Annotated in this window: 48 protein-coding genes, 3 tRNA genes and 2 pseudogenes (1 of these 53 cut by a window edge); 23 read left to right on the top strand and 30 right to left on the bottom strand. The window is 61.6% G+C overall.

Annotated elements, in window-relative coordinates; all coding sequences use genetic code 11:
• From ENGE1_RS11245 to ssuD, 3 genes are all read right to left on the bottom strand, one after another.
• A protein-coding gene (locus tag ENGE1_RS11245) for an LLM class flavin-dependent oxidoreductase (protein WP_048253423.1) crosses the window boundary here: on the bottom strand, positions 1–187 show its 5' portion. It extends 1,220 nt beyond the left edge of the window; only the first 187 of its 1,407 coding nucleotides appear in the window; its start codon is at positions 185–187; its stop codon lies beyond the left edge, outside the window.
• A gap of 75 nt (positions 188–262) precedes the next feature.
• On the bottom strand, positions 263–1,660 hold the full coding sequence (locus ENGE1_RS11240; RefSeq protein ID WP_048253383.1) for an FAD/NAD(P)-binding protein: 1,398 nt from the start codon (positions 1,658–1,660) through the stop codon (positions 263–265).
• Between the two features lie 28 nt (positions 1,661–1,688).
• Entirely contained in the window at positions 1,689–2,858 is a 1,170-nt protein-coding gene (ssuD, locus tag ENGE1_RS11235; protein ID WP_048253384.1) for an FMNH2-dependent alkanesulfonate monooxygenase, read from the bottom strand.
• A gap of 271 nt (positions 2,859–3,129) precedes the next feature.
• Here ssuD and ENGE1_RS11230 point away from each other — a divergent pair, with 271 nt between their 5' ends.
• Complete coding sequence (locus tag ENGE1_RS11230; RefSeq protein ID WP_048253385.1) at positions 3,130–5,064, top strand: sigma-54-dependent Fis family transcriptional regulator; 1,935 nt, start codon at positions 3,130–3,132, stop codon at positions 5,062–5,064.
• Positions 5,065–5,510: 446 nt separating this feature from the next.
• On the opposite strand, the gene ENGE1_RS11225 is transcribed toward ENGE1_RS11230, so the two are convergent.
• Positions 5,511–6,695: an aminotransferase-like domain-containing protein gene (locus tag ENGE1_RS11225; protein WP_048253386.1), complete on the bottom strand. Its 1,185-nt coding sequence runs from the start codon at positions 6,693–6,695 to the stop codon at positions 5,511–5,513.
• A gap of 176 nt (positions 6,696–6,871) precedes the next feature.
• Here ENGE1_RS11225 and xni point away from each other — a divergent pair, with 176 nt between their 5' ends.
• A complete protein-coding gene (xni, locus tag ENGE1_RS11220) occupies positions 6,872–7,627 on the top strand; it encodes a flap endonuclease Xni (protein ID WP_048253424.1) in 756 nt (251 codons plus the stop codon).
• 27 nt (positions 7,628–7,654) lie between these two features.
• On the opposite strand, the gene rlmM is transcribed toward xni, so the two are convergent.
• From rlmM to ENGE1_RS11200, 4 genes are all read right to left on the bottom strand, one after another.
• Positions 7,655–8,755 carry a 23S rRNA (cytidine(2498)-2'-O)-methyltransferase RlmM gene (gene rlmM / locus ENGE1_RS11215; protein WP_048253387.1) on the bottom strand — a complete coding sequence of 367 codons (1,101 nt, stop codon included), beginning with the start codon at positions 8,753–8,755 and terminating at the stop codon, positions 7,655–7,657.
• Entirely contained in the window at positions 8,748–9,143 is a 396-nt protein-coding gene (locus ENGE1_RS11210; protein ID WP_048253388.1) for a DUF423 domain-containing protein, read from the bottom strand. Before ENGE1_RS11210 ends, rlmM begins: the two co-directional genes overlap by 8 nt.
• Before the next feature lie 38 nt (positions 9,144–9,181).
• Positions 9,182–10,099, bottom strand: a complete 918-nt coding sequence (gene gcvA / locus ENGE1_RS11205; RefSeq protein WP_045289300.1) for a glycine cleavage system transcriptional regulator GcvA — start codon at positions 10,097–10,099, stop codon at positions 9,182–9,184.
• Between the two features lie 351 nt (positions 10,100–10,450).
• Positions 10,451–10,675, bottom strand: coding sequence for a YgdI/YgdR family lipoprotein (locus tag ENGE1_RS11200; protein ID WP_043082214.1), 225 nt, complete (start codon positions 10,673–10,675; stop codon positions 10,451–10,453).
• A gap of 234 nt (positions 10,676–10,909) precedes the next feature.
• Between ENGE1_RS11200 and csdA the strand changes: the two genes are divergently transcribed.
• Both csdA and csdE read left to right on the top strand, forming a co-directional pair.
• A complete protein-coding gene (csdA, locus tag ENGE1_RS11195; RefSeq protein ID WP_048253389.1) occupies positions 10,910–12,115 on the top strand; it encodes a cysteine desulfurase CsdA in 1,206 nt (401 codons plus the stop codon).
• Complete coding sequence (gene csdE, locus ENGE1_RS11190; RefSeq protein WP_048253390.1) at positions 12,116–12,559, top strand: cysteine desulfurase sulfur acceptor subunit CsdE; 444 nt, start codon at positions 12,116–12,118, stop codon at positions 12,557–12,559. It begins immediately after the preceding gene.
• Here csdE and tcdA read toward each other — a convergent pair.
• Both tcdA and mltA read right to left on the bottom strand, forming a co-directional pair.
• Positions 12,550–13,356, bottom strand: coding sequence for a tRNA cyclic N6-threonylcarbamoyladenosine(37) synthase TcdA (tcdA, locus tag ENGE1_RS11185; protein ID WP_048253391.1), 807 nt, complete (start codon positions 13,354–13,356; stop codon positions 12,550–12,552). The genes csdE and tcdA overlap by 10 nt on opposite strands.
• A 155-nt stretch (positions 13,357–13,511) precedes the next feature.
• On the bottom strand, positions 13,512–14,615 hold the full coding sequence (gene mltA, locus ENGE1_RS11180) for a murein transglycosylase A (RefSeq protein ID WP_043082210.1): 1,104 nt from the start codon (positions 14,613–14,615) through the stop codon (positions 13,512–13,514).
• 209 nt (positions 14,616–14,824) lie between these two features.
• Here mltA and ENGE1_RS11175 point away from each other — a divergent pair.
• The 3 genes from ENGE1_RS11175 (at position 14,825) to ENGE1_RS11165 (ending at position 15,152) form a co-directional block, all read left to right on the top strand.
• Positions 14,825–14,901 (top strand) — tRNA-Met (locus ENGE1_RS11175).
• 49 nt (positions 14,902–14,950) lie between these two features.
• Positions 14,951–15,027: transfer RNA gene (locus tag ENGE1_RS11170), tRNA-Met, on the top strand.
• Between the two features lie 48 nt (positions 15,028–15,075).
• Positions 15,076–15,152, top strand: a tRNA-Met gene (locus ENGE1_RS11165).
• An 84-nt stretch (positions 15,153–15,236) separates the two neighbouring features.
• Here the strand turns inward: ENGE1_RS11165 and amiC are convergent.
• Positions 15,237–16,490 carry an N-acetylmuramoyl-L-alanine amidase AmiC gene (gene amiC / locus ENGE1_RS11160; protein ID WP_048253392.1) on the bottom strand — a complete coding sequence of 418 codons (1,254 nt, stop codon included), beginning with the start codon at positions 16,488–16,490 and terminating at the stop codon, positions 15,237–15,239.
• A gap of 226 nt (positions 16,491–16,716) precedes the next feature.
• On the opposite strand from amiC, the gene argA reads away from it, so the two are divergent.
• From argA to ENGE1_RS11145, 3 genes are all read left to right on the top strand, one after another.
• Entirely contained in the window at positions 16,717–18,048 is a 1,332-nt protein-coding gene (gene argA, locus ENGE1_RS11155; RefSeq protein WP_043082208.1) for an amino-acid N-acetyltransferase, read from the top strand.
• Between the two features lie 117 nt (positions 18,049–18,165).
• Complete coding sequence (locus tag ENGE1_RS11150) at positions 18,166–18,438, top strand: CopG family ribbon-helix-helix protein (RefSeq protein ID WP_048253393.1); 273 nt, start codon at positions 18,166–18,168, stop codon at positions 18,436–18,438.
• Positions 18,435–18,710, top strand: coding sequence for a type II toxin-antitoxin system RelE/ParE family toxin (locus ENGE1_RS11145; RefSeq protein WP_048253394.1), 276 nt, complete (start codon positions 18,435–18,437; stop codon positions 18,708–18,710). The genes ENGE1_RS11150 and ENGE1_RS11145 overlap by 4 nt, the downstream gene beginning before the upstream one ends.
• A gap of 5 nt (positions 18,711–18,715) precedes the next feature.
• On the opposite strand, the gene recD is transcribed toward ENGE1_RS11145, so the two are convergent.
• The 12 genes from recD to rppH all read right to left on the bottom strand — a co-directional run bounded on the left by recD (position 18,716) and on the right by rppH (position 37,108).
• Positions 18,716–20,554: an exodeoxyribonuclease V subunit alpha gene (gene recD / locus ENGE1_RS11140; RefSeq protein ID WP_048253395.1), complete on the bottom strand. Its 1,839-nt coding sequence runs from the start codon at positions 20,552–20,554 to the stop codon at positions 18,716–18,718.
• A complete protein-coding gene (gene recB, locus ENGE1_RS11135) occupies positions 20,551–24,099 on the bottom strand; it encodes an exodeoxyribonuclease V subunit beta (protein ID WP_048253396.1) in 3,549 nt (1,182 codons plus the stop codon). Before recB ends, recD begins: the two co-directional genes overlap by 4 nt.
• Positions 24,096–26,984 (bottom strand): pitrilysin, encoded by a 2,889-nt coding sequence (gene ptrA / locus ENGE1_RS11130; RefSeq protein ID WP_048253397.1) that lies wholly within the window; start codon positions 26,982–26,984, stop codon positions 24,096–24,098. The genes recB and ptrA overlap by 4 nt, the downstream gene beginning before the upstream one ends.
• Before the next feature lie 199 nt (positions 26,985–27,183).
• Positions 27,184–30,558 carry an exodeoxyribonuclease V subunit gamma gene (gene recC / locus ENGE1_RS11125; RefSeq protein ID WP_048253398.1) on the bottom strand — a complete coding sequence of 1,125 codons (3,375 nt, stop codon included), beginning with the start codon at positions 30,556–30,558 and terminating at the stop codon, positions 27,184–27,186.
• A gap of 31 nt (positions 30,559–30,589) precedes the next feature.
• Positions 30,590–30,910, bottom strand: coding sequence for a prepilin-type N-terminal cleavage/methylation domain-containing protein (locus ENGE1_RS11120; protein WP_048253399.1), 321 nt, complete (start codon positions 30,908–30,910; stop codon positions 30,590–30,592).
• A complete protein-coding gene (locus ENGE1_RS11115; protein WP_043082198.1) occupies positions 30,895–31,302 on the bottom strand; it encodes a DUF2509 family protein in 408 nt (135 codons plus the stop codon). The genes ENGE1_RS11120 and ENGE1_RS11115 overlap by 16 nt, the downstream gene beginning before the upstream one ends.
• Positions 31,299–31,859: a prepilin peptidase-dependent protein gene (locus ENGE1_RS11110; protein ID WP_048253400.1), complete on the bottom strand. Its 561-nt coding sequence runs from the start codon at positions 31,857–31,859 to the stop codon at positions 31,299–31,301. Before ENGE1_RS11110 ends, ENGE1_RS11115 begins: the two co-directional genes overlap by 4 nt.
• Entirely contained in the window at positions 31,850–32,320 is a 471-nt protein-coding gene (locus ENGE1_RS11105; protein WP_043082196.1) for a prepilin peptidase-dependent protein, read from the bottom strand. Before ENGE1_RS11105 ends, ENGE1_RS11110 begins: the two co-directional genes overlap by 10 nt.
• Positions 32,321–32,483: 163 nt before the next feature.
• Positions 32,484–33,278 (bottom strand): thymidylate synthase, encoded by a 795-nt coding sequence (gene thyA, locus ENGE1_RS11100; RefSeq protein ID WP_048253401.1) that lies wholly within the window; start codon positions 33,276–33,278, stop codon positions 32,484–32,486.
• Positions 33,279–33,284: 6 nt separating this feature from the next.
• Positions 33,285–34,160, bottom strand: coding sequence for a prolipoprotein diacylglyceryl transferase (gene lgt / locus ENGE1_RS11095; protein WP_043082194.1), 876 nt, complete (start codon positions 34,158–34,160; stop codon positions 33,285–33,287).
• Between the two features lie 155 nt (positions 34,161–34,315).
• A complete protein-coding gene (gene ptsP, locus ENGE1_RS11090; protein ID WP_043082192.1) occupies positions 34,316–36,562 on the bottom strand; it encodes a phosphoenolpyruvate--protein phosphotransferase in 2,247 nt (748 codons plus the stop codon).
• A 12-nt stretch (positions 36,563–36,574) separates the two neighbouring features.
• Entirely contained in the window at positions 36,575–37,108 is a 534-nt protein-coding gene (gene rppH / locus ENGE1_RS11085; RefSeq protein WP_043082190.1) for an RNA pyrophosphohydrolase, read from the bottom strand.
• A 453-nt stretch (positions 37,109–37,561) separates the two neighbouring features.
• Here rppH and ENGE1_RS29220 point away from each other — a divergent pair.
• The 9 genes and pseudogenes from ENGE1_RS29220 to ENGE1_RS11040 form a co-directional block, all read left to right on the top strand.
• Positions 37,562–37,639: pseudogene (locus tag ENGE1_RS29220) on the top strand (hypothetical protein); the annotation flags it as partial.
• Positions 37,640–37,788: 149 nt separating this feature from the next.
• Complete coding sequence (mutH, locus tag ENGE1_RS11075; RefSeq protein ID WP_048253402.1) at positions 37,789–38,475, top strand: DNA mismatch repair endonuclease MutH; 687 nt, start codon at positions 37,789–37,791, stop codon at positions 38,473–38,475.
• Positions 38,476–38,543: 68 nt separating this feature from the next.
• Complete coding sequence (locus ENGE1_RS11070) at positions 38,544–39,254, top strand: TerC family protein (protein ID WP_045290966.1); 711 nt, start codon at positions 38,544–38,546, stop codon at positions 39,252–39,254.
• Positions 39,255–39,382: 128 nt separating this feature from the next.
• Positions 39,383–39,601: a YgdI/YgdR family lipoprotein gene (locus ENGE1_RS11065; RefSeq protein ID WP_043082183.1), complete on the top strand. Its 219-nt coding sequence runs from the start codon at positions 39,383–39,385 to the stop codon at positions 39,599–39,601.
• Between the two features lie 141 nt (positions 39,602–39,742).
• The gene (locus tag ENGE1_RS11060) at positions 39,743–40,783 is read left to right on the top strand and encodes an NADP(H)-dependent aldo-keto reductase (RefSeq protein ID WP_048253403.1); all 1,041 of its coding nucleotides are present in this window, start codon (positions 39,743–39,745) and stop codon (positions 40,781–40,783) included.
• Between the two features lie 279 nt (positions 40,784–41,062).
• Positions 41,063–42,118 (top strand): cyclase family protein, encoded by a 1,056-nt coding sequence (locus tag ENGE1_RS11055; protein ID WP_064360616.1) that lies wholly within the window; start codon positions 41,063–41,065, stop codon positions 42,116–42,118.
• 12 nt (positions 42,119–42,130) lie between these two features.
• On the top strand, positions 42,131–42,835 hold the full coding sequence (locus tag ENGE1_RS11050) for an SDR family oxidoreductase (RefSeq protein WP_043082180.1): 705 nt from the start codon (positions 42,131–42,133) through the stop codon (positions 42,833–42,835).
• 5 nt (positions 42,836–42,840) lie between these two features.
• A complete protein-coding gene (locus tag ENGE1_RS11045; RefSeq protein ID WP_048273376.1) occupies positions 42,841–43,785 on the top strand; it encodes a 3-hydroxyacyl-CoA dehydrogenase in 945 nt (314 codons plus the stop codon).
• A gap of 63 nt (positions 43,786–43,848) precedes the next feature.
• Positions 43,849–45,186: a short-chain fatty acid transporter gene (locus ENGE1_RS11040; RefSeq protein WP_048253406.1), complete on the top strand. Its 1,338-nt coding sequence runs from the start codon at positions 43,849–43,851 to the stop codon at positions 45,184–45,186.
• Between the two features lie 44 nt (positions 45,187–45,230).
• Here ENGE1_RS11040 and lplT read toward each other — a convergent pair whose 3' ends face one another.
• Together lplT and aas are read right to left on the bottom strand one after the other, a co-directional pair.
• Positions 45,231–46,421, bottom strand: coding sequence for a lysophospholipid transporter LplT (lplT, locus tag ENGE1_RS11035; protein WP_048253407.1), 1,191 nt, complete (start codon positions 46,419–46,421; stop codon positions 45,231–45,233).
• The gene (gene aas / locus ENGE1_RS11030; RefSeq protein WP_048253408.1) at positions 46,414–48,573 is read right to left on the bottom strand and encodes a bifunctional acyl-ACP--phospholipid O-acyltransferase/long-chain-fatty-acid--ACP ligase; all 2,160 of its coding nucleotides are present in this window, start codon (positions 48,571–48,573) and stop codon (positions 46,414–46,416) included. The genes lplT and aas overlap by 8 nt, the downstream gene beginning before the upstream one ends.
• 625 nt (positions 48,574–49,198) lie before the next feature.
• Here aas and galR point away from each other — a divergent pair.
• A complete protein-coding gene (gene galR / locus ENGE1_RS11025) occupies positions 49,199–50,221 on the top strand; it encodes an HTH-type transcriptional regulator GalR (RefSeq protein ID WP_048253409.1) in 1,023 nt (340 codons plus the stop codon).
• Here galR and ENGE1_RS11020 read toward each other — a convergent pair.
• On the bottom strand, positions 50,203–50,655 hold the full coding sequence (locus ENGE1_RS11020) for a GNAT family N-acetyltransferase (protein WP_048253410.1): 453 nt from the start codon (positions 50,653–50,655) through the stop codon (positions 50,203–50,205). The two genes, galR and ENGE1_RS11020, sit on opposite strands and share 19 nt — an antisense overlap.
• 212 nt (positions 50,656–50,867) lie before the next feature.
• Here ENGE1_RS11020 and ENGE1_RS11015 point away from each other — a divergent pair, with 212 nt between their 5' ends.
• Positions 50,868–51,902 carry a LacI family DNA-binding transcriptional regulator gene (locus ENGE1_RS11015; RefSeq protein ID WP_043082172.1) on the top strand — a complete coding sequence of 345 codons (1,035 nt, stop codon included), beginning with the start codon at positions 50,868–50,870 and terminating at the stop codon, positions 51,900–51,902.
• Here the strand turns inward: ENGE1_RS11015 and lysA are convergent.
• Positions 51,872–53,134 (bottom strand): diaminopimelate decarboxylase, encoded by a 1,263-nt coding sequence (gene lysA, locus ENGE1_RS11010; RefSeq protein ID WP_048253411.1) that lies wholly within the window; start codon positions 53,132–53,134, stop codon positions 51,872–51,874. The two genes, ENGE1_RS11015 and lysA, sit on opposite strands and share 31 nt — an antisense overlap.
• A 120-nt stretch (positions 53,135–53,254) precedes the next feature.
• Between lysA and ENGE1_RS11005 the strand changes: the two genes are divergently transcribed.
• Positions 53,255–54,190, top strand: coding sequence for a LysR family transcriptional regulator (locus tag ENGE1_RS11005; protein ID WP_048253412.1), 936 nt, complete (start codon positions 53,255–53,257; stop codon positions 54,188–54,190).
• Here ENGE1_RS11005 and ENGE1_RS11000 read toward each other — a convergent pair.
• From ENGE1_RS11000 to kduI, 3 genes are all read right to left on the bottom strand, one after another.
• Complete coding sequence (locus ENGE1_RS11000; protein WP_048253413.1) at positions 54,177–54,869, bottom strand: aspartate/glutamate racemase; 693 nt, start codon at positions 54,867–54,869, stop codon at positions 54,177–54,179. The genes ENGE1_RS11005 and ENGE1_RS11000 overlap by 14 nt on opposite strands.
• Before the next feature lie 72 nt (positions 54,870–54,941).
• Positions 54,942–55,703: a 2-dehydro-3-deoxy-D-gluconate 5-dehydrogenase KduD gene (kduD, locus tag ENGE1_RS10995; protein ID WP_043082168.1), complete on the bottom strand. Its 762-nt coding sequence runs from the start codon at positions 55,701–55,703 to the stop codon at positions 54,942–54,944.
• 59 nt (positions 55,704–55,762) lie between these two features.
• On the bottom strand, positions 55,763–56,599 hold the full coding sequence (gene kduI, locus ENGE1_RS10990) for a 5-dehydro-4-deoxy-D-glucuronate isomerase (protein ID WP_048253414.1): 837 nt from the start codon (positions 56,597–56,599) through the stop codon (positions 55,763–55,765).
• A gap of 247 nt (positions 56,600–56,846) precedes the next feature.
• Here kduI and ENGE1_RS10985 point away from each other — a divergent pair.
• A pseudogene (locus ENGE1_RS10985) lies at positions 56,847–57,070 on the top strand (hypothetical protein); the annotation flags it as partial.

Raw genomic sequence — 57,070 nt, 5'->3', positions numbered from 1 at the left:
CCAGCACGTCGGCAATAAACAGGCCGTCGAACTTGCCGCGCTCCAGCAGCTTCGCGAGGTCAACCCAGTACTCAAGATCCTTATACTGCCAGGAGCGGTCCCGGGGATGAGCCCACAGGCCCGGCGACTGGTGGCCGACGCAGTTCATGTCAAAGGCGTTGAGGCGAATTTCACGTTGTGAGGGCATAGCAATCTCCACGGCGCGGCCCGCGAGGGCTGCGCGCATTATTAGTGAATAAAAAGGTGAAATTAAGGCGTCAGGTCAGGAGACGGGACATCGTGCCGGTTTCAGAGTCTTAAGGCTGCTCAGCGCTTCGGCGGCAACCGCTGCGGCGTGGTCGGCCACCTGCGGCAGGCCCATCAGTTCGCCAAAGTAGCCGCGGGCTGCCGGGCCGGCGACGAAAATCGGCGGCGCATCGTCGCGCCGCAGGCCGGTGGCCCGGGAGCGGGCGTCTACGTCGATGCCCAGGTTCAGCGCATCGGCGCGGATCAGATCCCGCCCGGCCAGGTCGCGCAGGAAGGGATGGCCGTCGATAAGGCCCGCGTGGGCGGGGCCGGTAGTGACGATCAGGTGGCTGACCTCAAGCGTTTCTTGCCCGCCGCGGCGAACATCGAGCGACAGGCGCAGGCGATTACCACCGGCGTCAAGGGCCGCGAGCCTCGCGGCCAGCACCCGCAGGCTGCCCGCCTCCCGGCGCTGGTTCAGCACGTCCGACACCTGGGGCGCCACGCGGTAGCGGTGCACGTCCCAGAAGCTGCGCAGGTGGCGCAGAAAGCGCAGGCGATCGGCGATGCTCAGCCCCCGCCAGCTCTCCTGCCCCTGATTGCGCACGGCGTCCAGCACTACCTGCCATCCCAGCCCCTGTTCTGCCGCAGCGGCTACGTCGGCGCGGATCCGGCGCAGGCGATGGCGCAGATTGCCGGTCAGGTACTCGCCGGGCCATTCGACTTTTTCACCCCTCAGGTTATCGCGGGAGAGCAGCCCCCGGCGCGAAAAGGCGGTAATGGGCCCCCGGTGCCCCAGCCGGGTCAGGGTCGCCACGGTATCGGCCATCGTCAGGGCGGTGCCGATAATTGCCACCGCCGCATCCGGGGCGATAGTGCTCAGTTTTTCCGTCTGCCAGGGATTGGCAATCAGGCCCGGATGCGCCTGCCAGGGGCGCGCCAGGGGCGGGATCGAAGGCGGCGGATGGCTGACCGCCAGTACCAGCAGATCGGGCGACAGGCGGCGTCCGCTATCGGTCACTACCTCGCCCTCCTCAAAGGCCGCGGCGCTCTCCTGCAGGTGGACCAGCCGCCCGCCGCTGGCCCGCGCCGCATCGGCAAAGCGCCCGGCGACGTACAGGCCGAACTGGCCGCGCTGGGGAAAGACCGCGCCGTCGTCGCGCAGGGCGGCCGGATCGTCGAGAAAGGCGGGCTGGCTGCGATACCAGCGGTCAAAGGCACCCTCTTCATCGCCGGCAAGCTGCATCCGCGCGGCGGGGACATTAATGCGGTGGGTCGGTTCGCTGGTCGAGTAGGCGACGCCCGCGCCGGGCACCGGGCGCGGCTCCAGCAGCGTTATCCGCACGCCTTCCGGCGCCAGGCGCTGCAGGGCGATAGCCGTCGCCGCGCCGCTGAAGCCGCCGCCGACAATCACTACGTGAAGATCGCTTTTCATTGTGCCTCCTCCGGTTCACGGACCACCATCAGCTGGCGCTCGCCTGCCTGACCGGGCGCTTATCGCCGCCGATCGTCTCGCCGAACGGCCCGGTATTGACGCTGCGCGACGCCGGCTGCTGGCGGTTGACCGGCAGCAGCGGCATCACCAGCTCCGCAAAGCGGTGCGCCTCTTCAAGATGAGGATAGCCGGAGAAAATAAAGTTGCTGATACCGAGCGCCTGATATTCGCGAATGCGCGCCGCCACCTGCTGCGGGTTGCCCACCAGCGCGGTGCCCGCGCCGCCGCGCACCAGCCCCACGCCCGCCCACAGGTTCGGCGCGATGCGCAGGTTATCGCGGGAGCCGCCGTGCAGGGCGCTCATCCGCGCCTGGCCGCTGGAGTCCATGCGGGAGAAGATCTTCTGCGCCTGGGCAATGGTGTCGTCGTCGAGGTGGGCAATCAGCCTGTCGGCGGCGGCCCACGCCTCTTCTTCGGTTTCGCGCACGATGACGTGCAGGCGAATGCCGTACTCCAGCGTCCTGCCCCGCTGCGCCGCCCGCTCGCGCACCGTCGCCAGCTTCTGCGCCACCTGCTCAGGCGGCTCGCCCCAGGTCAGGTAGGTGTCTATCTGCTCCGCCGCCACGTCGATGGCTTCCTCCGACGAGCCGCCGAAGTAGAGCGGCGGGCCGTTCTCCTGCACCGGCGGAAACAGCACCTCGGCGCCCTCGACGCGAATGTGCTCCCCGCGATAGTCCACTTTTTCGCCCTTCATCAGCCGGGTATAGACGTCGAGAAACTCGCGGGTCACCCGATAGCGCTCCGCGTGATCGAGGAAAATACCGTCGCCGCGGTTCTCAACCGGGTCGCCGCCGGTGACGACATTTATCAGCAGCCGCCCTTCGGACAGCCGGTCAAGGGTCGCCGCCATCCGCGCCGCCAGCGTCGGCGGCTGCAGGCCGGGGCGCACCGCCACCAGATAGCGCAGGCGCCGGGTCAGCGGCGCCAGCGCCGACGCCACCAGCCAGCTGTCCTCGCAGCTCTTTCCGGTGGGGATCAGCACACCGTAGTAGCCCAGGCTGTCCGCCGCCAGCACCACCTGCTGCAGGTAGGGCAGATCGACCGGCCTGCCGCCCTCGGTAGTGCCGAGATAGCGGCCGTCGCCGTGGGTGGGCAGAAACCAGAACAGATTGATGTTGTCTTCAGCTTGCCGGGTCATTATCACTTTCCTATATAACCATATCTGTAATTTGTCGAAGATATGTTTTTGTTTGGTTATATGACCATTAGCGAGATCCGTGCCAGCTCGGCATAAAAAAATTATCAATAATAATCATTAAGTTAAAAAATTAAGGTTCTGCGCAAACTGTTGCAAACGCGGCAGACGCTGCCCACCGTCTGTCACTTTTGCAACAGGCTAGCCGCTGCGGCCTCTGGTTTCCGGGCGCGGCGCAGGATAAGTTCAGATCTCCTGTTACCGGAGGTCCGCCATGCTGAATGCTGAACCCGTTCTTATCGATCCCGCCTCCCGGGCGTTTCAGAGCCTGCTGGACAAGCTGGCCCCTACCGATGCCACCGTGCTGATCGTCGGCGAGACCGGCACCGGCAAAGAGGTGGTTGCCCGCTATCTGCACCACCACAGCCCGCGCCGCCAGCAGCCGTTTCTGGCGGTCAACTGCGGGGCGCTCACCGAAAGCCTGGCCGAAGCGGAGCTGTTCGGCCACGAGAAAGGCGCCTTTACCGGCGCGCTGAAGGGACATCCCGGCTGGTTTGAAGCCGCCGAAGGCGGCACCCTGCTGCTCGATGAGATAGGCGAGCTGAGCCTGCCCCTGCAGGTTAAGCTGCTGCGGGTGCTGCAGGAGCGGGAAATCACCCGCGTCGGATCGCGCCGCCCGCTGAAGGTCAACGTCAGGGTCATCGCCGCCACCCACGTCGATCTGGCCCAGGCCATCCGCGAGAAGCGCTTTCGCGAAGACCTCTACTACCGGCTCAATATCGCCGTGGTGCCGCTGCCGCCGCTGCGCCAGCGCCAGCAGGATATTCCGCTGCTGGCCAACCACTTCCTGTCGCTATACGCCCGCAGGCTGGGACGCCCGGCCCGGCGGCTGGCGCCGGAAGCGCTGGCCCGCCTGATGGCCTACCCGTGGCCCGGCAATATTCGCGAACTGGAAAATACCCTGCACAACGCGGTGCTGCTGAGTAAAGAGGAGGAGCTCGGTCCCGCCCAGCTGCGCCTGGCACCGCGCGCCGGGCTGCCGTCAGCCGGCGGCGACGGTAGCGGTGACGACGACCTGGACGATTTTATCGCCCGCCAGCTGACCCAGCCGGGAGACGGTCTGTGGCAGCGGGTGACCGGCGCCCTGGTGCGCGGGGCGATGGCCCACTGCGACGATAACCAGAGCCAGGCCGCCGCCCTGCTGGGTATCAGCCGCCACAGCCTGCGCACCCAGCTGGCCAATATCGGAGTGATTAAAGGCCGCCGCCAGGCCGCGCCGCGCCGGGAAGCGGCGGCAGGCCGCGGCGGCGACCGGGAGCTGCGCATCGGCTACCAGCGCTTCGGCAATCTCGGCATTCTTAAGGCCCGCCAGAGCCTGGAGCGGGCGTTTGCCGGTCTCGGGGTCAACGTGCTGTGGAGCGAGTTTCCCGCCGGACCGCAGCTGCTGCACGCCCTCGCCTGCCGCGACATCGACTTCGGCACCACCGGCGAAGCGCCGCCGGTATTCGCCCAAGCGGGCAACAGCGATCTGCTGTACGTCGCCTGGGAGCCGCCCGCGCCGCAGAGCGTGGCGATGGTGGTGCCGCACAATAGCGATATTCGCAACACCGCCGACCTGCGCGGCAGGCGCATCGCGCTGAATAAGGGTTCAAACGTCCACTGGCTGCTGGTGCAGATCCTCGAAGAGGCTGGCCTGACGCTGGATGACGTGAAGGTGATTTATACGCCGCCGAAATACCCGCTCACCGCCAGCGACTATCTGGCGGTGGACGCGTGGATGATGTGGGATCCGCTGCTGAGCGACGCCGAACTGCGCGGCGAACTGCGGGTGGTCGCCAGCGGCGAAGGCCGGGTCAGTAACCATCAGTTTTACCTTGCGCGGCGGGAATACGCCACGCAGCACCGGGACGTTATCGCCCTACTGCTTGAGGAACTGACGCAGACCGGGCGCTTTATCGACAGCCAGCGGGCCGAAGCCGCCAGGCTACTCTCCGCCGAACTGGGCATCGATCCGCTCTCGCTGGAGCAGGCGCTGGGCCGCCACAGCCACTGCCCGCGGCCGATGGATCTGCCGACGATCCGCGCCCAGCAGCGCATTGCCGATCGCTTTTACGCTTTAGGGCTGCTGAACCGGCCTATCGCGGTGCGCGACGCGGTGTGGTATGAGGAGGCGGCCAGCGAGGCGGGGGTGCCGCTGGGGGCGTGCTGAGAGGTGCACCGCCGCCTGCTGTCGGGTGGCGCTGCGCTTACCCGACCTACATTTTTGCACTGCACTTATGACGTCTGAGGGGGTATAAGTCCGGCTTAAAATCGCCTCAGATCATTACGGATGGCCGGGGCAGCCCGCAGGGACGCGGGCTGAGGCGAAACGAGACAGGATGTCGAGTCGAGCCGTACCCGAAAAGCCAGTAGTAATAATCTGAGGTTCCGCGCAGCGGCGATTTTTGTTGCCGGGAGCCGAGAGTGCAGAGAGGGCGGCGGCGAGCCCTCTCTGCACGTTCACCGCAGAAAACCCGACAGAGAAGCAGAGTGCTGCGAGTGAACGGAACTGTTCCACGATCCTGTACAGAATGGGATTTTATATTTGCAGCCCATAACAGTATCTACGGCAGATGCCCGTAGGCCCGGCAAGCGAAGCGCCGCCGGGCGTGTCTTTTACAGCGCCGCCTTCAGCCTGCTCACCGCCTCCACCAGCTGTTCATCGGTCGCCGTCGCGTAGGAGAAGCGCAGCGTGCGCCGGTCCGGGTTGTCGCTGAAGAAGAACTCGCCGGGGACGTAAACCACGCCCTTCGCCAGGGTCTGCTGCAGCCAGGCGGTGGTGTCGCGCGCCTCGCGAAAGGTGGCCCACAGGAACATGCCGCCTTCGGGCTGATTAAACGTCAGGTGCTCGCCAAGCTCCTCGGTCAGCAGCTGCGACAGGCGCAGGCACTTCTGCTGATAGGCGTCGCGGATAAGGGCTATCTGCGGCGCCAGGCGATCCAGCGACAGGTAGGCGCTGACCAGCGACTGGGCAAAGGCGTTGGCGTGCAGGTCGGTGGCCTGCTTGATGATGGCGACCTTCTGCTTCATCCACTCCGGCAGGATTATCCAGCCGACGCGCAGGCCGGGGGCGAGAATTTTCGAAAAGGTCGAGGTATAGGCCACGTGCGCTTCGCAGCCCAGTTCGGTAGCCACCTGCAGCAGCGGCTTCTCGCGGCGATCGGTGAAGGCGATTTCGCCATAGGGATCGTCCTCGATAATCATAAAGCTGTGCTCGACCGCCAGCCTGACCAGCTTCTCGCGGCGCTCGCCGCTGAGGGTCGTGCCGCTGGGGTTGCCGAAGGTCGGGACCACGTAGACGCACTTGATGCGGGTGGTCTGCAGCAGTTCTTCCAGCTCGTCAACGATCATCCCGTGTTCGTCACTGCCGACCGACTTCACCGTTGCCCCAGTAAGGCCGAGGATCTGCAGGGTCGCGAGGTAGGTGGGGCGTTCAACGACGAAGACGTCGCCCTCATCGGCGAGCGCGCGGATCAGCAGATCCAGCGCCTGCTGGGAGCCGGAGGTGATCAGTAGACGGTCGCTCTGAGTTTCAATTCCGCGCTGGCGGCACAGCCCCACCAGCTGCTCGCGCAGGGCAGAGTTGCCCTCCGTCAGGCCATACTGAAAGGCGTCGTTAAACCGGGATTCGACCACGCTTTGCGTCGCCAGCGCCAGGCCCTCTTTATCGAACAGGTCCGCCGACGGAATACCGCCAGCCAGGGAGATAACGCCGGGCATTTTGCTGTGCTTGAGGAGTTCACGGATAGCGGAGGGTTGCAGGTCCTGAATACGCTGCGCGAGGTGCATACGGTTGCTCATTGTTACTGTCTCTTTTATGGTTTGTTAAAAATATACATAGCAACCTAACAAAATTTCAATGGCTTTCCGGTGGCGAGCGCTATTTTGCGAGGCGCTTTCCCGAATATGCACATCCATTTGGCCCGCTCTGGCGGTAAATGGTAGGGTATGCGCATCTGGTGACGGGGAACTTTCCGATGGCTATTCACTTACTTATCGTCGACGCGCTCAATCTGATCCGCCGCATTCACGCGGTGCAGGGGTCCCCCTGCGCCGACGCCTGCCGCCACGCGCTGGAGCAGTTGATCGTTCACAGCCAGCCGACCCACGCGGTAGCGGTCTTTGACGACGAGGCGCGCAATCAGGGCTGGCGGCACCAGCGGCTGCCGGACTACAAGGCCGGGCGGGCGCCAATGCCGGACGATCTGCACGCGGAGATGAACAATATCCGCCGCGCGTTTGAACAGCGCGGGGTCTGCTGCTGGTCCTGTGCCGGCAGCGAGGCCGACGATCTGGCGGCGACGCTGGCGGTCAAAGTGGCGGCGGCCGGGCAGCAGGCAACCATCGTCTCTACCGACAAGGGCTACTGCCAGCTGCTGTCGCCCACTATCCAGATCCGCGACTACTTTCAGAAGCGCTGGCTGGATGCACCCTTTATTGCCGGCGAATTTGGCGTGCGCCCCGAACAGCTGCCCGACTACTGGGGGCTGGCAGGCATCAGCAGCTCAAAGGTGCCCGGCGTGGCCGGCATCGGCCCGAAAAGCGCCGCCGAGCTGCTGACGCAGTTTCCGACGCTGGAGGCGCTCTATCAGCAGCTGGAGGCGGTGCCGGAGAAGTGGCGCAAGAAGCTGGAGGCCCACCGCGAGATGGCCTTTATCTGCCGGGAGGTGGCGACCCTGCAAACGGATCTGCGCCTCGACGGCAACCTGCAGCAGCTGCGGCTGGAAAGATAGCCCTCACTTAGCGCGAGGGCGCTGGGATCATCGTTCGTCGCGGCGTCCGCCGACCGCAGCCCACAGGCGGCGGACGTGTACCGTCACCTCTTCGCGGTCGTGATACAGCTGGCGGGCCTGGATCTGGGCATTAATGCCGTGCTCGTCGAGCTGGGCCTGAATGTAGGCCAGATTCTGCGACACCTCTTCGTAGCGCTTTTTCATCGGCAGCTTGAGGTTAAAGATAGTTTCGCGGCACCAGCCGTTGACCAGCCACTGGGCCATCAGGGCGGCCACCTTCGCCGGCTTCTCGACCATGTCGCACACCATCCACGAGATGTTGTTGCGGTTGGGTCGATAGCGGAAGCCGTCTTCGCGCAGCCAACTGACCTGGCCGGTGTCCATCAGGCTCTGGGCCATCGGGCCGTTGTCGACAGAGGCGACCCACATGTTGCGCTTCACCAGCTGATAGGTCCAGCCGCCGGGGCAGGCCCCGAGATCGACCGCGTGCATACCGTTTGCCAGGCGCTCGTCCCATTCGTCGGCCGGAATAAAGATGTGGAACGCCTCTTCAAGCTTAAGGGTGGAGCGGCTCGGCGCATCGGACGGAAACTTGAGGCGCGGAATGCCCATGTAGAACGGCGAGTTGTTAGTGGTCAGCGAGTAGCCGGTATAGCAGCAGCCCGGCGCAATAAAGAAGACGTGGACCACCGGACGCTTCGCCGTCTCGTAGGATGTCAGCACTTTCGCCTCGCGCAGGGCGGCGCGCAGCGGCACGGTAAACTTACGGCAGAACTTCAGCAGCTCTTTGCTTTCGTTGGTGTCGGCCACCTCAACCCTCAGATCGCCGCCCTTCTCGACCACGCCCTGCAGCATGCAGACAATCGGGCTTATCCTGTCCTCCGGGGACAGATCCTGCAGCAGCTCCCCGGCAACGAACATCTGGCGGGCGAAAATCAGCGAATCGAAGGGCAGATCGCGAATAAGCTTTTCGGCATCGCCCTCCTGATAGCATTCGAAAATCACGTAGCCGGAGTGCTCTTTCACCCGCGCAAAGCCGTACACCTCAAGGCGGGCGGCCTTGTCCGTAATCTCAGCGGCGCACTCTTTTTCAAATCCCTGGCGGCTGTAGAGAATAACCTTATTCATGGGAACCACCGCGACGCTTGGCGCGGATAGCGCCTATCAGCAGCAGCACCCAGCCGGCGAGGAAGCTCACGCCGCCAACCGGGGTCACGAACGCCCACAGGCGTAAATGGGAGAGCGCGAGGCAGTAAAGGCTGCCGCTGAACAGCACCGTGCCCAGCGCGAGGAACACGCTGCTCCAGTAGAACCAGATGCTGATCCGGCGCTGCATCGCCACCGCCAGCCCGAGGATAGCCAGAGTATGAAAACCCTGATACTCCAGGCCGGTCTGGATCCAGCCCATCTCCACCACGCCCAAAGACTTGCTCAGCACGTGGGCGCCAAAGGCGCCGAGTGCGACAAAAATAAAACCGCTCACCGCGGCAAAAATCAGCATGAAACGACCGGTCATGTCATTATCCTAAAAGGAGAACCCCGCTGTTCGGGGCCCTATTGTTCATATCGGAAGCGAAACTTTTCCTGTTCACTTGCCGCTTTTGCCAGAATCCACTGGCGAAAGGCGGCTATTTTACCCAGTTCTGCCTGGCTGTCATGGCAAACCAGATAAAAGGCATTTTTACTGACCAGCACATCATTGAACGGGCAGACGAGGCGGCCGGCTTCAATTTCAGTCTGAGCCATCACGTTATTGGCAAGGGCAATGCCCTGACCGTGGATCGCCGCCTGCAGCACCATCGCGCTGTGGCTGAAGATCGGCCCCTGCTGGACGTTAATATGGGTCAGGCCGAGCTGGCGCGTGTAGGTCTGCCAATCGCGGCGGGAGGCATCGTGCAGTAGCGTATGTTGCGCCAGATCGGCCGGCGTTTTCAATGCCTTCTCGCCGGTGAGCAGCAGCGGCGAGCAGACCGGCAGCAGATATTCGGCGTACAGTTTTTCTACCCGCAGCCCCGGCCAGTTGCCGCGGCCGTAAAAAATCGCCACGTCAACATCGTCCGCCAGCTTATCCTCTTCGCGGTCCACGGCCTGGATCCTGACGTCAATTCCCGGATAAGCTGAGTTAAAGCTTGCCAGCCGCGGCACCAGCCAATGGATGGCGAAGCTTGGCAATAAACTGACCGTCAGCGCCCCTTTTGCGCTTCGGGCCTGAAGTTTACGCGTTGCGTCGGTTAAATGCGAAAAGATCTCTTTAATGTCGAGGAAATAGCTCTGCCCCTCTTCGGTGAGCAGCAGGGAGCGGTTGCGGCGGCGAAACAGCTTCAGGCCAAGGAAATCCTCAAGAGACTTGATTTGGTGGCTGACGGCGGCCTGGGTGACAAACAGCTCATCTGCCGCGCGGGTAAAGCTCAGGTGGCGGGCCGCAGCATCAAATACACGTAATGCATTCAGGGGTGGTAATCGCTTCGACATGGTTGTTCTGGCTTAGATGTTAACTGCAATTAACAATTAGATTACATCATGTAACCTATTAGTTTTTTTTATCTGAGCCATTATAAATTGTCCGTTGAGCTTGCGCCAGCAAATACCTATAGTGGCGGCACTTCCTGAGCCGGAACGAAAAGCGTCGTTGGAATGCGTGTTCTGATGGGCTTTTGGCTTACGGTTGTGATGTTGTGTTGTTGTGTTTGCAATTGGTCTGGAGTTCAGACCTGGGTAGCAAGACTACCGCTTTTCACTTCCTGTACATTTACCCTGTCTGTCCATAGTGATTAATGTAGCACCGCAAAATTGCGGTGCTTTTTTTTACTTAAAATTCAGCGCTTAGTTACCAAGCTCGACCATCTCTTTTACGTCAGACCGGTTGATCTGCTGCTTGTTACCGTTGGCGTCTTTATAAGAGATCATGCCGGTATCGTTGTCAGTCTGAGGTTTGCCATCGGAAACGATGGTGCGGCCATCAGTGGTGTGCAGCGCGTAGTTTGATGAGCATGCGCTCAGAGCAAAGGTCAGCATACAGGCAGAAATAATTGCGGCAGTCTTCTTCATGGTCTACTCCTTGTTTCCATTGTTTGTTGTTTGAAGCCAGGCCGGAGAGAGATTTTTAGCAATTAATGCTATAGAAATCTCGTATACTTACGAACTCACATATTGACCTGACAATATTTAGCATAACGCACTCTCCCGGAGCTGCCATAAATCCCGGAAGATTCTGAACGTTAGCCTCCGCTTGCCCTTCTTTGCAAAGTGCGCGACGATCTGCGCAAATCCATGAGGAAAGCTATGAACGTTTTTAATCCGGCGCACTTTCGCGCGCAGTTCCCGGCGCTGGCGGATGCCGGCATCTACCTCGACAGCGCGGCCACTGCGCTGAAACCACAGGCGGTCATTGACGCCACCCAACAGTTTTATAGCCTCAGCGCCGGTAACGTCCACCGCAGCCAGTTTGCGGCGGCGCAGGCGCTGACCGAACGCTACGAAGCGGCCCGCGATCGCGTGGCAGCGCTGATTAATGCCCCCGAGGGAAAGAATATCGTCTGGACGCGCGGCACCACCGAGGCCATCAATATGGTGGCCCAGAGTTACGCCCGCCCGCGCCTGAAGGCGGGAGATGAGATTATCGTCAGCGTTGCCGAGCACCACGCCAACCTGGTGCCCTGGCTGATGGTGGCCGAACAGACCGGTGCGCGGATTGTGAAGCTACCGCTCGGCGCCGACGGTCTGCCGGACGTCGCCCAGCTCGCAACGCTGATTACCGAGCGCAGTCGGATCCTCGCCCTGGGGCAGATGTCCAACGTCACCGGCGGCTGCCCGGATCTTGAGCGCGCCATTGCGCAGGCCCACGCCGCCGGGATGGTAGTGATGGTCGACGGCGCTCAGGGCGCGGTCCACTGCCCGGCGGACGTGCAGGCGCTGGATATCGACTTCTACGCCTTTTCCGGCCACAAGCTGTACGGCCCGACCGGCATCGGCGCGCTGTACGGCAAGGGCGAACTGCTGGACGCCATGAGCCCGTGGCTCGGCGGCGGCAAGATGATTACCGAAGTGACTTTCGACGGCTTCAAAACCCAGCCGGTGCCCTACCGGCTGGAGGCGGGCACGCCGAACGTCGCCGGGGTGATTGGCCTCAGCGCCGCCCTGGAGTGGCTGACGGAGACCGACATTGCCCAGGCCGAGCGCTGGAGCCGCAGCCTGGCAACCCTTGCCGAAGAAGAACTGGCGAAGCGCCCCGGTTTTCGCTCCTTCCGGGCCCAGGAGAGCAGCCTGCTGGCCTTTGATTTTGCCGGCGTTCACCACGGCGATATGGTGACCCTGCTGTCGGAGTACGGCATCGCCCTGCGCGCCGGTCAGCACTGCGCCCAGCCGCTGCTGGCGGCGCTCGGGGTCAGCGGCACGCTGCGCGCCTCTTTTGCGCCCTATAATACGCAGGAAGACGTGCACGCGCTGGTCAGCGCCGTTGACCGCGCGCTTGAAATACTGGTGGATTAAATGACGGAACCGGCACTGCATCCCTTCGGTACAACGCTGACTGAGCAGACGCTGCGCGAGACCTTCGCGCCGCTCGGCCAGTGGGAAGATAAATACCGCCAGCTGATCCTGCTCGGCAGGCGGCTGCCCCCCCTGCCCGACGTCGCTAAGGCGCAGGCCCGCGAGATTGCGGGCTGTGAAAATCGCGTCTGGCTCGGCTGGACCCGCGACGGCGAAGGCCGCATGCACTTCTTCGGCGACAGCGAAGGGCGGATCGTTAAGGGATTACTGGCGGTGCTGCTGACCGCCGTGGAGGGCAAGCGCCCTGAACAGCTGCTGGCCGCCGATCCGCTGGCGCTGTTTGACGAGCTGGGCCTGCGCGGCCAGCTCAGCGCCTCGCGCGGCCAGGGTCTGGCGGCGCTGGGCGACGCGGTGCTCGCCGCCGCCCACGAGGCTCAGGCCTGACGCGCGGCTTTTGCCATCATTTTCTTCAGGGCGTGAGAAACGGCGACAAAGCCAAAGGTGGCGGTGACCATGGTCGCCGCCCCAAAGCCGGCGGCGCAGTCCATCCGCTTCGGCCCCTCCGCCGTACTCTTCATGGCGCACACCGAGCCGTCCGACTGCGGATAGACCAGCGCTTCGGTGGAGAAGACGCAGTCCACGCCCAGCTTGCCCTTACTGTTCTTCACCACCCCGAAATCGCTTTTCAGCCGCTCGCGCAGCTTTGCCGCCAGCGGATCCTGAATGGTTTTCGCCAGGTCGGCGACCTGAATCTGCGTCGGATCGGTCTGCCCGCCCGCGCCGCCGGTGGTCACCAGCGGCACCTTATAGCGGCGGCAGTATGAAATCAGCGCCGCTTTTGGCCGCACGCTGTCGATGGCGTCGATCACGTAGCTGAACCCGCCGCCCAGATACTCCGCGACGTTATCCGGCGTGACGAAGTCGTCCACCACCGTCACCCGGCATTCGGGGTTGATGAGGCGAATGCGCTCCGCCATCACCTCCGCCTTCGCCAGGCCAACGTTGCCGCCGAGGGCGTGGACCTGGCGGTTGGTGTTGGTGACGCAGACGTCGTCCATATCAATAAGGGTGATGGCGCCGATGCCGGTGCGCGCCAGCGCCTCCGCGGCCCAGGAGCCGACCCCGCCAATACCGACCACGCAGACGTGGGCATCGGCAAACAGCTGCAGCGCCTTCTCGCCGTACAGGCGCGCCGTACCGCCAAACCGCTGGCGCCAGGCGTCGCTGATTACTACTGACATAACTTACTCACTAAGATCCATCCCATTAGGGCTAATTTACTTGCCATTTTAGTCCCGGGCAGTGCTCGAAATCCTCACGTACTTCAGTACGCTCCGGTTTCTCCGCGCTGGACGGGACTAAACTGGCTGCGACATATACGCCTACTGGGATAGGCTCATCCGCTAAACACATTGCCGTTGCCGGCGCCCGGCGCGCTGCGCAGCACCCAAACGCGGCCATAATGATTGTACCAGCCGGCGCGGTGTCCGGCCTCCGGGCCAATGCCCTGATAGATGTCGAAGTGCTGGCCTTTAATCGCCCCGCCGACGTCCAGCGCCACCATCAGACGCAGCTCGTAGTGGCCGTTAAACTTGCCGTTGTTATCCAGCAGCGGCACTTCCGCCAGCAGGGTGGTGCCCGCCGGGACAATGCTGCGATCGGACGCTACCGACGCGCGGCCAACCAGCGGCACGGCGCTGGCGCCTTTCACCGGCGCAAAGGACTGGGGCTTAAAGAAGACAAAGGACGGGTTAGCCTCCAGAAGCGCGCGGACTTCCGCCTCGCTGTGGGTTTCGCCCCAGTGGCGGATCGCCTGCATCGACATATCTTCGCGCTTCACTTCGCCGCGATCGATAAGCACCTTGCCGATGCTGCGGTACGGCCAGCCGTTCTTACCGGCGTAGCTGAAGAAGTTGAGCGGCGAGCCGTCGCCGAAATCAATGTAGCCGCTGCCCTGAACGTCCATGATGAAGTTGTCCATCAGCGAGTTGCTGTACGCCAGCACATAGTTGTCGCTCAGCGCCCCGGCGTAAATGCTGGCCCGCGACGGCAGCTTGCCGCGCTTGGGCGGCATGCGGTAGATAGGATACTGGAACTCGCCCTGCCGGGTGTGGCGGGCCTCCACCACCGGCGTGTAGTAGCCGGTAAACTGCACGTTGCCATAATTATCGGCGCCCTGCATCTGCCAGGCGTCAAGGCCATACTGCTTCAGGGTGCGGGTATCGCCCCCGGCGCGCAGCCACTGCTGCACGGCATTAAACACGCCGCTCTGGCTGCCGTACAGGCGCGGCGACGCGTTGCGAATTTCATTAATCTGCTGGGCGAAATCACCGCCGTTAATCGGGGCGCCTACCGCATCAGGCTGATTTACGAGGGAAAAAGGCTGATGAAACTTACCGTCATTATACTGCTGACCGCGATCGGTCGGCTTTGACGAACAGGCCGCCAGCAGCGCCGCCAGCGCGCCCGTTGCCACTATTTTTGCCCAACGTCCTTTCATGGTATCTCGTCTTCTTTATACATAAGGGAATGCGTGATGAAGATAACAAACCACCGGAGCTAATGAAATGCGCGCGGCGGCTCCCGGGCAAGTTTTGCCTAAAAATTAACGTGTCGCTTCATTTTTACTCAGTTATTTGAAAAATTGGCACATGAGTGGAAAAAAGGGTTGCATAGAAACGTGAGCCGAGTATAGTGCGCTTCCACGGACGCGGGGTGGAGCAGCCTGGTAGCTCGTCGGGCTCATAACCCGAAGGTCGTCGGTTCAAATCCGGCCCCCGCAACCAATTAAAATGTGAAGAGAAATATTTACCGGTTCAAAAGGTAAATGACGGACGCGGGGTGGAGCAGCCTGGTAGCTCGTCGGGCTCATAACCCGAAGGTCGTCGGTTCAAATCCGGCCCCCGCAACCAATCACATATGAAGAGAAAGATTCACCGGTTTAAAAGGTGAATGACGGACGCGGGGTGGAGCAGCCTGGTAGCTCGTCGGGCTCATAACCCGAAGGTCGTCGGTTCAAATCCGGCCCCCGCAACCACTTCAAAAAAACAGACACCCCGACGGGTGTTTTTTTTTGCCTGCGATTTGCCTCGTCAAAAACGGCGCCCCGCGGCGCCGTTCGTTAACTGCGTCGCGCCAGCGTCGCGCCGTCGGAGAAGTAGGCCTTAATGCCCGCCAGAATCGACTCGGCAACCTCCTGCTGAAACTTCGCCGTTTTCAGCTTGCGCTCCTCTGCTACGTTACTGATAAACGCGGTCTCTACCAGAATCGACGGAATATCCGGCGCCTTCAGCACCGCAAACCCGGCCTGCTCGACGTGATTCTTATGCAGCTTATTGACCCGCCCAAGCTTGCCGAGGACCGCCTTGCCGAACTTCAGGCTGTCGTTGATGGTCAGCGACTGGACCATATCGAACATGGTGTGATCAACGTAGCGGTCGCCGCTCTTGCTGACGCCGCCGATCAGATCCGAGGCGTTCTGAGTCTGGGCGAGATATTTCGCCGCCGTACTGGTGGCGCCTTTGGTGGAGAGCGCAAACACCGAGGAGCCGTGCGGTTGACGGCTGGTGAAGGCGTCTGCATGAATTGAGACAAAGAGGTCGGCGCGCTGCTTCTGCGCCTTCGCCACCCGCACTTTGAGCGGAATAAAGACGTCTTCATTGCGGGTCATATAGGCCTTCATGGTGCGATCTTTGTCGATCAGCGCCTTCAGGCGGCGGGCGATTTTCAGCACCACGTCCTTTTCGCGGGTGTGATACTTGCCGATAGCGCCGGAATCCTCCCCGCCGTGGCCGGGGTCGAGCATGATAACGATAGGCCTGTCGCGCCCCGCTCTGCCGGGCTGCGGCCCGCTCTGCGCCGGGGGCACCTGCTTTTCCAGATCGCCCTTGTTGTAATCCTCCAGCAGCGCCAGCAGCGGATCCTGCACGTCGGTGGCGTTGGCCGGATAGAGGTCCAGCACCAGGCGCTCTTTAAATCCGGCCACCGGCGCGAGGGCAAACATCTGCGGCTTAACGTTCTGCTTAAGCTCAAACACCATGCGCACCGTCTGCGGATCGAACTGGCCCACGCGGGCGGACTTAATGTAGGGGTCATCGGCGCGGATCTGCGCCCCCATCCCCTTAAGCACCGAATTAAGGTTAACGCCCTCGATATCGACGACCAGCCGATCGGGGTTGCTCAGGGCAAACTGCTTATACTTCAGCACCCGGTTGGACTCCACCGTGACGCGGGTATAGGTTGACGCCGGCCAGATGCGGACCGCTATCACATGACTGGCCGCGGCCAGCCCCACCTGGCTTACGCTGAGCAACCACATCGCCCCGGCGCCCTGCAGCAGGCGGCGGCGGCTTAATCCTGACTGACTTCCCGACATGCATCTCCCAAGCAAAAATCTGGTTTCACTTATGTAACAATCAACTGGACCGAAAACTGTACCCAAAGGCGCATAAGCTGTCATCTATAAAAGGGTAAACATTATGGAGTTACGCGCTTTTCACGCAATTAATTAAGCAGCATTGGTTAAAATTGTTGCTTGCACTTGTTACCAAAACAGAATAAAAATACATTTATTGCGAATAAACATTCATGAGAGGCAGGCTGTGGTGAAGGAGCGTAAAACCGAACTGGTTGAGGGATTTCGTCATTCTGTTCCCTATATTAACGCCCATCGCGGGAAAACATTTGTCATCATGCTCGGCGGCGAGGCCATTGAGCACGATAACTTTTCCAGTATCGTCAACGACATTGGCCTGCTGCACAGCTTAGGCATCCGCCTGGTGCTGGTCTACGGCGCGCGCCCGCAGATTGACGCTAACCTTGCCGCGCACCACCATGAGCCGGTCTATCACAAGCACACCCGCGTGACCGACGCCAAAACCCTTGAGCTGGTGAAGCAGGCGGCGGGCACGCTGCAGCTGGATATCACCGCCCGGCTGTCGATGAGCCTCAGCAACACGCCGCTGCAGGGCGCGCACATTAACGTGGTCAGCGGCAACTTTATCATCGCCCAGCCGCTGGGCGTCGACGACGGCGTCGACTACTGCCACAGCGGCCGCATCCGCCGCATCGACGAAGAGGCGATCCACCGCCAGCTCGACAGCGGCGCGATTGTGCTGATGGGCCCGGTGGCGGTCTCGGTGACCGGCGAGAGCTTTAATCTCACCTCCGAAGAGATAGCCACCCAGCTCGCCATTAAGCTAAAGGCGGAGAAAATGATCGGCTTCTGCTCCTCGCAGGGCGTGTACAACGAGCAGGGCGAAATCGTCTCCGAGCTGTTCCCCAACGAGGCGCAGGCCCGCGTTGAATCGCTGGAGGCCGAGGGCGACAGCTACTCCGGTACCGTGCGCTTCCTGCGCGGAGCGATCAAAGCCTGCCGCAGCGGCGTGCGCCGCTGCCACCTGATAAGCTACCAGGAGAACGGCACCCTGCTGCAGGAGCTGTTCTCTCGCGACGGCATCGGCACGCAGATCGTGATGGAGAGCGCCGAACAGATCCGCCGCGCCACCATCAACGACATCGGCGGCATTCTGGAGCTGATTGAGCCGCTGGAGCAGCAGGGCATTCTGGTGCGCCGCTCCCGCGAGCAACTCGAGATGGAAATCGACAAGTTCACCGTCATCCAGCGCGACGGCACCACCATCGCCTGCGCGGCGCTCTACCCCTTCCCGGAAGAGCGGATCGGCGAAATGGCCTGCGTAGCGGTCCATCCCGACTACCGCAGCTCGGCGCGCGGCGAAGTGCTGCTGGAGCGCGTCGCCGCCCAGGCACGCCAGATGGGCCTCGACAAGCTGTTCGTGCTGACCACCCGCAGCATCCACTGGTTCCAGGAGCGCGGCTTCACGCCGGTGGAGATAGACCTGCTGCCGGAGAGCAAAAAGCAGATGTACAACTATCAGCGCCGATCTAAGGTACTGATGGCGGATTTGGCATAAATGCCTCAGACCGGGCGGCAGCTCCGCCCGGTCTTCTTACCCACTCCCCCCTCTGCTCCCCCGCCATAAAACTCATGCTATTATTGAATCTCAATAATATTTATTGAGGATCGAGTCATGGCTGATATGCGTACTATCACAGCTCCCCTGCCGATTGAGATGGCTGAAAGCGTCGATCGCTGGGCTGAAAAGCACGGCCGCACCCGCTCATGGTTAGTCAGAGAAGCCGTTGGCCAATTTCTTGCGCGTGAAAATGAGCGCGATCGGCTGATACGCGAGGCGCTTGACGCCGTCGATGCCGGACAGCTTATTTCTCATGAAGATATGGTCGCCTGGGCCGAATCACTCGGCACAGATAAGCCGCTCCCACCGCCGGAGCCGCGTAAATGAGGTTTCAGTGGAGCGTACCAGCCAGAAACGATGTTGTCCGTCTGCACCAGTTTCTGGCCGATAAGAATGAGGCCGCAACAGCAAATGTGGTCAGATCTCTGATTAACGCTCCCGCCACCCTACTGCTCAACCCTCGACGGGGAGAGAAAATAGAGGGGTTTGAACCTCGCGAAGTGCGGCGCGCCATCATCGGCAGCTATGAAATGCATTATGAGCTGCAGAATGATGTATTAATTGTTCTGCGCATCTGGCACCAGCGCGAGGATCGTTAACGCCTCTACACTCCCGCAAACAGCGCCGCCAGCCCGCTTCGCCGCTCGGTGCGCAGGGTGATCGCCTGCGCCAGCAGCTTCTCGTCGGCGTACATCGACAGCCGCTGCTTAGCGCGGGTGATGGCGGTATAGACCAGCTCGCGGGTGACCACCGGCACGCTGCGGTTGGGCAGCACCAGCGCCGCGTGGTTAAACTCAGAGCCCTGCGATTTATGCACCGTCATCGCCCAGGCCGTCTCGTGCTCCGGCAGGCGGCTCGGCTGTACCGACTTGAGGGTGCCGTCCGGCATTGGAAACCAGACCCGCCGCCCGTTGCCCCTGTCCAACGCAATGCCGATATCGCCGTTGTACAGCCCCAGGGCGCTGTCGTTGCGCGAGATCATCACCGGCCGCCCTTCGTACCAGCGCGCCTGCGCCGGGCGGGCGATGCGCCCCCGGCGCACCAGCAGCTGCTCCAGCTGCGCATTGAGGCCGCTGACGCCGTAGGGGCCCTCGCGCAGGGCGCACAGCAGCCGATAGCGGCTGAACGCCTGCAGAACCTCCTCCGGCGCGGCCTGCGCCTTCAGCAGCCGCAAATAGTCGCCGTAGCCCGCCAGCGCGTCACCGAGCATTGCCTCGTAATCCTCGCCGGTTGAGAGCGGCTGGAGCGCGATATCGTCGAAGCCGTGATGCAGCGCCGCCCTGACGGCGGCGCGGTCGCCGCGATTCACCGCCAGCGCCAGCTGGCCGATGCCGGAGTCGCTGCCGAAGCGGTAGCTTTTTTGCAGCAGGCACAGGCTGTCGCGCAGCGCGCCCGCCTGCGTGCCCTCCCCCGCCGGCACCGGCGCGCCGGTCAGGCGGCTCAGCTCGGCGGCGCGTTCGGCGGTGTAGCCGGCATTGACCCAGGCGCAGATATCGCCCAGCACCGCCCCGGCCTCCACGGAGGCGAGCTGATCGCGGTCGCCGAGGAAAATCACCCGCGCCTGCGGCGGCAGGGCGTCAATCAGCCGCGCCATCATCGGCAGGTCAATCATTGAGGCTTCGTCCACCACCAGCACGTCCAGGTGCAGCGGGTTGCCCGCATGGTAGCGGCCGCGCTGGCTGCCGGGCTGAATGCCCAGCAGGCGGTGCAGGGTGCTGGCCTCGGCGGGCAGCAGCGCCTTTTGCGCATCGCTAAGCGGCAGCTGGCCCAGCGCCAGTCCCAGGGACTCGGTCAGCCGCGCCGCCGCCTTGCCGGTGGGAGCGGCCAGGTGAATGCGGCACTTCGCCTCGCTGCGGGTCTGGATCAGCGCCGCCAGCAGCTTCGCCACGGTGGTGGTTTTGCCGGTGCCCGGCCCGCCTGAAATCACTGAAATGCGCCGGGTCAGGGCGACGGCGGCCGCCACCTTCTGCCAGTCCACTTCGTCCGAGGGCGGAAAGAGTGCGCCGAGCGCCGCCGCCAGCTGTCCTTCGTCCTCGCGCAGCGGCTGCCCGTCGACCTGGCTGAAGAAGCGCGCCACGCTGAGTTCGCTGCGCCACATCCGGTTGAGGTAGAGCCGCCCTTCGCTGAGCACCAGCGGCGTCGCGGCCTCGCCGCCGCTGACCGCCGGCGAGCGCTGCAGGTGCGCCAGGATGTCATCGGCACTCCCGGCCCGGACAAACAGCTGCTGCCAGATATCGCGCTCCCGGCCGGTGGCCTGCTCGTCTTCACACAGGCGGGAGAGCGGCAGGCAGACGTGGCCCTCGCCGACGTCGCGGCTGAGCAGCGCCGCCGCCAGCAGGACCGCCGGGGCATCATCGTGCGCCACCATCAGGGCAAACTGCACGTCCAGCGGGCGCAACAGCTTCGCCCCGGCCGCCTGGTTTAACAGTGACTCCATGCTCATGACGCGACCTCCTGCTGCGTACCGGCGAAGAGCGCGTCCAGCCCTTCAACCAGCGCCCGCGCCGGGCGGGTGCTGAAAATGCCCTGCCCGCCGTCGCCGTCGACGCCGCGCAGAAAAAGATAGATAACGCCGCCGAAGTGGCGGTCGTAGTCGTAGTCCGCCAGCCGGTGGCGCAGATAGCGGTGCAGCGCCAGGCTGTAGAGCTGGTACTGCAGATCGTAGCGGTGGGCCTGCATGGCCTGGGCCATCGCCTCCGGGGTGTAGGCCTGCGCGCTGTCGCCCAGCCAGTTGGACTTGTAGTCCAGCAGGTAGTAGCGGCCGTCGCGGCGGAACACCAGGTCGATAAAGCCCTTCAACATGCCGCTGACCCGGCGGAAGTCCAGCGACGGGCAGCCCGCCGACAGCGGATCGTACCGGCGCATCAGCGCGTCGAGCGATTCCGGAGCCAGCGGCCGCTCGATGGGCAGATAAAACTCCAGTTCCACCTGGCGGTCGGCGGCGGCAAGCGCGCTGAGCGGCACCTCCGCGCCGGGTAGCGGTGTCCCGAGCACGGCGGTGAGCCAGCGGGTCAGCACCGGCGCCCAGGCCGCATCAAAGCCGCCGCGCTCCAGCTGTAGCTGCACCTCGCTTTCATCTACCGGCCGGGTAAAGTCGATGGTTTCAAACAGGCCGTGCAGGAAGGTCCCCGGAGAGGCGCCGCGCGGGAAGCTGTGCGGCGTCAGTTCGGGCTCTTCTGTCGTTCCCTCGCCAACGCCCGCCGCGTCGATATCGAGCCTCGGCAGCAGATCCAGGGCCACGCCGTGGCCGCGCTGCTGCAGCCCGGAGTAGCTGGTGACCCGCCACTCGTCGCTGATGCGCCGCCGCATTTCGCGCGCCTGCAGGGCTGGCATCTCCGGGGCCAGCGGCTGCCAGCGTTCGGCGGCGCCTGCTTCGGCGACGGAGAGCGCAATATCGCCGGTACAGAGCGCGCGCAGGCAGGCCGCCAGGCCGTCGGCATCTTTCGGCTCGCCGCCCTGCACCAGCCGGCCAATGGCGCTGTGGTGCAGTTCGCTCTCTGCCGCTTTATCGCTGCGCCGGGCGCTGAGCGGCGCGATGCCGAGGCTGCAGTGCCAGACGGCGCGGGTCAGCGCCACGTAGAGCAGGCGCAGATCTTCCGCCAGCCGTTCGGCCTCCGCCAGCGCCAGGCTCTCTTCTCCCTTGTGCAGGTCGAGGACGGCGGAGAAGGTGCTGCGGTCGTGATAGAAGGCCTGATCCTGCTTGCGGTAGCGGGCGATAAACGGCAGCCACACCAGGGAGTACTCCAGCCCTTTCGATTTGTGGATGGTGACAATCTGCACCAGGTGCTTATCGCTCTCCAGGCGCATCTGCTGCCCGGAGCCGCCGCCCTCCGCCCCGGCTATCTGCTGCGCCAGCCAGCGCACCAGCGCGTGCTCGCTCTCAAGCTGACCGGCGGCCTCCTGCAGCAATTCGCTGAGATGCAGAATATCGGTCAGCCGGCGCTCGCCGCCGCGGGTCGCCAGCAGGTTTTCGGCGATATTGCGGGCGCTCATCAGGGCGCGCAGCATGGTCATTACGCCGCGCTGCTGCCACAGCTGGCGGTAGCCGGTAAACTCCTCCACCAGCGCGTCCCACGCGGGTTCGTCGAGATTGAGCGCCTCAATCTGCTGCGCGTTAAGGCCAAATAGCGCGCAGGCCAGGGCGCTGCGCAGGCCGCTCTCATGCTCGGGAGCCAGTACCGCCTGCAGCAGCCACAGCAGATCCTGCGCCTCGGGCGTTTCGAAAACGCTGTCGCGGTTCGAGAGATAGACCGAGGGAATGCCCAGCGCGTTGAGGGCGTCGCGCACCAGGCTTGCCTCCTGGCGGTTGCGCACCAGCACGGTAATATCCGAGGCCCGCACCGGCCGCGACGTTTCGCCGCGCCACAGCAGCGCGTCGCCGCGCTGCCCGCCGCTCAGCCAGGCGCGGATCTCCCCGGCGCACAGGCCCGCCATCTGATTCTGATAGTCGCCCGCGCCGACGCCGTTGCCGGGCATCAGCCAGAAGCGCATCGCCGGCTGCGCGTCGCCGTTCAGCGTAAAGCGCAGGCCGCGGTTCTTCTCCGCGGGCTTCACCGGCAGGAAGGGAATGTCGCGAAACATAAACGGGTTGTCGACGGCGCTGAACAGGCGGTTGACGCTCTCTACCACGCCCGGCGCCGAGCGCCAGTTGGTATCGAGCGTGTAGTGCGCCGCCACGTCGCCGCGGGCGCGCATGTAGGTGAAGATATCCGCTCCGCGAAAGGCGTAAATCGCCTGCTTGGGATCGCCGATCAGCAGCAGGGCGGTCTCCGGCTGCTGCCGCCAGATGCGGCGAAAGATCCGGTACTGCTGCGGATCGGTATCCTGAAATTCGTCGATCATCGCGACCGGAAAGCGCTGGCGAATGGCCGCCGCCAGCGCATCGCCGCCGTCGCCCCGCAGGGCGTCGTCGAGGCGGCTCAGCATATCGTCAAAGCCCATCTCGCCCCGGCGGCGCTTCTCCTGCGCTACCGCGTCGCGGATCTCCGCCATCGCGCGGGCGATCACCAGGTCATTGAGCGACGGCGGCGCGGCGGTTATCGCCTCTATCTCGGCAAACAGCGGGTGACGCGGCGCGTCGCCGCCCTCTTTGGTCCGCGAGAGCAAAAAGGCCTGAGCAAACTTCTCCAGCGCGTCCGGCAGCGCGTAGCCGGTCGTTTCTTCCTGAGCCCAGGCGCTAACCTTCTCAAGCCACTTGCCCTGATTGCCGCGGTTGAACTTGCGGCGGTCGAGGTCTGAACCTTCGAGGATCGCCGGGATCTCGTCGGTGGCCGCCAGCCAGCGGACCTTGAGCGCGTTAATCTGCTCAAGGATCTGCTGATGGCGGGCGATCAGCGTTTGGTCCGCCGGCGGAGTTTTTAACTGCGGCGCCTCGCCCTGCAGGTAGCGGTCGATAGACTTCAGCAGATCCTGCGGCCCCTTCCAGCTGGCGTGAACCATCTCCGCGACGTCGCGCGGCAGCGGGTAGCAGTGGCGGCGCCAGAAGTCGGCGCAGGCGCGAAAACGCAGCCGCGACTCGTCCTCGATGAGTGTCTGCTCAAAAAGCATCCCGGACTCAAAGGCGTTGAGGCTCAGCATCCGCTGGCAGAAGCCGTGGATGGTGAAGACGGCGGCCTCGTCCATCTGCCGCTCCGCCAGCAGCAGTACCCGGGCCGCCTCGCGCCTGTCGGCAATCTCCGCCAGCAAGCTGGCGTAGAGCGGATTGTCGGGCTCCTCTTCTTCACGCAGGCAGGCGATGCGCAGCTCGTGAATGTTGCTGCGGATGCGCCCGCGCAGCTCTTCGGTGGCGGCCTCGGTAAAGGTCACCACCAGCAGCTCTTCGACGTTAACCGGCCGGACAAAGGCGGCATCGCCGCCGAGCCCGAGCAACAGCCGCAGGTAGAGCGCGGCGATGGTGTAGGTTTTTCCGGTGCCCGCAGAGGCTTCAATCAGGCGCTCGCCAATCAGCGGCAGGCGCAGGGGATTTAACGTCTCGGCGGTCTCGGTCATTCACTCTCTCTCATCAACGGCATGGACTGCTGCAGGGCGCTGATGCTGTTCCACACTTTCCAGCCCTGCGGGTGCGCGTACTCTGCCTTCCCGCCCTGGCTTCCGGAAATCTGTGAAAGCAGCGTCATCCCCTGCGGCTCCACTACCGTCTGATGAAAGAAATCGGCAAGCTTCGCCGGGGTCAGCAGCTTAATCTGGGCCACTACTTTATCACGTGAATCAAAGCGCATATTACCGCGATCGAAATCTTTGCTCAGCGCCGAGGCCTCTTCGCTCAGAGTCTGCGGCGGCTGCATCAGCTGAGCGATGACCGCCTGCTGAATTTGCGCGAACTCCTCCGGCTTCATGGCCCGCAGCTTCTGCTCCGCCGTCGGGAAGAAGGCCTTAAAGCGCTCCCAGAGGAAGGCGGGCTGCTTGTCGCTGCTCTGCAACAGGAAGCCCAGCCCCCACTGGCGGCCAACGTTCATCGGGAAGGCAAATACCGCGTAGCCCAGCTGCTCTTCGGTGCGCAGCTGGTTGTAGAACCACGGCTGGATAATCTGCCCCAGCAGCTCGGCGGCGGCGGAGCTGCTGTATTCATCGACGTTCGCCGGGGCAAACACCGCGCCCAGCGCCGAGTCGCTGCTGCTGCCGGCTTTTTCAAAGATGGCGTTCTGCTGCTTTGTCACCGCCACGTCCGGATTGCGGCACCAGGTATCGCCTTTGGTGGCCAGCTGCTTCTGCACGCGGCGGGCGAGCGCCGTGGACTGCTCCGGCGTCATGTTGCCGACCACCAGAAACTCCGGGCGCGCGCCCGTCTTAAGCTTCTCGCGCCACGCCATGACCTCCTTCAGAGTGATGGAGGGCAGCAGCGCCCGGCGCGCTTCGCGCTGGAAATACGGCACCTGGGAGATCATCTGCAGCGGCATGATGGCCTGCTCGTAGGCTTTGCCTTTATCGGCAGAATCCATCATCTGCGCATACCAGGATTTGGCCTGCTCGAGCTGCGCCTCGGTAGGCTGATAGCTGAAGTAGCCCTTGAGCAGGGCATCAAACAGTTCTGGCAGACGCTGGGTGTAGCCGTTGGCGTTCACCAGCAGGCCGCTGTTGGCGCCCGTTGAGAAGCTGATGCCGCCGACCGCTGCCTGGTTGCTGAGCTGGTCGAGGGCAATCCCCGCCAGATAGTCATTGAGGGCAAAAATCACCTGGTGGCGGGCGCTATCCATTACCTGCGGGTTGCGCAGCACCAGCGTGACGTCGGCCTTCGGCTCGCTGGCAAAGTAGCGCCCGGGACTGTAGACCACCCGCAGCTGCGGCTCGTCAACGATAAGCTTCGGCTTGTCGGCCGCGCCATCGGGCTTAATCAGCGTGAAATCATCCGGGATGTAGGGATTCAGCGTCGGCAGCTGCAGGGCTAGCTTTCCGCCCTCCTGCCGCCACTGCTCCAGCGTCCGGTCGCTGATTTTATTCACCTGATAGGGCGCCCCGACAAAGTAGGCGGTCTTGTTGTGCGGCTCCTTGTCGCTGATGTACCAGATGCGCGCGTTTTGCGGAGTCATCATCGCCAGCCGCGACTCAATCGCCTTCTCGTCAAAGCGATCGGCAATGTTCACCACGTCCAGGGTATGCTCCACCGGCACGCGGATCATCACGTCCGCCAGCCACTCAACGTAGTCCATATTGCGGTTGATGGAGGGGTAGCGAAAATCGAGATCCAGCACGTGGGCCAGCTCGTCGAAATAGCGCTTATCAACGCCCTTCTCGCGCAGCATGTTGAGATAGCTGAAGATGGCGGCAACCACCTGGTCGCGGTTAGCCAGGCCTTTGTCGGTCAGGCTGGCCGAGATTGCCAGCACGCCGCTGTTGCCGGTCACCACCGGATCGGAGTCGGCGCGAATGCCCTCCACCAGCCCCTGGCGCTGCAGCCAGTCGGAGAGCGTGCCGGGGCTGCGGTTGCCGATAAGGTAAGTGATCAGCTCATCGGTTTTGCTGCGAAACTGCGGCGAGTTGTTATCAATGCGAAACTCCACCCGCAGCACCTTGCGCGGAATGGCCGGCACGTAGTGGATGATGATGCCCTTCTGAGCATCGGTCACCACCGGTACATCAATCTGCGGCCGCTGAATGTTGTGATTGGCGACCCGCCCCCAGGTGCGGGCGGCCATCTCCGCCAGCGCCGGCAGCGGCTTGTTGCTGTAAATCACCGCCTTCATGATGTTGGCCGAGTAGTACTTATCGCGGAAGGCGTGCAGGGCGTCGAGCACCGGGCTGCCGGGCTTATCGCTGAGCGTTTCCAGGTTACCGCCGGAGAAGCGCGACGCCGGGTGCGCCGGGTTGATGGTTTCGGCGCTCACCTGCGCCATGCGCATGCCGTCCCGGCTGCGGGCCATGGTCAGCTCGGCGTTAACGGCGTTGCGCTCGCGGTCGGCGTATTTCTTATCCAGCAGCGGCGCGGCGATGGCGTCCGCCAGCCTGTCGACGGCGCCCTCAAGGGCGTCGTTTTCGACTTCCAGATAGAAGGCGGTGCGGTACGGCGCGGTGCTGGCGTTGTGGCTGCCGCCGTGCAGCTTGAGGTACTCCGCCAGATTATCGGGCTGGGGATACATTTTTGAGCCCATCAGGGTCATATGCTCAAGAAAGTGCGCCAGTCCCGGATGCGAATCGGGATCCTGAAGGGAACCGACGGGCACCACCAGCGCCGACAGCGACTTTACCGCCTGCGGGTCAGAGACCAGCAGCACGGTCATGCCGTTATCGAGGGTGATAGCCTGATACTGGCGCGGATCCTTCTCGCTTTTACGAATCGTCTCTTTAACGGGCTGCCATCCGCCGTCTGCCTGACTCAGCGGCGCCCACAGGGCGAGGAAAACAATTACTACGCGGAAAAACCATTTGCTGCCGGGCATTCACGAACCTCATCATTAACAAACATTTGCCGCACTGAACAGGCAGCTTTTTTATGCACTTTATCGCTCAGGAGGCCTGCGACGGCCCCGCTCTCAGTGATCTGGTACATAACAACATCAGTCCGTGACACTTTTTACGCATCATAAAGGAACCCTTTGCGGTGCGCAATTTTCGTACAGATACGACATTCTGCGGCGATCAGCTGCGGCTGAAGCGGAGCATCGGCAGCAGAAAGCGCTCGGCCTCTGCGGTAATTGCCTGATAGTGCTCCGGTTCCAGCGCCCGCCAGAGCCGCTGATACCATACGTCGGCCCCTTCCCCGCCGACCATCACGCCCCCCTCCCAGGCCTGAATAAATTTGCTGCGCGCTTTAACCTGCGCCTCCTCGTCCCTGACGATGACATCATTTTCAGCGTCATAACATGATTTCAGCCAGGCTCCGCCGCTTTCCGGCGCAAACAGCAGCGGCCGGGTCATGCCCTCGCGGTAGCCCGCCACCAGCTGCGACAGATGCGCCATCGCCTCCTCCGCCGACAGCGGCGCGAAGCGCCACTCGCCCTCTTTGCGCAGCAGCAGCCGGCTTTCGCCGCCGCCGCCGCTGGCGCAGTAGACCAGGTGCTCCAGCCAGAGCTGCATCCCCTGCGCGAAGCTCTGCAATGACGGACGCCAGCGCAGCAGGCCGTCTGACTGTACCTGCGCCAGCCAGCCGGTGATACGGATGCCGTCACACTCCAGATCAATTTCGCGCTGCTCGTCCGGCTGGCGGCTGGCAATCACCCGGTCGGCCAGAGCCTGCATCTCCTGACACTGGTCATCCCAGGCAATTTCGCCGAAGGCCCCGTAGGGCAGCTCCCCGGCGGCGCGGAAGCGGCGGAACATCGCCGCCGCGTCCTGCTGCTCGATAAGCGTATTCACCAGCTGCTGGTTGAGCTGATAGCGGGTCAGGGTATCCAGCGTAAAGGGCTCCGTTTCCGGGATATCACTCTCCTCCTGGCGGAAGCTGACCCGCAGGCGCATCTGGAAAAAGGCGCGCACCGGATGCAGCCAGAAGCGCTGCAGCTGGTCGAAGGGCAGTTCGTCAACCACCAGCGGCGGCAGCGGCTGGATAAACTCCCCCTGCGGCTCGCCCTGCTGTCCGGCGGCGGCCAGCCATTCGCGGGCGTAGCTCTGCTGCTCGCCGGGGATAAAGTTGTCGGCATCAAACGGCATGCGGGTGTGAAGGTGGGTAATGTGCGCCTTGATCCGCACTTCGCTCTCGTCGCAGTTCAGCGCCTCATCGCCGATCAGGCAGTGGCTCTGCCCCACGTAGTCAATCAGCTCCTGCACCAGCACGGAGGGATAGCGTTCGCTGTTGTCCTGAATCGAGCGGCCGATGTAGCTGATATAGAGCGTCTGCTCCGCCGACATCAGCGCCTCAAGGAACAGATAACGGTCGTCGTCGCGGCGGCTGCGGTCGCCGCGCACCGGCTTCTGGCTCATCAGATCGAAGCCGAGCGGCGCGAGGGCGCGGGGATAGACGCCGTCGTTCATCCCCAGCAGGCAGACCACTTTGAACGGGATTGAGCGCATTGGCATCAGGGTACAGATATTGACCGGCCCGGCGAGGAAGCGCTGGCTGATGCGCGCCTGGTCCAGGCGCTGGGCCAGCTCGTCGCGCAGCAGCGACAGCGGCACCGCGTGCGGATAGCGGGCATCGAGCCCCTGGTCAATGATTGCCTGCCACTGCTCCTCAACCAGCGCCAGCGCCGCTTCGGTATCGGCATCCGGCAGGAAGAAGTCGCCGAGCATCTCGCGGCATACCGGCAGCCACTCCGCCAGCGGACGCGCCTCGGCAAGCGCCAGCCGCCAGCGGTGCAGCTGGCTCAGGAGCGAAGCAAGATGCCCCACCAGAGCGGCAATCAGGCCGCTGGAGGCGTCGTAGGGCAGGACGTCGCGCCATTCGCCCTGGCTGCTCTCCATCGCGTAGCCCAGCAGCATGCGGGTAAGACCAAAGCGCCAGGTGTGCTGCCCGGTAGCCGGAAGATCCCACTCGCGGACGTTGTCATCATCCAGCCCCCAGCGGATGCCGGACTCGTTCACCCACTGGCGCAGGTAGCGCAGCCCCTCTTCATCAATGCTGAAGCGCGCCGCCAGCACCGGAACGTCCAGCAGCGCCAGGACGTCTTCACTGACGAAGCGGCTGTCGGGCAGGGAGAGCAGCGTGATAAAGGCCTCCAGCGCCGGGTGCGCCTGGCGCGCGCGGCGGTCCGATATTGCCCAGGGCACGTAGCGGTCGCCGGCGGCGCTGCCGAATACCGCCTGAATAAACGGGCTGTAGCTGTCGATATCGGCCACCATCACGATCACGTCGCGCGGCGTGAGGGTCGGATCTTCGTCGAACATCGCCAGCAGGCGGTCGTGAAGCACCTCCACTTCGCGCTGCGGGCTGTGGCAGACGTGCACCGTCAGGCTGCGGTCGGCGGGATCGAGAGGCCGCTTACCGACGCTGCTTCTGAACTCCTCCGCCGTCTGCCCGGTAACCGCGCTGCTGCGCAGCTCCAGAATGTCGTGCTGCAGGTTGTGCAGCAGGTTGTCCGGGTCGATGTCAACAAAGGCGTCCAGTTCCTGATAGTGCTCCAGCCCCGCCAGCAGGTAGATGTAGTCGCGCCCCAGCTTGCCCCAGGAAGCCAGCATCGGGTTACCGACGTCCTGCTCGCCGTCATCGTTAAACAGCCCCGGCGCCCGGTCGCTGTCGCGAAACAGCGGCAGCTCGCGCTCTTCGCGGTGGTGGTGGCGCTGGCGGGCCATCAGCCTGGCGAGAAACGCCGGGTCTTTTATATCGCCCCAGTAGTAGCGGCAGGGATTGGTGAACAGTACGTAAACGTCGATGTGCCTGCCCAGGGCCTGCAGCGCCTGCAGGTAGACCGGCGGCAGGGCCGAGATGCCGCAGATAAACACCCGCGGGGGCAATTCAGCGGCCAGCGGCTCGCCGGACTCCAGAGCATTGATAAAGGTCTGATAGAGGTTAGCGCGGTGCCACTTCGGCTGCCCCAGCGCCGCCGTGTGTTCGACCAGCGCCTTCCACAGCGGCGCCTGCCACGCCTGGGCGCCATCCAGACCGTCAACGCGCTCATCGGCCTCCCAGCGGGTCAGCCACTCCGGACGGTATACCAGGTACTGGTCATAGAGATCGGCGATGCGGGAAGCCAGCTGGAAGCACTTGCGGCTGTCGCCGTCGTCGGCCAGATAGTGGCGCAGCGGCGCAAATGCCTCCAGCTCCAGCATCTGCGGCAGCAGCGTCATCAGCTTCCAGCGCATGCTCTGCTTGCTAAACGCACTCTCTTTCGGGATCTCTTTATCCTTCAGCACGCGGACAAACATGTCCCAGATGAAGCTTGCCGGCAGCGGGAATTCGATATTGGCGGCGATGCCGAAGCGCTTAGAGAGCGTCATCTGCAGCCACTGGGCCATGCCGGTACTCTGCACCAGCACTCTTTCAGCCTCAAACGGGTCGCTCAGCCGCTCCTGCTCGACGATAAACTCCATCAGCGCTTCCAGCACGTCGAGACGGTTAGAGTGGTAGACCCGTAGCATAGCTTCTCCCGGTGAAGTAACAGTAGCGCCGCTAGCGCGGCGGGCAGTGCAGGCGGGACATCCGCCCCTCCCTGCCCGACGGCGCGACAATGGTAACCGTGATGCTGACACATCTTTGCCGCATTGTCTGCACGCGCTGCATCTTCCAACCCGTCGGCAGCGCGGGCGGCAGCGGCCCGGCGGCATCCCACGCCGTGCGCCAAAGCTGGCGGTACTGGGCAAGCTGCTGCAGACTATTGCCGAGCCTGCTCTGCAGGGCACTGGTGGAGGTGGTGACCAGCACCAGCAGCACCATGCCGATCAGCACCTCCGGCAGGCTGAATCCGCGCGCCCGGCTTACGGTATCTCGCATTCGCCTGCCTCCCTGCGCGGGCAGAAGTCGCTCCAGCCGCGGGGGCTGAAGTGCACGCGGCCCTCCGTGACCGTAGCGGACTGCCAGCGCCGCTGCTCGCCGCTGCGGGCAGTCAGCAGAGCCGAGCCATCGGCGAAGATCCGCAGGCAGAGCGTGCCCGGCGCGGCGTCCGCCTGCCGGCACTGCACAGCAGGCAGCGGCTGCCACGGGATCTGCCGGCCCCACTGCAGCAGCGATTCGGCTTGCGCGCTGTGCATCAGGGCGCGGCTCTCAAAGGTGACCTGCGCCAGCAGGGTTTCATACTGGCGGCGGGTCCCCTGCAGCAGCGCGCTGGCCATCACGAAGAGCAGCAGGACCAGCAGCAGAGAGGAGGCCCCGCGCTGGCGGTTCACAGGTTATACGCCGTGACGCTGAAGCTCGCCCGCAGCGCTTCGCGACCCTCTCCTCCGCTGCGGGCCGCCAGCGTGACCGTCAGCAGCGGCGCGCTGCCGGGGATCTCATGGCGGCTTACCGTAAACGCTTCGACGATCAGCGCATCCGGATCGGTCATTCTCTCCCAGCCTTTTCCCGCGCAGCTTTCCGCGCCGCGCAGAGTTTCCAGCGCGCCGTCGCGCAGCCTGAACCCGGTGACGTCGGCGTTGGCAACGGCCTTTTCGCCCCGCGCGAGCGTAAGCCGCGTGTCCCAGCGGATCAGGGCGCAGCCCGGCGCGAGATGCAGAGGATTACCGGCGCAGCGCCGGCTGGCGCAGTAGCCCGCCCGCTGCAGATGGCGGGAGATAACGTACACCCGCTGCCACACCTCTTCTGCCAGCATCTGCGCCCGGTACTGCTGCAGGGCGCCGCGCTGCAGCGCCGGCAGGTAGCGCGCGCTCCCCAGCAGCAGCACGCTGCTGATGGCGATGGCGATAAGCGTCTCGGCCAGCGAAAAACCGCGTTCGGTTAAGGACATTCCTGGCCCCTACCCGCTTCGCACAGGCGAATGCGGCCCCAGACGGAAACCACCACCCGCCAGCGCCCGGCGGGGCTGCGCAGGACGACGTGTCCCGGCCAGGCGGTGCTGCGCAGGCCGTAGAAACCGAGCGAGGGCGTCAACTCCTCAAGCGTCACTTCCGGCCAGGCGGGAAGCAGTACGAAAGGCGTATCGGCCGGGCACGGCGGATGGTTCTCTTCACGGGCGTCAAGACACCAGCCCCCTGTTCCTTGCCGCACTTCAGGCAGGCGATCGCGCCGGTGCCAGCTGGCGTCGCTGCGCAGCAGCGCCAGGTAGTCCCGCACCTGGACGGCAACCTGCCAGAGGCGCTCGCGCTGCTGCCAGCGCTGCCAGCTCCACGCCCCGGCGCCCGCCAGAATCATCATCAGCGCCATCGCCACCAGCATTTCGGTAAGGGTGTAACCCTGCTCTCGTTTCATGGCGGGGAGTATGGCGGGCGTGAAAAAAGCGGGCCAGCAGCTGTCGCGCGATTTACGCGCATGATTCAGAGGAAATTGTGATATTGCAGGTCGTTGCAGAAAAACCAGAGGCGGTATTCAGAAAAGAGAAACCGGCCGCGGGGGCCGGTTGATTTCAGATGATTTAAATCGCTACCGGAGCTTTAATGCCGGGGTGCGGATCGTAGCCTTCAATTTCGAAATCTTCGAAACGGTAGTCGAAGATGGAGTCAGGCTTACGCTTGATAACCAGCTTCGGCAGCGCGCGCGGCTCGCGGCTGAGCTGCAGGTGCGTCTGCTCCATGTGGTTACTGTAAAGGTGCGTGTCGCCGCCGGTCCAGACGAAGTCGCCCACCTCCAGATCGCACTGCTGGGCCATCATATGCACCAGCAGCGCGTAGCTGGCGATATTGAACGGCAGGCCGAGGAACACATCGCAGGAGCGCTGATAAAGCTGGCAGGAGAGCTTGCCGTCCGCCACGTAGAACTGGAAGAAGGCGTGGCACGGGGCCAGCGCCATTTTGTCCAGCTCGCCGACGTTCCAGGCGGAAACGATAATCCGACGCGAGTCCGGGTCGTTTTTCAGCTGGTTCATAACGGTGGTTATCTGGTCGATATGGCGGCCATCCGGGGTCGGCCAGGCGCGCCACTGCTTGCCGTAAACCGGGCCAAGATTGCCCTGCTCGTCGGCCCATTCGTCCCAGATGGAGACGTTATTCTCATGCAGATAAGCTACGTTGGTATCGCCGTTGAGGAACCACAGCAGCTCGTGAATGATGGAGCGCAGATGGCAGCGTTTGGTGGTGACCAGCGGAAACCCCTGCTGCAGATTAAAGCGCATCTGGTGGCCAAAAATCGACAGCGTGCCGGTGCCGGTGCGGTCATTTTTTTGGGTGCCCTCATCGAGCACCTTCTGCATCAGTTCAAGATACTGTTTCATGATTCCTCAGGAGACTTGTTGCTGCGGATGGCGGCGGTATGCCCAGACCATCATAATGATACCGGCCAGCACCATCGGGATGGAGAGGATCTGCCCCATGCTGATGTACTGGACCCACGCGCCGGTGAACTGGGCGTCCGGCTGGCGGAAGAATTCCACGATGATGCGGAACAGGCCGTAGCCGATCAGGAACAGGCCGGAGACCGAGCCGGTCGGGCGCGGCTTGCGAATAAACAGATTGAGGATGATAAACAGCACTACGCCTTCCAGCGCCAGCTCATAGAGCTGCGAGGCGTGGCGCGGCAGCACGCCGTACTTATCAAACAGCGACTGCCACTCAGGGTGCGTCGGCAGCAGCGCCAGGTCTTCCGCGCGCGAGCCCGGAAAGAGCATGGAGAAGCGGAAGTTCGGGTCAACGCGGCCCCACAGCTCGCCGTTGATAAAGTTACCGAGCCGCCCGCAGCCGAGGCCGAACGGGATCAGCGGAGCGATAAAATCAGAGACCTGGAAGAAGGTACGTTTGGTGCGCTTCGCGAAGACGATCATCACCACGATGACGCCAATCAGGCCGCCGTGGAACGACATGCCGCCGTCCCAGACGCGGAACAGATAGAGCGGATCCTGCAGGAACAGCGGCAGATTATAAAACAGCACGTAGCCGATGCGGCCGCCGAGGAATACGCCGAGGAAACCGGCATACAGCAGGTTCTCGACCTCGTTTTTGGTCCAGCCGCTGCCGGGACGGTTAGCGCGGCGGGTGGCAAGCCACATGGCAAACACAAAGCCCACCAGATACATCAGGCCATACCAGTGAAGCGCAACCGGTCCGATGGAGAAAATTACCGGATCAAACTCCGGGAAATGCAGATACCCACTATTCATCTGTCACCACAAGTTCTTGTTATTCCGCCGAAAGTGGACAGCGGTAGAGATGTGCGGCCCGCAGGCCGCGCCGAAGGTGCGAATGATAGCACAAGGTGAGTTTGAGGCACGCAGGTAAAGATGTAAAAGGTCTGTAATGGCGGGGCAGCTGCGGCCTACCGGCCGCCGCGAATCAGGCCGCCCATGCCGCGCCGCTCCATAAAGGCCGCCACCTGGTGGCGCACCTCCGTTGCCATCTGCGCCTCAAGGCTTCGCCGGGCAAGGGTCTGCGCCTCTTCGAGATCGACGTGGCGCAGCAGATACTTGACCCGCGCCACCGAGCGCCCGTTCATCGACAGATGGCGGAAGCCGAGGCCAACCAGCAGCGTCACGCACATCGGGTCCCCGGCCATCTCGCCGCACAGGCGCAGATCGAGATCGTAGCGATCCGCATCCTGAGCGATCATCGACAGCGCCCGCAGCACCGCCGGATGCAAACTGTCGTAAATGTTCGCCACCCGGGTATTGTTACGATCCACCGCCAGCAGATACTGGGTCAGATCGTTGGTACCGACGGAGATAAAGTCGATCCGGTTTGCCAGGTGCGGCAGCAGGAAGACCATCGACGGCACCTCCAGCATTACGCCAATGCGCGGACGCGGGATCTCGTAGCCGATCATCTCCTCCACTTCGCGGGCCGCGCGTTCGATCAGCCGCTTAGCTTCGTCGATCTCTTCGATACTGGTCACCATCGGCAGCAGGATGCTGAGATTGCCGGTGGCCGCATTGGCGCGCATCATGGCGCGCACCTGGATCAGAAAGATCTCCGGCTGATCGAGCGTGATGCGGATCCCGCGCCATCCCAGGCAGGGGTTCTCTTCGCTGATCGGCATGTACGGCAGCTGCTTGTCGGCGCCGATGTCCAGCGTACGCAGCGTCACCGGCTTGTCGTTAAACATCTGCAGCATGCCCTGATACTGAGCGACCTGCTCCTCTTCCGAGGGAAAGCCGCTTTGCAGCATAAAGGGTATTTCGGTGCGATACAGGCCGATGCCGTCGATGCGGCTGCCGAGCTTCTGCTCGTGCTCCGGACTGAGGCCGGCGTTGAGCATCACTTTGATCCGCTCGCCGCTCTTCAGCGCCGCCGGGCGCTCGACGTCATCTTCCGCCAGCCGGCTGAGCTCGTTCTCTTCGCTGATGAGGCGCTGGTACTCGTGGAGCAGCACCGGCTCAGGATCGACGAGGACTTCGCCCCGGTAGCCGTCCACCACCAGCATCCGCCCGTGCAGTACGGAGGGCTGAATCTCAGCGCCGATAACCGTCGGAATACCGAGCGCCCGCACCATGATCGCGGCGTGCGAATTGGCCGCGCCGTCGCGCACCACCACGCCGGCGAGCCGGTCCTGCGGCAACTCGGCAAGCGTGGTGGCCGACAGCTCGTCGCCCACCAGCACAAAGCGCTCGGGCCAGGTGTCCGCCGCCTGCGTCGTGTCATCGAGATGAAACAGCAGCCGCTGCCCGAGCGCGCGCAGATCGCCGGCGCGCTCTTTAAGATAGCCGTCGGTCAGGGCCGCGAACTGGGCGGCAAACTTTTCAATGACGGTTTTGACCGCCCATTCGGCGACAAAGCCCTTATCAACCTCTTCAAACAGCTCCTTGCGCAGCCGCGGATCGGAGAGCAGGTGGGAGTAGAGGTCAAAAATCGCCGCCGTCTCTTTCTGCGCCCCGGCAGCAAAGCGTTTGCTGTAGCGGCGAAACTCGCTGGAAGCCTCTTCCAGCGCGCCGGTCAGCCGCTCGCGCTCAAGGGCGGTGTCGAGGGTGGAGGCTTCGTAGACCTGCTCCATCAGCGGCAGCGTGGCGTCCATCCAGCCTTCGGCAATGCCGACCCCGGAGGAGGCCGCCAGCGCGCGAATGCGCGTCTGCCGGTACTGGCCGAACAGCGCGGTAAGCTGGGAAAGAGAAAGAATGGCGGCCATCTGAGTGGCAAGCGTGACGAGGAACGACTCTTCGCTTTCGTCAAACTGGCGCAGCTCGCGCTGCTGAACCACCAGTACGCCAAGAAGCTGGCGACGCTGGATAATCGGCACGCCGAGGAAAGCGCGGTACTTCTCCTCTTTTACCGAGGGGATGTATTTAAAGCTGGGGTGCTTCTGCGCGTCCGCGAGGTTAATCGGCTCTGCCAGCCGCCCGACCAGGCCGACGATCCCTTCGTCAAAGGCCAGCGTGATGGTGCGCCCGCGCGGCTTTTTCAGGCCGCGGGTCGCCATCAGGTAGTAGCAGCGCCTGTCGTGATCGGCCAGGTAGACCGAGCACACCTCGGTCTCCATCGCTTTGCAAATTTCGGTAACCAGAATGTCCAGCGCCTCGTTCAGACGCGGGGCGCTGGCTACTTTCTCGACGATCTCTCGCAACCGGGTGAGCATAATGTGCGTGGCTTAACCTCTTTTACGTCTGTGCGCAGGCGCGCTGTTCTGCTGCCTGGGCGTATTATCCGCCAGGGCCAGCACCACGCCCACAAACTCCTTCATGACCCGACGATAAACGTCGCGCTTAAACGACACCACCTGACGCACGGGATACCAGTAACTGACCCAGCGCCAGCCGTCGAACTCAGGAGTGCTGCTGGTTTGCATATTGATTTCAGCATCGTTGCTCATCAGCTGCAAAAGAAACCATTTCTGTTTCTGGCCGATGCAAACCGGCTTCGTGTCCCAACGCACCAAACGTTTTGGTAATTTGTAGCGCAGCCAGTTACGGGTAGAAGCAAGGATCCGCACATCTTTACGGCTTAATCCAACTTCTTCGAACAGCTCCCTGTACATCGCCTGCTCGGCAGATTCACCGGGGTTGATGCCGCCCTGCGGAAACTGCCAGGAGTGCTGACCATAGCGTCTGGCCCACATCACCTGTCCCTGACGATTACAAATTACAATACCAACATTTGGGCGGTAGCCATCGTCATCAATCACCGGACTACCTCAAGATAATCTTCAATGTGAATGATTGTTTCACACTCGCCGGAAACGGTAAACCACTCTGTGTGGTGCAGTGATCCGGATAACATTTGAATAACTCACAGTATTCATCGAAGTTATAAACAGAAGATCGGCAGCAGGGGCCATTTTATTCACTTTTTCTGTGGATAGAGTTGTGCAGAAGTACGGAATTAATGCGGGAAAACCCTGAACAGGTCAAAACCCCTCTGAATGAGGATAGTAAAAAAATCGCTATTTTTTATAAAGTTAATATCAAAAACATCGTCAAAAAGCAGATAAACGTGATGTCCATCACACTGACGATCCTCCGGCTGATGAAAGATCGACCAATGTCGTTTTTATCCACAGATTGTGTCACTAACTTAGGCATTTTTTGTGTGAAAATTGGATTTTCGTCGCACGTCAAGGCTGTAAATGGAAACAGTAGTGGGCGTTTTCCCCAGTTATCCCATTTTTCTGTGGATAACATGGTGTAAGATCCTGTTTATTGTCGGTGACCAGTTTTGAAAAACATTTTTTTTCGACTATAAGGGCGCCGCAGGAAAAATAAAAAAGTAAGCAAAATCACATAATTGGATTAGTTTTCCCGAAAGCGCTAAACTTCATCCACAGAGAGGGAAAACCTCGTTCACTTTTTCACCAAGGATCTCGCTATGTCATCGTTATCGCCGCTGCGCCATCCGCCACAGTCCGAAGCCGAGCTTCTGGGCCAGGCGCAGGCCCTCGCCGGCTTTTCGCTGGGAGAGCTGGCGACGATGGCCGGGCTGCCGATACCGAAAGATTTGAAGCGCGATAAAGGCTGGACCGGTCTGCTGCTTGAAACGTGGCTGGGCGCCAGCGCGGGCAGCAAGCCCGAGCAGGATTTTGCCGCTCTCGGCGTGGAGCTAAAAACCATCCCCATTGACCGCGCAGGCAAACCGCTGGAAACCACCTTTGTCTGCGTTGCGCCGCTGACCGGCAATAGCGGCGTCATCTGGGAGACCAGCCACGTTCGCCACAAGCTCAGACGCGTCCTGTGGGTGCCGGTCGAGGGCGAACGCAGCATACCGCTCGCCGGGCGCCGGGTTGGCGCGCCCCTGCTGTGGAGCCCTGACGAGGAGGAGGAGCGGCAGCTGCGCCTCGACTGGGAGGAGCTGATGGATCTTATCGTTCTCGGCCAGGTTGAGCGCATCACCGCCCGCCACGGCGAAGTGCTGCAGCTGCGTCCCAAGGCCGCCAACAGCAAGGCGCTGACGGAGGCCGTCGGCATCCACGGCGAGCCTATCCTGACGCTGCCGCGCGGTTTCTATCTGAAGAAAAATTTCACCGCCAGGCTGCTGGCCCGCCACTTCCTGCTCTGATACTTTCTCTGTTTTCCGCTCACGCTAGCGCCTATAATCAACGTTTTGCATTTTTGGCAGGACTTACAATGTTTGCATGGATAACCGATCCCAACGCCTGGATGGCGCTTGGCACCCTGACGATCCTTGAGATCGTTCTCGGCATCGACAATATTATTTTTCTCTCGCTGGTGGTGGCGAAGCTGCCTGCCGCGCAGCGCAACGCCGCGCGCAGACTCGGCCTGCTGGGGGCGATGATCATGCGCCTGGCGCTGCTGGCCTCGATTGCCTGGGTGGCGAAACTGACCACGCCGCTGTTTTCTCTCTTCGGCCACGCCTTTTCCGCACGCGATCTGATCCTGCTGCTGGGCGGGCTGTTTCTTATCTGGAAAGCCTGTAAGGAAATACACGAGACAATCGAAGGTGAAGAAGAGGGAATGGAAACCAACGTTCACTCATTTCTCGGCGCCATCGTCCAGATTATGCTGCTGGATATTATTTTCAGCCTCGACTCGGTTATTACCGCCGTGGGTCTCTCCGACCATCTGTTTATTATGATGGCGGCAGTAGTGATCGCCGTGGGGATAATGATGTTTGCCGCCCGCCCTATCGGCGAGTTCGTTGACCGCCACCCGTCGGTGAAGATGCTGGCGCTGGCGTTCCTGATCCTGGTGGGCTTTACGCTTATCCTCGAAAGCTACGGCATCCACGTGCCGAAAGGCTATATCTATTTTGCGATGTTCTTCTCTATTGTGGTTGAGAGCCTCAACCTGCTGCGAAACAAAAAGAATCCTCTGTAAACACTTTGTAGCCCTTATTTGAGGGCTACTGCACACTCTTTTCAGATTTTGCCCCTTTTTACTTATCGCTCAGTACGGTATTACTAGTATATAAAGAAGGCGCGGCGCTATTTTACAGAGGTATAACGATGAAAAAATGGGGAGTATTAATTTCTGCAGTAGGACTGGCCTTCGCGGTTTCAGGTTGCAGCAGCGACTACGTGATGGCGACGAAAGACGGTCGCATGATCCTTACCGACGGCAAACCCGAAGTTGACGATGATACCGGGCTGATTAGCTACGAAGACCAGCAGGGCAATACCCTGCAGATCAACCGGGATGAAGTGTCGCAAATCATTAAACGCTAAAACGGAAATAAGGTCAGCCACGCTGGCCTTTTTTATCATTTCTGCTTCCGCTTTCTCTACGCATCTGCCATGTTTATAGTCCTTTGTCGGACGCCTGAGCGCCTGACGTTGTTGATATAAATAAGGATAAGGAAGGCGGCTATGCACTATCACCGTATCCCCCACAGCTCGCTGGAAATCAGCACTCTCGGGCTTGGCACTATGACGTTTGGTGAACAAAACAGCGAAGCCGACGCCCACGCCCAGCTTGATTACGCGGTATCTGAAGGCATTAACCTGATTGATGTCGCCGAGATGTATCCCGTCCCGCCGCGCCCGGAAACCCAGGGGCTGACGGAAACCTACGTCGGCAACTGGCTGGCGAAGCGCGGCAGCCGCGAAAAGCTGGTTATCGCCTCGAAGGTCAGCGGCCCGTCGCGTAATAACGATGCCGGCATTCGCCCCAATCAGGCGCTGGACAGAAAAAACATCCGCGACGCCCTGCACAGCAGCCTGACGCGCCTGCAGACCGATTATCTCGATCTCTATCAGGTGCACTGGCCGCAGCGAGCCACCAACTGCTTCGGCAAGCTGGGCTATGAGTGGACCGAATCGCAGCCGGTGATCACCCTTCTGGAGACCCTGGAAGCGCTGGCGGAATTTCAGCGGGCGGGAAAAATCCGCTACATCGGCGTATCAAACGAGACCGCCTTCGGCGTGATGCGCTATCTGCACCTCGCGGACAAGCACGATCTGCCGCGCATCGTCACCATTCAGAACCCCTACAGCCTGCTGAACCGCAGCTATGAGGTCGGCCTGGCCGAGGTGAGTCAGTATGAAGGCGTGGAGCTGCTGGCCTACTCCTGCCTGGCCTTCGGCGCCCTGACCGGGAAATACCTCAACGGCGCGAAGCCCGCGGGCGCGCGCAACACGCTGTTCAGCCGCTTCACCCGCTACAGCAGCGAGCAGTCGCAGAAGGCGGTGGCCGCCTATGTCGAGATTGCAAATCGCCACGGCCTCGATCCGGCGCAGATGGCGCTGGCCTTCGTCCGCCGCCAGCCGTTTGTCGCCAGCACCCTGCTGGGAGCGACGACGATGGCGCAACTGAAGACCAACGTTGAGAGCCTGCACCTGACGTTAAGCGAAGAGGTGCTGGCAGAGATAGAGGCGGCGCACCGGATTTATACGTATCCGGCGCCATAGCCCTTCTCCTTATCTCCATCTTTCCCGCAACTCGCCCTGCGCGAGTTGCGGACTCCACGCAGTCCATTCCCACCCGCAGAATGTCCTCCGGCAGGTTCTACAACCGCGATCACACTATTAACTAAAACCTATCCAGTATGGCGATAATCGCACAGAGTTTCGATTACCGCCATTGACCATTTACATATGCATAACATATCGTCAAACAAAAGCTAACTAATAGTCACTATAGAAATTAACATCCAGCACTATCCACCTCAGAATATGAAGAGGTTGTTCATGATCGCCACATCACGATGGAAAAAGCGCCCTGCAGGATCTAACTGGGGAGAATTCGGTCCCGACGATCAGCTCGGATGCCTTAACTATCTATCCCCGGATAAAGTTCTTCAGGGCATCGCTGAAGTCTGCGCCGGATTGAGTTTCTCTCTGAGCATTCCGCTAAATTACCCCGGCGGAAATACGCTGAACCCCAATAGAAACCCGCCAATACTGCGCCCTCTGCTGCGTCATGGTGAGGTTAATTACAACTGTGAAATGCACAAATTAGAGGTGGGTGCCACGGATGTGCTGAGCGACGATCTGGCCATCATTTCGCTACAGTACTCCACCCAGTGGGATGGCCTTGCCCATGCGGGCTCTCTTTTTGACACTGAGGGCGACGGCATTCCAAAAGCGGTGTATTACAACGGTTTTGCCGCCGGAAAAGATATTGTCGGCCCGGAGCGCATTGAAGATACCGGTATTCCAAAAACGCTCGACCACGGCAGCACGGCTTCGGCGTATGCGCTGGGCATTGAACATATGGCGCGTACCGCCGTCCAGAGCCGGGGTGTCATGATTGACCTGCGTGCCCACTTTGGCGATGCGCGCACACTTATCGGCTATAACGAGCTGATGTCCGTGCTGGAAAAAGATCGCATAGAAGTCACGCCAGGGGATATTGTCTGCCTGCACACCGGCTTTGCCGATCTCGTCCTTTCTATGAAGGGAAACCCCGATAAAGAGAGACTGGACGCCAGCTGTGCAGCGCTGGATGGTTCCGATCCGCATCTGCTGCAGTGGCTGACCGAAAGCAAAATTGCCGCCCTGGCCGCAGATAATTATGCCGTGGAAGCCTTTCCTGCCCGCAGCGGAGGCCACAGCTGTGCGGTACTCCCCCTTCACGAACACTGCCTGTTCAAAATCGGCCTCCATCTGGGAGAACTCTGGAATCTGACCCCACTGGCAAACTGGCTGCGAGCTCATGGCCGCTACCGCTTTTTGCTTACCGCGCCCCCGCTCGATCTTCCGGGTGCGATTGCATCGCCCCTGAATCCTGTCGCAACAGTGTAAGGAAGATAAAAAATGAAAAGTAAACCGCGCGTTTTAATTACCGGCGGCGCTAGCGGAATAGGCGCGGCCATCGCGGCGCGCTCAGCCAATGACGGTTATGAGCCCGTCATTATTGATAAAACGGGAGACGGCATTATCGCCGACCTTTCCTGCCCCAGACAAACGGCCGATGCGCTAAATAAAGCACTTGCTGACGGCCCGATTACTCGCCTGGTTAATAATGTCGGCATCGTCTGCCCTGCCCGCGCAGAAGAGCAGACCCTGGACGAACTGGAGCTCACGCTCTCGCTGAATCTTCGCTGTGCTATGCAGTGTATGCAGGCTCTTCTTCCCTCAATGCAAGAAGCGGGGTTCGGGCGCATAGTGAATATGTCGTCACGCGCTTCGCTGGGTAAAGAATTGCGTACGGCCTACGCAGCAACGAAAGCCGGTCTGATTGGCATGACCCGCGTTTGGGCGCTGGAGCTGGGAAAGCATGGCATAACAGCTAATGCCATCGGCCCTGGTCCCATTCGAACAGAGCTTTTCGATCGCGCTAACCCGCCGGATGCCCCGCAAACAAAAGCCATCATCAGCGCAGTTCCGGTCAAACGCATCGGGACCCCTGATGACGTCGCGCACGCCGTCTCCTGGATGCTGGACGTGCGCAGCGGATTTGTCACCGGCCAGATACTGTACGTCTGCGGCGGAATGACTATTGGCGCTGCGGGGGTATAAACAGCATGAATAATAACAGACCTGTCGCGATTATTGGTGCAGGCAGCATCGGCATCGCCTTTGCCCTCGTTTTTGCCCGCGCCGGATTTACGGTACATATTTACGATCCGGATGAAATAATGCGCAATAAAGCGCTGCCATCGCTACTCGCCCGTCTTGGCGATCTTGAGACCTTCTCCCTCCTCGATGAAAAGGTGGAAAGCGTGGCCGCGCGCGTGGCCGTCTTTGAAGACCAATCCCTGGCAGTGGCTTCATCCCAACTGGTCATGGAGTGCGCGCCTGAGAAAGTAGAGGTTAAGCGGCATATCTTCAGCCAGCTCGATCTTCAGACACCGGCAGATTGTATTCTCGCCAGTGCCTCCTCGGCTATTCCCGCCTCTCATTTTACAGCCTCGCTTCAGGGGCGGGAGCGCTGCCTTATCGCACATCCGGGAAATCCTCCCTACCTGATCCCCGTCATCGAGATTGTTCCTGCACCCTGGACCTCTGTACAAACCATCCGGGAAGCCATAGCACGCTTTAAAACTGCGCTGATGCATCCAGTACTGGTTCAGAAGGAGGTTGAGGGATTTATTTTTAATCGTCTGCAAGGTGCCGTATTACGCGAGGCGTACAGCCTGATACGCGACGGCGTCGCCTCTGTTGAGGATATCGATACGGTAATGACAAACGGCCTCGGGCTAAGGTGGTCAGTCATTGGGCCATTCGAAACTGCAGATCTAAATACCCGTGGTGGCATCGTGTCACATGCAGAAAAAATGGGCCCAGCCTACATGCGCATCGGCGCCGAGCGCGGAGATCGCAGCACATGGCCACCGGAGTTGGTCGCCACTGTCAACAGCGCCCGGCGCCGGGTTTTACCGCTGGAAAACTGGGAGTCGCGGGTGGCCTGGCGCGATCGTCAACTCATGGCACTTCTGCAGTTTCGAAAAAATAACAAAACCAGATAGCGAAATACATTGATGTAATTTCCAAACCATCCCCTACGCAATATCGTTTAAGGTACTTAATGTATGACAAAAATAACAAATTTTTTTACCGAATTAATGCGGCGATATTTACCCGATCCCTTTGTCTTCGCTATTCTGTTGACGCTGCTGACGATGATTCTGGCATTTGTGGTCGAGGGAGTTTCGCCGCTGCAGATTACCATGGACTGGGGCGACGGCTTCTGGAAGCTGCTAAGCTTTACTACCCAAATGGCGGTTATTCTGGCTATGGGCTATGTTCTTGCCGCTGCGCCGCTGGTAGATCGTCTACTGAACCTGATCGTCGATCGCGTGCACACTCCGCGAAAAGCCATCATTGTTGCGACCTTAATCGGCGCCGTTGGCAGCTATCTCAATTGGGGCTTTGGTCTGGTAATAGGCGGCATTGTGGCAAAAAAACTGGCCCGCAGCGTACCCGGCGTCCACTACCCCCTGATCATCGCCGCTGCCTACAGCGGGTTTACCTTTTATGGACTCGGCTTATCCGCAACGATCCCGGTGCTGATCTCTACGGAAGGACATTCGCTCCAGTCACAGATGGGGATTATTTCACTGCGAGAAACCATTTTTTCAACGCCTATCCTACTGACCTCGCTAGCGGTATTGATTACGCTGCCACTCATCAACGCCGCGCTTCATCCAAAAGCTGGCGAGAAAATTATTCCGTATAAAGAGCCTGAACAGGTGAATACACGGCGGGATAGCGTTCTGGATGCACTGCATGGAAAAAATAACTTTGCCGCCAGACTCAATCACAGTAGGGTCATTAGCTATCTTATAGGAGCACTCGGGATCGCCTATGTTATCGGACATTTTATGCAAGGTGGCGCGCTGGACTTAAATATCATCAATTACTTTATTCTGTTCCTCGGAATTATTCTGCTCGGCACGCCAATTAATTACGTCGAGAAACTCAATGAAGGCATTAAAACGATTGGCGGGATTATTCTGCAGTTTCCTTTCTATGCCGGTATAATGGCGATAATGGCGGCCTCCGGGCTAGTTAAAACAATTGCAGAGATTTTTGTCAATATATCAACCCCTGATACGCTGCCGTTCTGGGGGCTAATCAGCTCATTTTTTATCAATTTCTTTGCCCCTTCGGGTGGAGGCCACTGGGTGGTTCAGGGGCCCTTTATGATCGACGCAGCCCACTCCATGAACGCATCTCTGGCGCAAACCTCGATGTCAGTGATGCTGGGAAATGCCTGGAATGACCTTGTGCAACCCTTCTGGATCCTGCCTGCGCTAGCGATTTCAAGGCTGAAGCTACAGGACATAATGGGTTACACGGTGGTAATGATGGGATGGGTAGGAATGATATACATGGCCGCAGTCCTCATCTGGCCCCACGTAATCTGACTGATAAGCGTTGCCCCCAGAGCCTTATCCGGGGGCAATGCGCTTTACCGCCGCCCCCACCACCACAGCGCCGCAATCGCCAGCGCGAACAGTGCGCCGAAGCCGATGCCGACGCCGACTACCGGGATACCGACCATCACCGCCAGCGAGTAAAGGCCGAGCATAATCAGCATGGCGCTGTTTTCGCCGAGGTTCTGCACCGCGATGGCGTTGCCGGCGCCGACGCTGCGCTTGCCGCGCTCCTGCAGCAGGGCGTTGAGCGGCACCACGAAGAAGCCGCCGCAGACACCCAGCAGGAACAGCAGCGCGTAGGCCGGCAGCAGGGCGTGCTGTAGCGCAAAGATAATGACCACTACGCCGAGCAGGATCCCCGCCGGCATGCAGCGGGCAACGGTTTCCAGGCGAATGAGCTTCGCCGCCGCGCCTGCGCCCGCCACGATGCCGACCGCCACCATCGCGTTGAGGTAGGTCGGCGTGGCGTTATCGGTAATGCCCAGCGCCACCGGCACCCACAGCACCAGCAGGAAGCGCAGGGTCACGCCCGCGCCCCAGAACAGGCTGGTGCCCACCAGCGAGAAGCGGGTCTCCGGGTTGTACCACAGGGTTTTACAGGCGGCGAAAAAGCGGCCGGTCATCGCGCTAAACCGCCAGGACTGGCCGGGGCGCGCCGCCGGCAGCGGCGTGATAAACAGGTTGGCCACCACGGCGCCGGCGTAAACCACGGCGCAGACCACCAGCGCCGCCAGCACGTGCCAGTCGGCCAGCACGCCGCCCGCCATCGAGCCGATCAGGATGGCGGCGATGGTGGAGGACTCCATCAGGCCGTTGGCTTTCACCAGCTTGTCGCCAGTGGTCAGCTCCCCGAGGATACCGTACTTGGCGGGCGAGTAGGCCGCCGCGCCGATGCCGACCAGGATATAGCCGATAAATGGGTTAATGCCGACGCAGATCGCCGCCGCGCCTATCAGCTTCATGACGTTGGCGACCATCATCACTCTGCCTTTCGCAAAGCTGTCGGCGAACTGGCCGACAAAGGGCGCCAGGACGATGTAAGCGCCCACAAACACCATTTGCAGCACCGGCTGGCTCCAGTTGGGGTAGAACTGGGCCTTCATCAGCGCCAGGATGGCGAACAGCAGGGCATTATCGCCAAAGGCCGACAGGAACTGGGCGCAAATCACCGCCAGCATCCCCTTCGACCACAGCGAATCGTCAGTGAGTGCTAACTTACGCATCAGACTTTTCTCCCTCATCGACCATCCCCTTCAGGGTCACAAAGTCGGGCTTGCCGCTGCCCAGCAGCGGCATCTGCTTGAGGAAGCGGATATCGCGCGGTACCGCCAGCTCCGGCACGCCGCCGGCGCGCGCCTTCTGCAGCAGCTGCTCGCGGGTCAGCTCCGCGTCGGTTGTAAACAGCACCAGCGCCTCGCCTTTGCTGGCGTCCTGCTTGATCGCCGTGGCGTGCATTTTGTCCGGCGATACCGCCAGCGCCAGCTGTTCGACGGTTTCCAGCGACACCATTTCGCCGGCGATTTTGGCAAAGCGTTTGGCGCGGCCCTGGATCTGCACGAAGCCCTGCTCGTCAAAGGCCACGATATCGCCGGTATCGTACCAGCCAGCCTCCAGCTGGCCCTGCGGGTTTTCCGCCGCCGGGGCCTCAAGCACGCCGGGCTTCTCGACCCGCAGGTAGCCGTTCATGATGTTCGGCCCCTTAAGCTGCAGGCGACCGCCCTGCTCAATGCCGGGCACCGCCATCAGGCGGGCGTCCATACCGGGCAGGATGCGACCAACGGTGCCCGGCTTCGCCGCCATCGGCACGTTAATGGAGACCACCGGCGCGCATTCGGTAACGCCGTAGCCTTCGAGGATGCGCAGGCCGAACTTGTCCTGCCACAGCTGCTTCGTGCTCTCCTGCAGCTTCTCGGCGCCGGCCACCACGTAGCGCACTTTGAAGAAGTCGTAGGGATTGGCGAAGCGGGCGTAGTTGCCGAGGAAGGTTGAGGTGCCGAACAGCACGGTGCAGTTGCGGTCATAGACCAGCTCCGGGACGATGCGGTAGTGCAGCGGGCTCGGGTAGAGGAATACCTGCGCGCCGGTGAACAGCGGCGTGAACAGACCGACCGTCAGGCCAAAGGAGTGGAACAGCGGCAGGGCCGACATAAAGCGGTCCGCGGCGGTGAAGTCGGCAATGGTTTTGATCTGCTCGACGTTGGCGAGAATACTTTTATGACTGTGAACCACGCCCTTCGGATGGCCTTCCGAGCCGGAAGTGAAGAGGATAATGGCGTCATCTTCCGGCCGCTGCGGCACCTGCGCCAGGTGCGGCATCAGCAGATGGCCGAAAATCCACAGCTTGTCGGCGGCGGTGACATCGCCCTTGAGATCTTCGAGAAACACCCAGCGCACCTGGGTCAGCTGCTCCGGCAGGTGCCAGAGCTTGCCTTTATCGAGAAAGGTGCGGGAGGTAAAGATGGTTTTAATCTCAGCGGCGGTAATGGCGCTGGAGAGCCCCTTCACGCCGGCGGTATAGTTCATCATCGCCGGAATGCGGCGGCGGGCGACGGCGCCGAAAATTACCGCCGCGCTGATGCCGGCATTGGGCAGCATCAGGCCGATGCGCTCGCCGGGCTGGCTGTACTTCTCAAGAATACGCGCCACGAACAGGGTTTTGGTCAGCAGCTTGCGGTAGCTGTCCGGCTGGAAGTTGATGTCTTCGACGCAGGGCTTGCGATCGCCGAAGCGGTACTGGGCCGACAGCAGCGCTTCGTACAGCGTCTCGCGCGGGCGCACCGCCATCCGGGCTTCCATCATAATCTGGTGCAGCATTTCGCCGGCGATGCGGCGGCGGTCCCTGGCGCGGGGCGCATCCGGCATCGGCAGCTGGGTCGGAGGCAGTAAATGCAGGGAGATGCGCGGGAACAGGCGGCGCTTGACCAGCCCCTTGAGGCGGCTGGCGAAGGTCAGCTCGGCGCCTTCAATACGCAGCGGCACGACGGTCGCCTGCGATTTCGCCGCCACAAAGGCGGCGCCGTCATAAATTTTCATCAGCGAGCCGGAAACCGTAATGCGCCCTTCCGGGAAAATCACCACCGGGCGCCCCTGGTCCACCAGCCGCACCAGGTGCTTGATAGACATCGGCTTAGTCGGATCGAGCGGGACGAAATCAATCAGCGGCTTTACTGCCCGCATAAACCACTTCTCGCTGATTGAGGTATAGACCGCAAACACCGGGCGGCCGGGCAGGAACAGCGCCAGCAGCATCCCGTCAAGAAAGGAGACGTGGTTGGGGGTAATCAGGACTTTCGGCAGCCTGAGCGCATCCGTATCGCCCGTGAGCCTGACGCGGAACATGGCTTTGAAAAGCAATCGAAAAAATCCAATAAGCATATCAACTCCGTTTGGCGTAAAGAGAGTTGAGGCAGAGTACATGAGATAACGGGGGAAAGCAGTGCAAACACAGATTTTTCAGACAAAAAAAACCTGCGCATCTGCGCAGGTCGGTGTAAGTGAAAGTACGGCAGCCGTACCTGAGAAATTCACCTATCAATACCTCTGGGACCTTGATTGTGGCGGCTCGCGTCGGCAACGACCAGCCTGAAAACGCAAAGGAGTGAAGCGAAATGCAACGGCGTATTTCGAAAGCGGACAGTTGTTACATCCCTGAATTTCAGGCAAAAAAAACCTGCGCATCTGCGCAGGTTGGTGTAATTGTGGTTGTCACCCCATCTGGAGGACATCACCTATCAATACCTCTGGGATAATCAGAGTAACAACCTGGCAACTTTCGCCTCCAGCGAACATTCGCAACAGCCCTTCGCAAAGTGTAACCAAAGGTTTGGATTCACCTTTTTCATTATTACTTTTTCGGGTAACGGCAGTGTAACGACCCCGCGTCAGGACGTACACCTCATCACAAAAGCGTAAACAGGTTGCGCGACAAGCCTTGAACAGCGCGGGCTTTTGCCTGAAACTATATTTGTGTAAACGTTTTCCCCTGACGAAGAAGGCAACGATGGCGACGATTAAGGATGTAGCGCGACTGGCGGGCGTTTCGGTGGCAACCGTATCCCGGGTGATCAACCACTCCCCCAAGGCCAGCGACGCATCACGCCAGGCCGTATTCTCGGCGATGGCGTCGCTCAACTACCATCCCAACGCCAACGCCCGGGCGCTGGCCCAGCAGTCCACCGAAACCGTTGGCCTGATTGTCGGCGACGTCTCCGATCCTTTCTTCGGCGCAATGGTCAAGGCCGTCGAGCAGGTGGCCTACAATACGGGCAATTTTTTGCTGATCGGCAACGGCTATCACAGCGAACACAAAGAGCGCCAGGCCATTGAACAGCTGATCCGCCACCGCTGCGCGGCGCTGGTGGTGCACGCCAAAGTCATGGCCGATGATGAGCTGGCGGGGCTGATGAAGCAGATCCCCGGCATGGTGCTGATCAACCGCATCCTGCCGGGCTTTGAGAAGCGCTGCGTCGCGCTGGACGACCGCTACGGCGCGTGGCTTGCCACCCGCCACCTGATTCAGCAGGGACACACGCGCATCGGCTACCTCTGCTCGAACCACGCCATCTCCGATGCCGAAGACCGGCTACAGGGCTACTACGACGCGCTAAAAGAGAGCGGCCTGCCCTGCAACGAGCGGCTGGTGACCTTTGCCGAACCCGACGAGAGCGGCGGCGAACAGGCGATGACCGAACTGCTGGGGCGCGGCAAAAACTTCACCGCGGTGGCCTGCTACAACGACTCCATGGCCGCAGGCGCGATGGGCGTGCTTAACGATAACGGCATCGACGTGCCGGGCGAGATCTCGCTGATTGGCTTCGATGACGTGCTGATCTCGCGCTATGTGCGTCCGCGCCTGACCACCGTGCGCTATCCGATCGTTACCATGGCGACCCAGGCCGCCGAGCTGGCGCTGGCGCTGGCAGAGAACCGCCCGCTGCCCGAGGTCACTCATCTCTTTAGCCCGACGCTGGTGCGCCGCCACTCGGTAAGCGCCCTGGCCGACGATCAGAGCGCGCAGCGGTAGAGGTGCACCCGGGTGGCGGGAAACTCAATGCCGTCGCCGATGTGCTGCCAGCCGAAGCGCTCATAAAACCCCACGCAGGCGGAGTAGAGATGCAGCGACGGGTAGCCCTTCTCCCGGGCATACTGCTTAACGTGCTCCTGGAGCATCCCCGCCAGCCCCTGCCCGCGCGCCGCTTCTTCAACGTAAAGGGCCGCCAGCCAGGGATAGAGATCCTGACGGCTTATCAGATCGCAGCGCCACAGCCCGACGGTGGCCAGCGCCCGCTCCCCGTCGGTCAATACAAAAGTCAGCGGCAGCGCATCGGGGCACTGGCTGTGCTCAACGATGCTGGCAAAAAATTCGCGCGGCATGGCGACGCCGCCAAACGCCTGCCAGAGCCAGTCCGTGATCTGTCTGGCGTGGTGGGGAACTTCATACAGCGGTTGGATCTTCACATCTAATTTCTCTGAATAGGCAGGCGAACATTTTTTCGGCGGCGAGAATATAGCAAAGTTTGCCCCCCGGCTGGAATACCGCAGTTTGTAGGCCTTTTCGGGGCTTTCTCCACAAATCGTGATCGCCGCGATTATTTGACGTCAACGCCGCCGGATATGCCCTTGAATCTCTGTGATAAACTGCAGTTATTATCTGACATCAGGAAATGACAATGGCAACTATGCTCGATGTTTCACTGCGCGCCGGCGTCTCAAAAGCCACTGTCTCCCGCGTGCTCAACGGAACCGGCCAGGTTAAGGAGAGCACCCGAAAGCAGGTATTTAAGGCGATGGAGGAGCTGGGATACCGGCCCAATTTTCTCGCCCGCTCGCTGGCGAACCGCACCAGCAACAGCATCGGCCTGGTGGTCTCCACCTTTGACGGCTTCTACTTTGGCCGCCTGCTGCAGCAGGCGTCGCGCCAGACCGAGAGCTACGGCAAGCAGCTGATCGTGACCGACGGCCACGACATTCCCGGGCACGAAGAGCGGGCAGTGCAGATGCTCGCCGACCGCCAGTGCGACGCTATCGTGCTCTACACCCGCTTTATGAGCGAAAAGGCGATCATGGCGCTGATTGACGCCGTGCCGATGCCGCTGGTGGTGATCAACCGCGACGTCAGCCAGGCCCGCGAGCGCTGCGTATTTTTCGAGCAGCAGGATGCCGCATTTCAGGCCGTGGAGTACCTGATTAGCCAGGGCCACCGCGATATCGCCTGCCTGACCGTGCCGATTCATACGCCCACCGGCAAGGCGCGCCTGGCGGGCTACCGCCAGGCGCTGGAGAAACACGGCATCACGTGGGATCCGCGCAGAGTCAAATATGGCGATGCCGGAATGACCCGCGGGTATGAGCTGTGCAAAGAGCTGCTGCGGGAGAAGGTCCGCTTTAGCGCGCTGTTTGCCTGCAATGACGATATGGCGCTGGGCGCCTCAAAGGCGCTGTACCGGGCGGGGCTGCGTATTCCGCAGGACGTGTCGCTGTTCGGCTTTGACGACGCCCCCAGCGCCCGGTGGCTGGAGCCGGGGCTGTCGTCGGTCTATCTGCCCATCGACAGCATGATAACCACCGCCATCGATCAGGCCATTAAGCTTGCTTCAGGTGAGGCTATCGAGGCCATTCCCCCTTTTACCGGCAAGCTGGTGCTGCGCGAATCGGTCACCCGCGGGCCGTTTTATCAGAACAGCTCCAGCGACAGCAGTTCCTGAATGGTCTGGCGGCGGCGGATAAGCCGCGCCTTGCCGCCGTCAAACAGCACTTCCGGCAGCAGCGGGCGGCTGTTGTAGTTAGAGGACATTGACGCCCCGTAGGCGCCGGTATCGTGCAGCACCAGATAGTCTCCCGGCACCACCGGCGGCAGGGTGCGCGTTTCCACGGTGCCGCCCTCCAGCTGAGTGAAGACGTCCCCGGACTCGCACAGCGGCCCGGCCACCACGCACTCCACCGCCGGTTCCCCGTCCAGATCGCGCCCGTCGCCCGCCAGGGCGCTGATGTGGTGATAGCTGCCGTACATCGCCGGACGCATCAGGTCGTTAAACCCGGCGTCGATCAGCACGAAGCGGCGGCTGCCCATCGCCTTGACGCTGCGCACCTGGGCGACCAGCACGCCGGACTCCGCCACCAGAAAGCGCCCCGGTTCAATTTCCAGCTTCACCGGATGACCGAGGTGCTTCGCCACCTGCTCGCGCGCCGCGTTCCACAGGCCGTAGTAGTGATCGGTATTGATCGCCTCCTCGCCGTAGCGGTAGGGGATCGACAGCCCGCCGCCCGCCGAGATCGCCTCAAGATCCTGGCCAAACTCCACCACCTGGCGCACCATCGCGCCGCACACCTGCTCAAGGTGGCCGTAATCTACGCCGGAGCCGATGTGCATATGGATCCCCACCAGCCGCTGGCCGTAGCGCTGCATCACCGCCAGGGCAGCGGGCAGATCGCTGTGCCAGATGCCGTGCTTGCTGTTTTCGCCGCCGGTATTGGTCTTCTGGCTGTGGCCGTGGCCGAAGCCGGGGTTGACCCGCAGCCAGACGCGGTGGCCCGGCGAGACGGCGCCGAGCTGGGCCAGCATATCGACCGAACCGGCGTTGACCGCAATATTCAGCTCTTTCACCCTGGCAATCGTCGCGTCATCAATCAGGTCGGCGGTAAAGACGATATCGTCCGGATGATTCAGCGGATCGTAGCCCGCCGCCAGCGCGCGCTCAATTTCCCCCAGCGATACCGAATCGACCTTCACGCCCTGCTCGCGCATCAGGCGCAGAATGTGGATATTGGAGCACGCCTTCTGGGCGAAGCGCACCACCTCGAACTGCGCCAGTTTGGCAATCTGCTGGCGGATGATCTGCGCATCGTAGACCCACACCGGGCAGCCGAATTCGGCGGGCAGGCGCAGCAGGTTGGCGGCGTTGAGATCGGTATCGGTACTGTCGAGCGGGCGTGGCATGGTGAACTCCGGTTATCAGGCTTTTGTCTGATTACGCCACAGCGCGCAGCGAATAAAAAATATCGTTTTATTGCCACTTCATGCAAAATTGATATAGATAACCCGACAAAAGGATCTGCTATGCCCGCGGTGAACCTGCGCCAGATAGAGATTTTCCACGCGGTCATGACCACCGGCAACGTCACTGCCGCCGCCGCAATGCTCAACACCTCCCAGCCCACCGTCAGCCGGGAGCTGGCGCGCTTTGAGAAGCTGCTGGGGCTGACGCTGTTTGAGCGCAGCCGGGGCCGCCTGCATCCGACAGTGCAGGGGCTGCGGCTGTTTGAGGAGGTACAGCGATCCTGGTACGGCCTGGACCGCATCGTCAGCGCGGCGCAGGGGCTGCGCGAGTTTCGCCAGGGCGAGCTGTCGGTGGTCTGCCTGCCGGTATTTTCACAGTCGTTTCTGCCCGCTCTGCTGCCGCCGTTCCTCGCCCGCTATCCCGACGTCAGCCTGCAGGTTGTGCCCCAGGAGTCGCCGCTGCTGGAGGAGTGGCTCTCCGCCCAGCGCCACGATCTGGGGCTGACCGAGACCCAGCATACGCCGCCGGGCACCGAGCGCACGCCGCTGCTGGCGCTCAATGAAGTGTGCGTCCTGCCCGAGGGGCATCCGCTGGCGCACAAGGCGGTGCTGACGCCGCAGGATTTCGAAGGTGAGCGCTACATCAGCCTGTCGCGCACCGACAGCTACCGCCAGCTTCTGGACGGGCTGTTCAGCGAGCACGGCGTGAAAAGAAGGCTGGCGATTGAGACCCACAGCGCGGCGTCGATCTGCGCGATGGTGCGGGCCGGGGCCGGCATATCGGTGGTGAATCCCTTTACCGCCCTCGACTACGCCGGCAGCGGCGTCGCCGTCCGCCGCTTCAGCATCGACGTGCCGTTTACCGTCAGCCTCATCCGCCCCCTGCACCGGCCGGCCTCGGCGCTGGTGGACGCCTTTGCCGCCCACCTGCAGGCGAGTCTTCCGATCATTACCCAACCGCTGGAGGCGATACTCAACGCGGTCAGGAGAGCATAAAGTCCACCGCGTCGGCGGCGTGCAGCGCGGCGGTATCAAACACCGGCAGCGGGCTCATCTCTGCCGGCACCAGCAGGCCGATTTCGGTACAGCCGAAAATCACGCCCTCAGCGCCCTGCGCCGCCAGCCGGGAGATCACCTGCAGGTAATAATCGCGGGACGTATCGCTGAAGGTGCCGAGGCACAGCTCGTCAAAGATTATCTGGTTGATGCGGGCCCTGTCGCCGGCGTCGGGGATCGGGCTGCTGATGCCAAACTGCTGCTCCAGCCGCCCGCGGTAAAAATCCTGCTCCATGGTATAGCGGGTGCCCAGCAGCGCGACGTTTTTTAGGCCCTGCTTCTCAATAGCCCGCCCGGTCGCGTCGGCGATGTGCAGAAACGGCACCCGGCAGCGGGCCTCAATCGGCGCCGCCACTTTGTGCATGGTGTTGGTACAGAGCACGATCCCCTCGGCACCGATGCGTTCAAGATCCGCCGCCGCCTGCGCGAGGATTTCGCCCGCTTTATCCCACTCGCCCGAGGCCTGGCAGGCCTCAATTTCGTGGAAGTCGACGCTGTGCAGCAGGATTTTTGCCGAGTGCAGCCCGCCCAGGCGCTGCTTAATGCCTTCGTTAATCAGCCGGTAGTAGGGGATGGTGGATTCCCAGCTCATGCCGCCAAGTAAACCGATCGTTTTCATGCTCTCTGCTCCGCAATAAGGTTTTTCTACAGTGAAACAGAGATGAGCGGCATTTACTACCCGCCGGTGGCGTCAGCGGGCCAGCCAGCCGCCGTCGACGGCAATGGTGTAACCGTTGACGTAATCGGATGCAGCAGAGGCCAGAAAGACGATCGGACCTTTCAGATCGTCCGGCACTCCCCAGCGCCCGGCCGGAATGCGGTCGAGGATCTCCGCGCTGCGCTGCTCGTCGGCGCGCAGCTGCTCGGTGTTGTTAGTGGTCATATAGCCCGGCGCGATGGCGTTGACGTTGATGCCGTGCTGCGCCCACTCGTTGGCCAAAAGCCGGGTAAGGCCCATCACGCCGCTTTTCGATGTCGTATAGGAGGGCACGCGGATGCCGCCCTGGAACGAGAGCATTGAGGCGATATTAATGATTTTGCCGCCGCTGCCCTGTTTAATGAACTGCTTCGCCACCGCCTGGGAGAGGAAGAACAGGGTCTTCACGTTGACGTTCATGACGTCGTCCCAGTCCGCTTCGCTAAACTCCAGCGCATCCTGGCGGCGGATCAGCCCGGCGTTGTTGACCAGGATATCAATATGGCCGAACTCATCCACCGCCTGCTTCAGCAGCTGCGGGATGCCGTCCGTACTGCGCAGATCGGCGCTGAGGCTCAGAAAGCGGCGGCCCAGCGCCTCGACTTTTGCAGCGGTTTCCGCCGGCTCAGAGCGGTTAATGCCTACGATATCGCAACCCGCCTCCGCCAGGCCGACGGCCATCCCCTGCCCCAGCCCGGTATTGCATCCGGTGACCACCGCGACTTTACCCGCCAGAGAAAATGCATCGAGGATCATAGTCATTCCTTATTGAGTTGGCGCCCGCGCGCGGCGGGCGGGTAACGAAGTGAGCGCCGCTAGCGAATATCCTTAACGGCAACGTGATCCATGTCGTCGAACACCTGGTTTTCACCGACCATGCCCCAGATAAAGGTATAGGCCTTGGTGCCGACGCCGGAGTGAATCGACCAGCTCGGGGAGATTGCCGCCTGCTCGTTGCGCATCACGATATGGCGCGTCTCCTGCGGCTGCCCCATCATGTGGAAGACGCAGGCGTCTTCGTCCATGTTGAAGTAGAAGTAGACCTCCATGCGGCGCTCGTGGGTGTGGCACGGCATGGTATTCCACAGATTGCCCGGCGCCAGTTCGGTCAGGCCCATGCTGAGCTGACAGGTCTCCAGCACGTCCGGGACAAAGTACTTATTGATGGTGCGGCGGTTGCTGGTGAGATTGTCGCCGAGCGTCACTGGCGCCACGTCGGCGGGCGTCACTTTTTTGGTCGGATAGGTGCTGTGCGCCGGGGCGCAGTTGTAGTAGAACTTCGCCGGTTTTGCGGGATCGACGCTGGCAAAAACCACCTCTTTCGCCGCCTTGCCGACGTACAGCGCATCCCGGTGGCCTATCTCATAACACTGGCCGTCAACGGTAATGCTGCCCGGCCCGCCGATATTGATAATCCCCAGCTCGCGGCGCTCCAAAAAGTAGCTGACGCCCAGCTGTTTGCCCACTTCGCCGCCGACGGCTACGGTCTTGCTCACCGGCATGACGCCGCCGACGATAATGCGGTCGATATGGCTGTAGACCATAGTATAGGTATCGGCCTCGAAGACCTTCTCCACCAGAAACTCGCGGCGCAGCCCCTGAGTGTCGAGGGCCTTTGCGTGCTCGCTATGAATGCTCTGTCTGACTTCCACGGTCACCTCCGGTCGTCATCGGATTAAAATGAAAAGCTGTTTTGGTTTTATCGTTTTCATCTTAATCGCTCACCTTCTGGCTTTCAATTAAAAATAAAACGCCGTTTTGATTATTTTACAATTCTGTATTGCTCAGCCCACCGCAGAAGGTTTAACAAAACCTGTTGCCTGACCCGCTCAAATAAAAGACAATTCACACACAAATAGTATGCCTACGATATTCCATTATTCACCAGGGCCAACATCAATGCAGAAGGACACTGCTTTCCCCGGGGACAACACCCCGCTCTCCCGCTACCGGCTCGACATCAACAACTCTTCCGTGGTCCCCGACGTCCTGCGCTTTCGCGGCCGCGACGCCCTGAGCGAGCCCTTCCGCTGGGAGATTGAGTTCACCACCGCGCAGGACAGCATCCCGCCTGAGCAGGTGCTGATGAAGTACGCCACCCTGCAGATGCGCGACGGCCGGGC

It is taken from the genome of Pluralibacter gergoviae ATCC 33028 = NBRC 105706 (assembly GCF_001598855.1).
Lineage (GTDB): Bacteria > Pseudomonadota > Gammaproteobacteria > Enterobacterales > Enterobacteriaceae > Pluralibacter > Pluralibacter gergoviae.
The sequence above is the reverse complement of the archived record's forward strand: the minus strand, read 5'-3'. Positions and strand labels throughout refer to the sequence as shown.

Coding starts and splice junctions, on each gene's coding strand:
- ENGE1_RS11120 (WP_048253399.1), bottom strand. CDS start 30,910: ATGCGAGATACCGTAAGCCGGGCGCGCGGATTCAGCCTGCCGGAGGTG.
- ENGE1_RS11210 (WP_048253388.1), bottom strand. CDS start 9,143: ATGACCGGTCGTTTCATGCTGATTTTTGCCGCGGTGAGCGGTTTTATT.
- recC (WP_048253398.1), bottom strand. CDS start 30,558: ATGCTACGGGTCTACCACTCTAACCGTCTCGACGTGCTGGAAGCGCTG.
- lgt (WP_043082194.1), bottom strand. CDS start 34,160: ATGAATAGTGGGTATCTGCATTTCCCGGAGTTTGATCCGGTAATTTTC.
- ENGE1_RS11070 (WP_045290966.1), top strand. CDS start 38,544: ATGTTTGCATGGATAACCGATCCCAACGCCTGGATGGCGCTTGGCACC.
- tcdA (WP_048253391.1), bottom strand. CDS start 13,356: ATGTCAGTAGTAATCAGCGACGCCTGGCGCCAGCGGTTTGGCGGTACG.
- ENGE1_RS11065 (WP_043082183.1), top strand. CDS start 39,383: ATGAAAAAATGGGGAGTATTAATTTCTGCAGTAGGACTGGCCTTCGCG.
- ENGE1_RS11015 (WP_043082172.1), top strand. CDS start 50,868: ATGGCAACTATGCTCGATGTTTCACTGCGCGCCGGCGTCTCAAAAGCC.
- amiC (WP_048253392.1), bottom strand. CDS start 16,490: ATGTCGGGAAGTCAGTCAGGATTAAGCCGCCGCCGCCTGCTGCAGGGC.
- csdE (WP_048253390.1), top strand. CDS start 12,116: ATGACGGAACCGGCACTGCATCCCTTCGGTACAACGCTGACTGAGCAG.
- ssuD (WP_048253384.1), bottom strand. CDS start 2,858: ATGACCCGGCAAGCTGAAGACAACATCAATCTGTTCTGGTTTCTGCCC.
- lysA (WP_048253411.1), bottom strand. CDS start 53,134: ATGCCACGCCCGCTCGACAGTACCGATACCGATCTCAACGCCGCCAAC.
- ENGE1_RS11040 (WP_048253406.1), top strand. CDS start 43,849: ATGACAAAAATAACAAATTTTTTTACCGAATTAATGCGGCGATATTTA.
- xni (WP_048253424.1), top strand. CDS start 6,872: ATGGCTATTCACTTACTTATCGTCGACGCGCTCAATCTGATCCGCCGC.
- galR (WP_048253409.1), top strand. CDS start 49,199: ATGGCGACGATTAAGGATGTAGCGCGACTGGCGGGCGTTTCGGTGGCA.
- mutH (WP_048253402.1), top strand. CDS start 37,789: ATGTCATCGTTATCGCCGCTGCGCCATCCGCCACAGTCCGAAGCCGAG.
- ENGE1_RS11055 (WP_064360616.1), top strand. CDS start 41,063: ATGATCGCCACATCACGATGGAAAAAGCGCCCTGCAGGATCTAACTGG.
- ENGE1_RS11045 (WP_048273376.1), top strand. CDS start 42,841: ATGAATAATAACAGACCTGTCGCGATTATTGGTGCAGGCAGCATCGGC.
- ENGE1_RS11050 (WP_043082180.1), top strand. CDS start 42,131: ATGAAAAGTAAACCGCGCGTTTTAATTACCGGCGGCGCTAGCGGAATA.
- lplT (WP_048253407.1), bottom strand. CDS start 46,421: ATGCGTAAGTTAGCACTCACTGACGATTCGCTGTGGTCGAAGGGGATG.
- ENGE1_RS11105 (WP_043082196.1), bottom strand. CDS start 32,320: ATGAAACGAGAGCAGGGTTACACCCTTACCGAAATGCTGGTGGCGATG.
- ENGE1_RS11230 (WP_048253385.1), top strand. CDS start 3,130: ATGCTGAATGCTGAACCCGTTCTTATCGATCCCGCCTCCCGGGCGTTT.
- ENGE1_RS11200 (WP_043082214.1), bottom strand. CDS start 10,675: ATGAAGAAGACTGCCGCAATTATTTCTGCCTGTATGCTGACCTTTGCT.
- csdA (WP_048253389.1), top strand. CDS start 10,910: ATGAACGTTTTTAATCCGGCGCACTTTCGCGCGCAGTTCCCGGCGCTG.
- rlmM (WP_048253387.1), bottom strand. CDS start 8,755: ATGAATAAGGTTATTCTCTACAGCCGCCAGGGATTTGAAAAAGAGTGC.
- ENGE1_RS11225 (WP_048253386.1), bottom strand. CDS start 6,695: ATGAGCAACCGTATGCACCTCGCGCAGCGTATTCAGGACCTGCAACCC.
- thyA (WP_048253401.1), bottom strand. CDS start 33,278: ATGAAACAGTATCTTGAACTGATGCAGAAGGTGCTCGATGAGGGCACC.
- ENGE1_RS11145 (WP_048253394.1), top strand. CDS start 18,435: ATGAGGTTTCAGTGGAGCGTACCAGCCAGAAACGATGTTGTCCGTCTG.
- ptrA (WP_048253397.1), bottom strand. CDS start 26,984: ATGCCCGGCAGCAAATGGTTTTTCCGCGTAGTAATTGTTTTCCTCGCC.
- gcvA (WP_045289300.1), bottom strand. CDS start 10,099: ATGTCGAAGCGATTACCACCCCTGAATGCATTACGTGTATTTGATGCT.
- aas (WP_048253408.1), bottom strand. CDS start 48,573: ATGCTTATTGGATTTTTTCGATTGCTTTTCAAAGCCATGTTCCGCGTC.
- ENGE1_RS11110 (WP_048253400.1), bottom strand. CDS start 31,859: ATGTCCTTAACCGAACGCGGTTTTTCGCTGGCCGAGACGCTTATCGCC.
- ENGE1_RS11240 (WP_048253383.1), bottom strand. CDS start 1,660: ATGAAAAGCGATCTTCACGTAGTGATTGTCGGCGGCGGCTTCAGCGGC.
- recD (WP_048253395.1), bottom strand. CDS start 20,554: ATGAGCATGGAGTCACTGTTAAACCAGGCGGCCGGGGCGAAGCTGTTG.
- ENGE1_RS11150 (WP_048253393.1), top strand. CDS start 18,166: ATGGCTGATATGCGTACTATCACAGCTCCCCTGCCGATTGAGATGGCT.
- ENGE1_RS11000 (WP_048253413.1), bottom strand. CDS start 54,869: ATGAAAACGATCGGTTTACTTGGCGGCATGAGCTGGGAATCCACCATC.
- ENGE1_RS11060 (WP_048253403.1), top strand. CDS start 39,743: ATGCACTATCACCGTATCCCCCACAGCTCGCTGGAAATCAGCACTCTC.
- ptsP (WP_043082192.1), bottom strand. CDS start 36,562: ATGCTCACCCGGTTGCGAGAGATCGTCGAGAAAGTAGCCAGCGCCCCG.
- recB (WP_048253396.1), bottom strand. CDS start 24,099: ATGACCGAGACCGCCGAGACGTTAAATCCCCTGCGCCTGCCGCTGATT.
- kduD (WP_043082168.1), bottom strand. CDS start 55,703: ATGATCCTCGATGCATTTTCTCTGGCGGGTAAAGTCGCGGTGGTCACC.
- ENGE1_RS11005 (WP_048253412.1), top strand. CDS start 53,255: ATGCCCGCGGTGAACCTGCGCCAGATAGAGATTTTCCACGCGGTCATG.
- mltA (WP_043082210.1), bottom strand. CDS start 14,615: ATGAAAGGACGTTGGGCAAAAATAGTGGCAACGGGCGCGCTGGCGGCG.